Source organism: Delftia sp. WY8, assembly GCF_018437695.1.
Classification (GTDB): domain Bacteria; phylum Pseudomonadota; class Gammaproteobacteria; order Burkholderiales; family Burkholderiaceae_C; genus Comamonas; species Comamonas tsuruhatensis.
The window spans coordinates 2,554,402-2,609,513 of sequence record NZ_CP049795.1; the positions used below are offsets into that span (position 1 = coordinate 2,554,402).

The window sequence follows — 55,112 nt, forward strand, 5'->3', positions numbered from 1 at the left end:
AAGGGGTTGAAGCGCTGTTGATCGTCGTGGGCATGCTGGCCTTCCTGAAGAAGGCAGAACGGCGCGATGTGCTGGGCTATGTGCATGGCGGCTGGATGGCCGCACTGGCTTGCGGTGGCCTGACCTGGGCGGTGGCCACCTACTTCGTGAGCATCAGCGGCGCAAGCCGTGAGGTGACCGAGGGGGTTTCATCCCTGTTTGCGGCCGTTGTGCTGCTGAGCGTCGGGCTCTGGATGCACCAGAAAAGCACGGCGGGCAAGTGGCAGGCCTACCTGAAGGAAAAACTCTCCGCAGCCATGACGCGGCGTTCGGCATGGGCATTGTTCGCCTTGTCGTTCATTGCGGTCTACCGCGAAGTTTTCGAGACGGTGCTTTTCTATTCGGCCCTGGCCGGCGACGGCAACAATGGAGCCCTGCTCGGTGGATTGGTGGGCGGAGTGGCCGTTCTGGCCGTCCTCGCATGGTTCATGCTGCGCACCAGCGCCCGCATGCCGATCGGCAAATTCTTCAGTCTCAGCTCGATCCTGGTAGCGGTGCTCGCGGTCGTGCTCGCCGGCAAGGGGGTTGCCGGCCTCCAGGAGGCCGGCCGGTTGAGCGCCAGCCCGATCCATTGGCCGCGCATCGAAGTGCTTGGCATCTATCCGTCAGCGGAAACCGCCATTGCGCAAGCCGTGGTGCTTGCCGTTGCTCTGGCAGGCTTTGCCATGAACGCCGTGAAGGCGCGAAATCCCCGGCCCGCGTGAAACAAGCCGGCGTCACTGCCGAGCGTGACTCCTGGAAAAAATCGCGCTCAGCAAGAGATGACGCTATCCGGCACAGCAGGACAGCTGCTTCACGTCCTTGCTGAAGGTCTGCGCCGCGAGCTTCAGGCCCTCGACCATCGTCAGGTAGGGGAATAGCTGATCGGCCAGCTCCTGCACGGTCATCCGGTTGCGGATCGCCAGCGCCGCCGTCTGGATCAGTTCGCCCGCTTCCGGCGCGACCGCCTGCACGCCGATCAGCCGTCCGGTGCCGGCCTCGGCAACCAGCTTGATGAAGCCGCGCGTGTCGAAGTTGGCCAGCGCCCTCGGCACGTTGTCGAGCGTGAGCGTGCGGCTGTCGGTCTCGACGCCGTCGTGGCGCGCTTGCGCCTCGCTGTAGCCCACCGTCGCCACCTGCGGATCGGTGAACACCACGGCCGGCATCGCCGTCAGGTCCAGCGTCGCGTCGCCGCCGGTCATGTTGATGGCGGCGCGCGTGCCGGCCGCCGCCGCGACGTAGACGAATTGCGGCTGGTCGGTGCAGTCGCCGGCCGCGTAGATGTGCGGCGCGCTGGTACGCATGGTGTGGCTGACGAGGATGGCCCCCTGGGGATTGACCTCGATGCCCGCCGCTTCGAGGTTCAGCGTGCGGGTGTTCGGCGCGCGCCCCGTGGCAATGAGCAGCTTGTCGGCGCGCAGCTCGCCGCGATCCGTCGTCAAGATGAACTCTTCCTCTGCATGGGCGACTCGACTGGCCTGGACATGCTCCAGCACCTCGATGCCCTCGGCACGGAACGCGGCCGTGACGGCTTCGGCGACGGCGGGGTCTTCGCGAAAGAGCAGTGTGCTGCGCGCGAGGATCGTGACCTGGCTGCCCAGCCGGGCAAAGGCTTGCGCCAATTCGACTGCCACCACCGACGAACCGATCACGGCCAGCCGCGAGGGAATGGCATCGCTCGCCAGCGCCTCGGTGGAGGTCCAGTAGGGAGTGCCCTTCAAGCCAGGAATCGGCGGGAGCGCGGGGCTCGCACCAGTGGCGATGAGACAGCGGTCGAAGGCCACCGTGCGCTCACCGCCTTCCGCCAGTTGCACGGTCAGGCAGTTTTCATTCATGAAACGGGCCTCGCCATGCAGCACGGTGATAGCCGGGGTGCTCTGCAGGATGCCTTCGTACTTGGCATGGCGCAGCGCATCGACGCGGCCTTGTTGCTGGGCCAGCAGCCGCTCGCGCAGAATGGACGGCGGCGTGGGCGGCAGGCCGGCATCGAACGGGCTTTCCCGGCGCAGATGCGCAATGTGCGCGGCGCGGATCATGATTTTGGACGGCACGCAGCCGACATTGACGCAGGTGCCGCCGATGGTGCTCCGCTCGATTAGCGTCACGCGCGCGCCTCGCTCGACCGCCTTGAGTGCCGCCGCCATCGCCGCGCCGCCACTGCCGATCACGGCCACATGCAGCGCCCGCTCGCCACCACCGTGACTCGGTTCGCTGCCCAGCCAGCCCAGCGCCTTGCCCAACAAGCCCGCAGCCTTGTTCGGCGTGTCGGACACCCGTGCGCGGTAACCGAGCGCGGCCATCGCCGCGACCAGCGGACCATGGTTCATGTCCGCATCCGCCTCGACCTCGGCCCGTCGCCGCGGATAGGACACCGAGGCCGAGCGCACCCCGGGCACCTTCTCCAGCGCCTCTCTGACGTGCTCGGCGCACGACGCGCAGGTCATGCCGTCGATGTGCAAGGCGATCGCTTCGGCCATGGCGGGCAACCTCACTGCTTGACGGTGGCGGGGTAGCCCGCGTTTGCGGTGGCCTTGGCCAAGGCCCCGGCGTTGGTCTTGGCATCGTCGAAGGTCACGACGGCTTCCCGCTTTTCATAGCTGACCTCGGTCTTCTGGACCCCGGCCACCTTGAACAGGGCCATCTTGACCGTGATCGGACACGACGCGCAGGTCATATCGGGCACCGACAGTGTGACGGTCTTGGTGGCGGCCCACGCCGGAGCGCCCAGGGTAACGGCCAGGGCAATAGCGGTGGCAAGTTTCTTCACGGTGGATTCCTCTCAATAGAACAACGGCAGGACGTACGGAAAAGCGAGGGCAATCAAGACCAGCGCGACCACGATCCAGAAAATGATCTTGTAGGCCGTCCGCACGCGGGGCACGGCGCAGACCTCATCCGGCTTGCAGGCGTGAACCGGCCGGAAGATGCTGCGCCAGGCGAAAAACAGCGCCATCAGGGCCGCGCCGATGAAAATCGGCCGGTAGGGTTCCAACACGGCCAGGTTGGCGATCCAGGCGCCCGAGAAACCGAGCAAGACCAAGATGAGGGGGCCGAGGCAACAGGCCGACGCAAGAATGGCGGCGAGGCCGCCAGCGGCCAGGGCGCCACGCCCGCTCTTGGGTTCCGACATATGGTTTTCCTTCCGGGACTTCGCTTGATGCTGTAAGGTTACTTCCGTAGTCAACTACGGAGTCAAGCGTCATGGAAAGCGCCTCGGACAATCTGACCATCGGCGCCTTTGCCAAGGCGGCCACAGTCAATGTGGAGACGATCCGGTTCTATCAGCTCAAGGGCTTGTTGCCCCAGCCGGAGCGGGCCTACGGCCGCATCCGCCGCTACGGGCCGGCAGATGTGGCGCGGGTGAAGTTCGTGAAGTCAGCCCAGCGCCTGGGGTTCAGCCTGGATGAAATCGGCCAGCTTCTGAAACTTGAGGACGGCACCCATTGCAATGAGGCGGCGGAGCTGGCCTCGCTGCGGCTGGCCGATGTGCGCGCCCGCCTGGTGGACCTCACACGGATTGAGGCGGCATTGTCGAAATTGGTGGGTGAATGCGACGCGCACCATGGCAATGTGTCCTGCCCGCTGATCGCGGCATTGCACTGCTGTTGAGCGGAGAAGTTCGGCCGTTCACCTCGCGGCGAAGGGGCGGACAGGCAAGCGCGGCGCGCGAACCAGATTTAAGGTATTGAGCCGGAGGCGCGATGGGATCAAGACCGGATGGCCACAATTCGGCGCGATAGTGCCCTTTTGCACATTAATTCAATAAATGTTGTATTATCGAAATATGAAAGAGACCCAAGCCGTTTCCGCCCTCGGCGCCCTGGCCCACACCCAGCGCCTGCGGGTTTTCCGCGCCCTGGTGGTCGCCGGCCCCGAAGGGCTGACACCCAGCGCCCTCGCCGACCAGCTCGACGTGGCCCGCAATTCCCTGTCCTTCCACCTGAAGGAGCTGGCCCATGCCGGCCTGGTCACCATCGAGCAGCAGGGCCGCAACCTGATCTACCGCGCCGACTTCACCCAGATGAACGGACTGCTCGGCTACCTGACCGAGCACTGCTGCCAAGGCAGCACATGCGAGGTCAGTGATTCCTCCTCTGCCTGTACTTCCTGCTGAAAGGATCTCCCCATGAAGCGCTTTCACGTTCACCTGCACGTCGATGACCTGAACCGCAGCATCGGCTTCTATTCCCAACTGTTCGCCGCGCAGCCCGCGCGTGTCGAGGGCGACTACGCCAAGTGGATGCTCGAAGACCCGCCGGTCAACTTCGCTATCTCCACACGGGGCAACAAACCAGGCATCGACCATCTGGGCATCCAGACCGACGATGCGGAGGAATTGGCCGTGCTGAAGGCACGCGCCGAGGCGGCCGACATGGCGCTGCTCGACGAAGGCACCACCACCTGCTGCTACGCGCGCAGCGAGAAGCACTGGATCACCGATCCGCAGGGCGTGGCCTGGGAACACTTTCATACGCTGGGCAGCATCCCGGTCTTCAACGAAGCGGCGCCTGCAACGGGTTCTGCCGCAGCCTGCTGCGCCCCGGCGCGCGGCAAGCCGGTGGGCGTTGCGGTGAAGCCGGCTTCGTCCTGCTGCTGATGTGAGACATCCATGACCACCAACAAGACCTACAACGCCCTGTTCATCTGCACGGGTAACTCGGCCCGCTCCATCCTGGCCGAAGGCATCCTCAATGAATTGGGCCAGGGGCGCTTTCGCGCCTACTCGGCGGGCAGCCACCCCAAGGGCGAAGTCCACCCGCTGGCGCTTGCCACGCTGGAACGGCTGCATATGCCGATCGTCGGCTACCGCAGCAAGAACTGGGACGAGTTCGCGGCGCCCGGTGCACCGGAGCTGGATTTCATCTTCACGGTGTGCGACAACGCCGCCGGCGAGGTCTGCCCCGTATGGCCTGGGCGCCCGATGTCAGCGCATTGGGGTGTGCCTGATCCTGCAGCCGTTGAAGGCACCGACGAGCAGAAGCGCAAGGCGTTCACGGATGCGGCGCTGACCTTGCGCCGGCGCATTGAGCTGTTCCTGTCGCTGCCATTGCAGCGGCTCGATGCCATGTCGCTGCAGCACGAGCTGCGCAGCATTGGTACGAAGTGAGGTCTGCGCGATGAGTGTTGGAACCCAAACGGCCGGCCGCGTGCCGGCCACCTCCACCATGAGCGTCTTCGAGCGCTACCTGAGCGTGTGGGTGCTGCTGTGCATCGTCGCCGGCATCGCGCTGGGCCAGTTCGCACCCAACGTATTTCAGGCCATTGGCCGCATGGAGATCGCCCAGGTTAATCTGCCGGTCGGTCTGCTGATCTGGATCATGATCGTGCCGATGCTGCTGAAGGTGGACTTCGGTGCGCTGGGCCAGGTCAAGCAGCACTGGCGCGGCATCGGCGTGACGCTGTTCGTCAACTGGGCGGTCAAACCGTTCTCGATGGCGCTGCTGGCCTGGATCTTCGTCCGCCAGGTCTTCGCTCAGTGGCTGCCGGCCGACCAGCTCGACAGCTACGTTGCCGGCCTCATCCTGCTGGCCGCCGCGCCCTGCACGGCGATGGTGTTCGTCTGGAGCCGGCTGACCGGGGGCGATCCGGTATTCACGCTGTCGCAGGTGGCGCTGAACGACACCATCATGGTGTTTGCCTTCGCGCCCATTGTCGGCCTGCTGCTGGGCCTGTCGTCCATCACGGTGCCGTGGGCCACGCTGCTGGTATCGGTCGGCCTGTACATCGTGATTCCGGTCATCCTGGCCCAGCTCTGGCGCCGTGCTCTGCTGAACAAGGGCCAAGCCGCCTTCGACCGGGCGCTGGAGCGCATCGGCCCGCTGTCGATCGCGGCGCTGCTGCTCACGCTGGTGCTGCTGTTCGCCTTCCAGGGCGAGGCCATCATCCGCCAGCCGCTGGTCATCGCCATGCTGGCGGTGCCGATCCTGATTCAGGTGTTCTTCAACTCCGGCCTGGCCTATTGGCTCAGCCGCAAGGCCGGCGAGCAGCACAGCATCGCTTGCCCCTCGGCGTTGATCGGCGCCTCCAACTTCTTCGAGCTGGCTGTAGCGGCCGCCATCAGCCTGTTCGGCTTCCAGTCCGGCGCGGCGCTGGCCACCGTGGTCGGCGTGCTGATCGAGGTGCCGGTGATGCTGCTGGTCGTTCGGATCGTCAACCAAAGCAAGGGCTGGTATGAGTGCGGCCCGAACCCTGCCCGCAGATAAGCAAGGCATTTCCCATGAGCAGTATCACGATATATCACAACCCCGTCTGCGGCACGTCGCGCAACGTGCTGGCCCTGATCCGCAACAGCGGCGAGGAACCCACGGTCATCGAATACCTGAAGACACCGCCCGACCGCGAAACCCTGCAACGCCTGATCACGGACATGGGCGTGCCGGTGCGCGCGGTATTGCGCGAGAAGGGCACGCCCTACGCGGAACTCGGCCTCGATGACCCGAAGTGGAGCGATGCGCAGTTGATCGACTGCATGCTCCAGCATCCCATTCTGATCAACCGCCCTATCGTGGTGACGCCGCTGGGCACGCGGCTGTGCCGGCCTTCGGAGGCCGTGCTGGACATCCTGCCGCAATCACAGCGCGGCGCGTTCAACAAGGAAGACGGCGAAGCGGTCGTGGACGCGGAAGGCCGCCGTGTCTGAATCCAGAATCGACCTACCCAATATCGACACCGCGCTATTCCAACTGCCCGATACCCAACGGCTGCTGACACCCGAGCGCGCCACGCACGCGCCGCGCTTCCTATTGCTCTATGGCTCGCTACGCGAGCGCTCGTTCAGTCGCTTGGCCGCTGAGGAAGCGGCTCGCATCCTGCGCGCGCTCGGCGGTGAGACGCGCATGTTCAATCCCTCGGGCCTGCCACTGGTGGACGATGCACCCGCCGACCATCCCAAGGTCAAGGAACTGCACGAGCTGGCCCAGTGGGCCGAAGGCATGGTGTGGAGTTCGCCCGAGCGCCATGGGGCCATGACGGGGTTGATGAAGACGCAGATCGACTGGATTCCGCTGTCGGCCGGCGCAGTGCGCCCGACGCAGGGCAAGACGCTGGCGGTGATGCAGGTCTCGGGCGGCTCGCAGTCCTTCAACGCCGTCAACCAGATGCGCGTGCTGGGCCGCTGGATGCGGATGCTGACCATCCCCAACCAGTCCTCGGTCGCCAAGGCGTACCAGGAGTTCGACGAGGCCGGGCGCATGAAGCCCTCGGCCTACTATGACCGCATCGCGGACGTGATGGAGGAGCTGATGAAGTTCACCCTGCTCACGCGCGATGCGGCGCCGTACCTCGTGGACCGCTACAGCGAGCGCAAGGAAAGTGCGGAAGCACTGAGCCGGCGCGTCCAGCAGACGGCTATCTGAACACTCCCCCTAAAAAACAAGCACTTCACTCACCAATCCGTCGTGACGCTAATCTGATGCGCCATCGCAGCGACAGAAACGGATCGGAGAACAGAATGGGAATTTCCAGCAGCAAGGTCTACAAGCAGGCCGATGAGGCCGCTGCGTTTGCGCATATCAGGGAGCTCGCAGAAAAGGAACCCGTCGATGACGAGACGGCTTCGGAATTGTGGCTTGAGGCAGAAGCCATCGTGGACACCTACATCGAGGCCGCTGAGTCGCGGTCCATAGAGGACTTGCCCTCCAGGCAGGAACTGGGCGAGTCCTGCTTTTGGCTGTTGTTCCAGACGAAAGTTTTGCGGGAGGACGAGCATTACCGGCTGATCGTCGAACTGCTGTCGCCACAGCTCGGGCTGTCCCTGTTCGATTTGCTGCCCCGCGTCCGAAAGCTCCGCGAAGCGGCCCTTGACGCACTGGAGGCCATGGTCAAGAAGCCATCAATGGATCGTCCGACAGCGCCGCAAGCGTGCGAGGACGACCTTTTCTGATGGGAAGCTGGTGGCACCTCCGAGCCGAAATTCTCGTATCAGCGATACGAGAATTCATCGGCTGCGGAAGATCGAGCGTCAGCACCGAACGTCCGCGCCATCTGGCGCAGCACAGTCGGCAGTTCGGCCTGGTCGCCGTCCTCCAGAACACCGTTGATGACTTCGAGCGCGAGCGCCGGGTCGCTGCGGTACAGCTCGGCCATCGCTTCGTCATGGGGTCTGCTTTTCATCAGCCCACCAGCGCTTCCAGTTCCTCGAACGCCAGGCGCGGCAAGCGCCGGCCTTCCTTGGCCACGTTGACCTGCAGGGCGGCCCGCGCCACGTCCAGCACCTCCCGCGCCAGGGCATAACCGCCCTTGGCCTGCATCCAGCCCAGCACATCCGCCAGATGCCAGATCGACGCGCTGCCCTCATGCACCGGCGCCGGGAAGCTACCCGGATGGGCCAGCATCAGCTTGCGCATATTCTGCCGCGACACGCCCACGATGTCGGCCACATCGGTCAGCCCAACCAGATCAGGCGCCACTTCGATCAGCCGGGCCGAGGGTGCGGCACGGCGCACATCGGCCAGCGCGCTGCGCACTGCCTCATCTGCATCCACCGCCTCGCGGGTAAATTCCAGCGCCAGCCGCCCCGGCTGCCCGATGCCGACCAGGGCATCGTCGCAGCCGGCTTCACCCAGGCGCTCGACCAGTGTCTGCGAATCGCGGTCGTCATCGGTGAGCTGGTATTTGAGGGTAAAGGTGTATTCCATCGCGCTATTCCTGGGTGCCATCGTCATCCGCCTCGCGCTGCTGGCGGTCCATGGTGCAGTTGTCCACGGCGCGCCGTAAGGCGCGGGCATGGTTGCCGGGGTTCTTCGGCGTGCTCCATACACTGGTAATGCAGAACTCGCCGCAACGGCATTCCTCATCGTTGTACGGGCAGTACATCCGCCCCCAGGCATGGCTACCGCCGACTTCGACACGCCAGCCTTGCCCTTCGGCGTGTCGCAGCGCATCCTCGACCTCTTTCTTCGGGTGAGAGGAACGGGCCATCAGCGACCTCCAGTATGGGGATGATGCGCAAGGTTGTCAAGTGACAACCTTGCTGCAAGGCTTGGTGACCCACGCTCGAATTGTCGCGACAGCGTCGCGACAATTCGGCGGGCCTGATTTCCGACACGAAAGGCTGGCAACGCCGCGCCTGCCGCAGCCGACGGCATCTTGCCGTTCATGCGGACGCCTGCTCGGTGCGTTGCGCCCCGGTGATCGTCTTGCGCCGGTTCGCCACCAGCTCGGCGGCCTGCCGCACCGGATCGTCCTCCGTGTGGACGTACCGCATGAACATCGCCACGGTCTTGTGCGCCGTCAGCGCCATGCCCACCTTCACCGGAATCCCCGAGTTGGCGATGTCAGTGGCCGAACGGTGGCGGATGCCATGCGTGCCCACGTGCGTAGCGCCCGCCGCCTTCAGGATGCGGCACCAGGCACCGTAATACTCGCCCTCGGTGAGATGCTTGGCCGGGTCGTTCGGCGACGGCAGCACGTAGGGGCAGCCGTCCCGGCGCGGCGCGGTGGACAGCAGCCGGTAGGCTTCCTCGCTCAAGGGCTTGGACATGCCACCTGTCTTGCTATCGGGCCAGACCACGCGGCGGTTGTCCAGATCCACCCATGCCCATTCCAGCGAGATGATCTCGGAGCGCCGCCCGGCAAACTCGAATTGCAGGCGGATCGCCAGCGGGATGACGTAGTTCTCCAGCCCTTCGGCCTCGATACCGTCAAGGTGCCGGAACAGCTTGCCCATGTCCTCGTCGCTGATGAGGTGGGTGGCCTTGCCGTCGGGGTACACCGGGACGTGGCGGCATGGGTTGGTGCCGTCCGGCCGATAACCCCAGACCTCGGCCAGGTTGAACATCTTGCGCATGACGCTGAAAGCGCGGTTCGCCTCGGCGGGCTTGTGCGCCATCTTCTTCATCGCCCCGGCCACGTCCGGGCGCTTCACGTCCTGAACCTTGATGCGGCCCAGGAAGGGGACGATGCAGCGGTCGATGACGCCCTGGTAGCCCCGGCGGGTGCTGGGCTTGTTGCGTTGCTTGGAGTGATCCTCCATGAACTTCACGCACAGTTCCGTGACCGTGGGCGCCTTGCGCGCCGCCGCCTTGTCGGCGGCCGGGTCGCCGCCCCGGCGTACCTGGGCCAGCCATTCCTGGGCCAGCGAGCGGGCCTGCTCGACGGTCAGTTCGCCATACAGGCCCAAAGCGGGTTTGCGGCGCTCGCCGGCGTTCGTGCGGTACTGGAGCATGAACACCTTGCGGCCCGCTGGTGTAATCTTGCACAGGAAGCCGGGCACCAGCGTGTCCCGCAGTTCGACGGCCTGCGCCTGGGGTTGTGCCGCATCCACTGCGGACTTGGTGAGCTTGATTTTTGCCACGATGACTCCTCGGAAAGACCCGGTTTCCAGGGGCCACATGGGAGCCACGAGGCAGGAAGCCGGATCAGGTTTCAGAAAGCACCGGCATATGATGAACGCGCCTAAGTTATTGATAAACCTGCTGTATCTGGCTTCGGCGTAGTCCAGCGAATTACGGTACTGAAGTCAGTGTGAAATGAAAAAACGCCACGCAACAGCGCAGCGTCGGATGGAAAAAAGGGCTCAGTACCCCCGCGCCACATCCACAAGGTTAAGCAGCGGCTCGCCCGCGCGCAGGCGGCGCAGGTTCTCCAGGCACTGGCGCGCCACGGTGTCGGCCGAGGCCTGGGCCGCGATGTGCGGCGTGACGAAGGCCTTGGGATGGGCCCAGACCTTGTTGCCGGGCTGGGGCGGCTCGTCGCGCAGCACGTCCAGCGCGGCGCCGGCCAGGTGGTCTTCGTCGAGCAGGGCCAGCAGGTCGTCTTCCACCACCTGCTCGCCGCGCCCCACGTTGATGAAGTAGGCGCCACGCGGCAGCAGGGACAGGGTGCGGCGGTCCAGCAGGTCGCGCGTCTCGGGCGTGAGCGGCAAGGCGCAGACCAGGATATCGCTGGTGGACAGCAGTTGCTTCAGACCTTCGGCACCGCTGTGCGTGGCCAGGCCTGCAATGCTCTTGGCACTGCGGCTCCAGCCGGCGACGGGGTAGCCGACGGCCTGCATGGCGCCGGCCACGAAGCGGCCGACCTCGCCCAGGCCCAGGATGCCCACGCGGCAGTCTGCGCTGGCGCGCACGGGGCGGCGCAGCCAGTCGCCGGCCTGCTGCTGGCGCGCGAACAGGTCCAGCTCGCGCGTGTGGCGCAGCGCGGTGCCCACCACGTACTGGGCGATTTCCACATGCTGCTGCGGATCGACCGTGCGCGCCACGGGCAGGCCAGCCGGCAGGTCGGGCACGGCCAGCAGCTTGTCCACGCCCGCGCTGGGCGCGCACAGCAGCTTCAGGCCCGGATAGGCAGGCAGCACGCCCGGCTTGAGGCTCCAGGCGAGCATGGCCTCGACCGCGTCAGCCGGCGCTTCTTCGCGGTGGCCCCAGACCTGCACGCCGGGCGCCAGCGAGCGCAGCGAATCGACGATGGGCGCGCCCATGCTCGGATGGATGTTGACCAGAATTCCCATGGTTTCCTTCAGTCCTTGTAAGAAGGGTCTATGCGGTCCAGACGGCGCAGCAGGCCGGGCCAGGCCAGGCCTGCGCCCTTGCCCTTGGTGACCTGGCGCGACTGGTTGACCGCATCGGCAATGATGTCCTGCGGGATGCGCGTGAGCTCGCCGCCGCCCGACTGCGCCAGGATCTGGATGCGGCAGGCCGACTCCAGCGTGTACATGGCCAGCACGGCCTCGGCCACGTTGCGGCCGCAGGTCAGCAGGCCGTGGTTGCGCAGGATGAGGAAGTTGCTGGCGCCCAGGTCATCGACCAGGCGCGGCTTCTCGTCGTCGCGCAGGGCCACGCCTTCGTAGTCGTGGTAGGCCAGGCGCGCCAGCGGGAAGATGGACTGCTGCGAGATGGGCAGCAGCCCCTCCTTCTGCGCCGAGACGGCCACGCCGTAGCGCGTGTGCGTGTGCAGCACGCACTGCACCTCGGGACGGCCGTCGTGGATGGCGCTGTGGATGACGAAGCCGGCCGGGTTGACGTCGTACTCGGTCTCCATCAGCGGCCGGCCCTCGTGGTCCACCTTGACCAGGCTGGACGCGGTGATCTCGTCGAACAGCATGCCGTAGGGGTTGATCAGGAACTGGTCGGGCTGGCCCGGCACGCGCGCCGAGATGTGGGTGAAGATCAGGTCGTCCCAGCCGAAGTGGGCGACCAGCCGGTAGGCGGCGGCCAGCTCGATGCGGGTCTGCCATTCCTCGGCCGTCACCTGGCGGCGGACCTCGGACATCGTGGTGTCGTTGCTCATGGGGTGTACCTCTTGGTGGACATCGTGGTGGACATCGTTTGGAGAAAGCATCCGCCGGTTCAGCGCCCCATCGCGTACTGGTCGCGCAGCTCGCGCTTGAGCACCTTGCCGATGGCGCTGCGCGGCAGCTCGGCAATGAAGCGCAGGTCCGCCAGGCGCTGGGTCTTGCCGGCCCGCTGGTTGTACCAGCCCATGATGTCCTCGGGCAGGGCCGGCTGCCCCGCGCGCGACACCACGTAGGCCACGGGCGTCTCGCCCCATTGCTCGGAAGGCACGCCGACCACGGCCACGTCGTCCACGGCCGGGTGGGCGCGCAGCTGGGTCTCCAGGTCGCTGGGGTAGATGTTGAAGCCGCCGCTGATGATCATGTCCTTGCGGCGGTCGAACAGGGTGAGGAATCCATCGGCATCGAAGCGGCCCACGTCGCCCGTGCGGATGAAGCGCTTGCCCGTGGGGTCGAACCATTCGGCCTCGCGCGTCTTGGCAGGCTGGCCGTGGTAGCCGGTCATCATGCTGGCCGAATGACCCACGACCTCGCCATCCTCGCCGGGGGCGACCTCGCGGCCGTCCTCGTCGATGAGGCGGATGTCATGGCCCTCGGCGGGCCTGCCCACGGTGTGCAGCTTGTCCTGGTGCAGATGGGCTTCGAGGATGCAGGTACCGCCGCCTTCGGTCATGCCGTAGAACTCGGTCAGGCTGCCGGGCCAGCGCGCCACCACGTCGGCCTTGAGCTCGGCCCGGAACGGCGCGCTGGTGCAGAACTTGGCGCGGAAGCTGGACAGGTCATGCTCGCCGAACTGCGGCAGCGCCATGATGCGCTGGTACTGCACGGGCACCAGCATGGTGTGGGTGACGCGGTGCTGCTGGGCCAGCTGCAGGTAGCGGGCCGCGTCGAATTTGGGCATCAGCACCACGCAGCCGCCGCTGCCCAGCGTGGGGAAGAACACCACCAGCGTGGTGTTGGAGTACAGCGGCGTGGCCAGCAGCGTCGTGCCCTCGGGGCCATAGCCGTAGACGCTGCCCCGGTTGATGTGGGCCCAGCGCATGCCGTGCGACTGCACGATGCCCTTCGGAACCCCCGTGGTGCCCGAGGAATAGATGATGTTGAACGGCGCGGCCGGCTCCACGCTCACGGGCGCGGGCTGCGCGCCTTCGGGCGCCAGCCAGTCGTCAAAGGCCCGGCCGGGCGCGGCACCGTCCAGCGAAATGCATTGCAGGGCGCTGTCTGCAGGCACCAGGTCCTGGGCCGCCTTGTCGAGGAACAGGTGGCGCGCCTGGGCATCGCGCAGCATGGAGGCCAGGCTGTCGGCCGTGGAGGACGGCGCCAGCGGCGCAACCACCACGCCCGCGCGCAGGGCGCCCAGGAACAGGGCGGCATAGCGCACCGAGTTCAACGCGCAGATGGCAATCGCCTGGCCAGGCTGCACGCCGTCGCGCTGCAGCGCGGCGGCCACGCGGTCCATGAGGGCGTCAAGCTGCGCGTAGCTCAGCGTCTGCTGGTCGTCGCGCAGGGCCGCATGGGCAGGCTGCTGGCGCGCGTGGCTGCGGATCAGCTCGGCCAGCGTGGTGAAGGGCGCATCGGGCGAAGGCAGGGAGACAGTCATGAGGGACTCCGTTTCACGAATTCACGAATCTCAAGCGGACTGCGCCCGCCAGCCCCCTGGCCCTGCGGGCGCATTGGAGGACAGGCCTACTTGGCGGCCAGGCCCAGGCGGTCGATCAGGACCTTGTCCTTGGCATAGGCCTCGCGCACCCATTGCGCATAGTCGGCGCCGGAGCGGTACCAGGCGTCCTGGTTCAGCTGCTTGAGCACCTCGATGTGGCGCGGGTCATCCATGGCTTTCTTGAAGGCGTCGTGCAGCTTGCGCACCACGGCCGGGTCCATGCCCTTGGGACCGGCCAGTCCGTAGGGCGAGGTGGAGACCACGCCATAGCCCAACTCCTTGGCCGTGGGCACCTCGGGCCAGCGCTGGGTGCGCTTTTCGCCGAAGGTCATGAGCAGGCGCATCTGGCCGCCATCCACATAGGTGTCCCAGCCCGAGGCATCGCTTTGCGCGGCCACGTGGCCGCCCAGCAGGGCCTGCTGCAGGTCGGCGTTGCCCTTGAAGGGCACGTGGTTGAGCGTGACCTTGGCGTTCTCGGCCAGCTCCTCCATCAGCAGGTGGGGCGAGGAGCCTATGCCGGTGGAGCCGTACTCGATCTTGCCGGGGCTCTTGCGCGCGGCGGCAATGTATTCGTTGAAGCTCTTGTAGGGCGAGTCCGAGCGCACCGTGAAGCCGAAGGTGTAGCCCGAGACGCCGATGATGTAGGTGAAGTCCGTGACCGGGTTCCAGGCCGTCTTTTGCATGTGCGCCATGCGCAGCATGGACATGGGGAACTGGGTGATGGTGTAGCCATCGGGCTTGGCCGTGCGGGACATGTTGCCCGGGCCCAGCGTGCCGCCCGCGCCGGGCTTGTTCTCCACGATGATGGTCTGGCCCAGCTGCTTGCCCGCGATGTCGGCCAGGGTGCGCATGTGGCGGTCGGTGGAGCCGCCTGCGGGGAAGGGCACGATCAGCGTGATCGGGCGCGTGGGAAAGTCGCTGGCCTGGGCCCATGCCGGTGCGCTGGCGCCCGTGGTGGCCACAAAGACAACAGCCGCATGCGCAAGGCTGCGGCGGCCAATGGAAATCTGCATATCTGTCTCCTGCATCTCTGAACCAGGTGGGGCCGGGGCACATGCCTTGTGTGCCGCTCTGGCCAGGGCCCGGATGCTTCACCCGGGCCCGTTGGCACCGCCTCCCGGTGCGGTGCCTTGCGTTCTTACAGCGACTGCACCAGCTCGGGCACGGCCTGGAACAGGTCGGCCTCCAGGCCGTAGTCGGCCACCGAGAAGATCGGTGCCTCGGGGTCCTTGTTGATCGCCACGATCACCTTGGAGTCCTTCATGCCGGCCAAGTGCTGGATGGCGCCGGAAATACCGGCCGCAATGTACAGCTGGGGCGCGACGATCTTGCCGGTCTGGCCGACCTGCAGGTCATTGGGCGCATAGCCTGCGTCCACCGCTGCGCGGCTGGCACCGATGGCGGCGCCCAGCTTGTCGGCCAGGGGGGTCATGACTTCGTTGAACTTCTCGCTGCTGCCCAGCGCGCGGCCGCCGGAGACGATGATCTTGGCGGCCGTCAGTTCCGGGCGGTCGTTCTTGGTGACCTCGCGGCCCACGAAGCTGCTCTTGCCGTTGTCGCCAGCGGCGGCCAGCTGCTCCACCTGGGCGCTGCCGCCCGTGGTGGCCGCTGCGTCAAAGCCCGTGCCGCGCACGGTGATGACCTTGATCTTGTCGCTGCTTTGCACCGTGGCAATGGCGTTGCCGGCGTATATGGGACGCTCGAAGGTGTCGGCGCTGTCCACCTTGGTGATGTCGCTGATCTGGGCCACGTCCAGCTTGGCTGCCACGCGCGGCGCGGCGTTCTTGCCGCTGGCGGTGGCGGGGAACAGGATGTGGCTGTAGTTCGAAGCAATTGCCAGCACCTGGGCCGCAATGTTCTCGGCCAGGCCGTCCTTCAGGCTGGCGCCATCGGCGTGGATGACCTTGGCAACGCCAGCGATCTGGGCAGCGGCCTGCGCAGCGGCGCCGGCATTCTCGCCCGCCACCAGCACATGCACGTCGCCGCCGCAGGCCAGGGCCGCAGTGACGGTGTTGAGCGTGGCGCTCTTGATGGAAGCGTTGTCGTGTTCTGCAATAACGAGGGATGTCATGTCGCTGTCTTCCTTAGATCACTTTGGCTTCGTTCTTGAGCTTGGACACCAGCGTGGCAACGTCCGGCACCTTCACGCCAGCGCCGCGCTTGGCGGGCTCGGCCACCTTGAGCGTCTTCAGGCGCGGGGCCACATCCACGCCCAGCTCTTCAGGCTTGACGGTGTCCAGCTGCTTTTTCTTGGCCTTCATGATGTTGGGCAGCGTGACGTAGCGCGGCTCGTTCAGGCGCAGGTCGGTGGTGATGACGGCCGGCAGGCTCAGGGCCAGGGTTTCCAGGCCGCCGTCCACTTCACGCGTGACATTCACCTTGTCGCCAGCGACTTCAACCTTGGAGGCGAAGGTGGCCTGGGGCAGGTCGGCCAGGGCCGCCAGCATCTGGCCGGTCTGGTTGGCGTCGTCGTCGATGGCCTGCTTGCCCAGGATGATCAGGCCGGGCTGTTCCTTGTCCACCAGGGCCTTGAGCAGCTTGGCGACGGCCAGGGGCTGCAGCTCCTCGGTGGTCTCCACCAGGATGCCGCGGTCGGCACCGATGGCCATGGCCGTGCGCAGGGTTTCCTGGCACTGGGCCACGCCGCAGGAGACGGCGATGACTTCGGTGGCCACGCCCTTTTCCTTGAGGCGAACGGCTTCTTCGACGGCGATTTCGTCAAAGGGGTTCATGCTCATCTTGACGTTGGCGATGTCCACGCCCGTGCCGTCCGACTTCACGCGGACCTTCACGTTGTAGTCCACGACACGTTTGACGGGTACAAGGATTTTCATGAGAAAGCTCTTTCCTGGTTTTTGAAGTACGACCTACGCAAGAAGGAACAAGGCAAGCGGCTTGCCATGGGGCGCAGCACGTTGTCGCATCCTGTTTGCGTAAGTCCTGTGAAGATGGGCGGTCAGCGGGCCAGGCCGGCCAACCGCTCGTTGATCAGTGCATGGGCCTGGTCCATGATGCCGGAGATCAGCTGCTGGACCGTGGGCACGTCGTGGATCAGGCCGGCCACCATGCCACAGGACCAGACGCCTGCGTCCATGTCGCCGTCATGCATGATGCGCGGATAGACGCCGGCCACCTCGGGCGCGATGTCGGCAAAGGTGATGGCCGCGCCCAGCTCGCGCTCCTTTTGCAGCAGGCGCTCGGTGGCCGGGTTGGTCAGCACGCGCTCGGTGTTGCGCAGCGGACGCATGACCAGGCGCGTATCCAGCTCGCTGGCCGCGACGATGGCCTGCTTGACGTTGTCGTGCACGGGCGCTTCCTGCGTGGCGATGAAGCGCGTGCCCATGTTGATGCCCTCGGCGCCCAGCGCCAGCGCAGCCACCAGCGAGCGGCCGTCGGCCATGCCGCCCGAGGCGACGAAGGGAATCTTCAGTTCTTCGGCCGCACGCGGCAGCAGGATGAAATTGGGGATGTCGTCCTCGCCCGGATGGCCGCCGCATTCGAAGCCGTCCACGCTGATGGCGTCGCAGCCGATGGCCTCGGCCTTGAGCGCATGGCGCACCGAGGTGCACTTGTGGATGACCTTGATGCCGGCTTCCTTGAGCGCGGGCAGCCATTTCTGCGGGTTGTTGCCCGCCGTCTCCACGACCTTGACGCCGCCTTCGATGATGGCCTTGACGTAGCCCGGGTAGTCGGGCGGGTTGACCGAGGGCAGGAAGGTCAGGTTGACGCCGAAGGGCTTGTCCGTCATCTCGCGGCAGCGCGCGATCTCGCGCGCCAGCAGCTCGGGCGTGCGCTGGGTCAGGCCCGTGATCAGCCCCAGGCCGCCCGCGTTGGAGACGGCGGCGGCCAGCTCGGCCAGGCCCACATGGTGCATGCCGCCCTGGATGATGGGGTGCTCGATGCCAAAGAGTTCGGTGATGCGTGTCTTCATGTCGATGTCACTCCACTGCAATGCCCTTGTCGCGGATCAGCTGGCCCCAGCGCGTGTAGTCCTGCTGGATGCGCTGGCCCAGCTGGGCGGGGTTCTGGTAGGCGGCGATGGCGCCTGCGTTGAGCAGCTTTTCCTGGATGTCCTTGTCGGCCAGGATCTGCTGCACTTCGCTGGCGATGCGGTCGACCACGGCCTTGGGGCTACCCTTGGGCGCCAGCAGGCCGCCCCAGGAGACGGCGTCGTAGCCCTTGATGCCCTGCTCGGCAATGGTCTTGGTATCGGGCAGCATGGCCACGCGCTGGGGCGATCCCACGGCGATGGCGCGCAGCTTGCCGGCCTGGATGTGGGGCAGCGCGGCCACGAGGTCGGCATACATGATGGGCACCTGGCCGCCGATGGTGTCGGTGATGGCGGGCACGCCGCCCTTGTAGGGCACGTGCTGCATGTCGAAGCCGGCCATCTGCTTGAGCAGCTCCATGCTCAGGTGGCCGAAGCTGCCGGCGCCCGAGCTGGTGTAGTTGAGCGCGACCTTCTGCGCCTTGGCGTGGGCGATCAGGCTCTTGAGGTCGGTGACATCGGGCAGCAGCGTGGGGTTGACCACGATGACGATGGGCAGGTCATAGACCGTGGCCACGGGCGTGAAGTCCTTGACGGTGTCGTAGCCGGCCTTCTTGTACAGGTGCGGCGCCAGCAGCGTGGGCGTGGCCAGCATCATCAGCGTGTAGCCATCGGCGGGGCTCTTGGCGACCTGCACGGCCGCGATGGAGCCGGAGGCGCCAGGGCGGTTTTCCACCACCACGGTCTGCTTGAGACGCTCGCCCAGCTTCTGGCCCACGATGCGCGATGCCGTGTCGGTGGGGCCGCCCGCCGGGAAGGGCACGACCAGCCGCAGCATCTTGCTGGGCCAGCCGGTCTCGGCCAGGGCGCCGCCGGCCAGGCCGGCCAGCAGCGGGGCTGCGGCCAGGGCCAGAACGCTGCGCCGCGTGGGGCGTGCCGGGGATGCGGGATTGCGCGTGTACATGAAGTCTCCTCTCAAAGCTGTCTCAGCAGTCGTCGGTGGCGGCCCGCTGCTGCGGGCCGGAAAAATCAATCAAGCTTTGCGCCGGCTTCTTCCACCAGCGCCTTCCAGATGGGCATGTCGCGCTGGTAGTTCTCGCGGAAGGCCTGCGGGCTGTTCATCAGCGGCATGAAGCCTGCTCCCACGGTGCGCTCCAGCACCTTGGGGTCCTTGGCGATTTCGCGAAGGTGGCCGTAGAGCTGGTCCACGATCTCCTTGGGCACGCCGGCCGGTGCGCCCATGGCCACCCAGCCGTAGATGGCGTAGGCGTCGTCGGTGACGCCCTGTTCATGGATGGTGGGCAGCTTGGGCAGGATTTCCATGCGCTCCTTGCCGGTGACGCCGATGGCCTTGAGCTTGCCCGAGTCGATGAAGGGCTTGGTGTTGAGCGCGCTGGAAAAGCACATCTGCAGCTGGCCGCCGATCAGCTCCTGGATCATGGGCGCCTCGCCCTTGTAGGCGGCGTGGGTCATGTCGGCGTCCATGGTCTTGCTCATGTAGGCACCGGCCAGGTGGGCATACGAGCCCACGCCCCAGGAGCCGTACGAGAGCTTGCCCTTGTTGGCCTTCACGTAGGCCAGCAGCTCCTTCATGTTGTTGGCCGGCACCGAGGGATGGACCACCAGGGTGACGGGCGCCGCCGCGATCTGGGTGACCAGGGCGATGTCCTTTTGCGGGTTGTAGGGCAGCTTGGTGTAGAGGAACTGGTTGATCAGCATGGAGGTGCTGAGCGAGACCAGCAGGGTGTGGCCGTCGGCGGGCGCCTTGACCACGGCGTCCGTGCCCAGGATGCCGGCCGCACCCGCGCGGTTGTCGATGACCACGGGCTGGCCCACGCGCTTGGCCAGGGCCTCGCCGATGGTGCGCGCAATGATGTCGGTGGCGCCGCCCGCGTTGAAGGGCACGACCACGCGGATGGGCTTGGTGGGCCACGCTGCCGGCTTGCCGGCCTGTGCGAGGGCGCTGGTGGCGCCCGTGGCCAGCAGGCTGGTGCCGCCGATGGCGGCCAGCCCTTGAAGAATGTCGCGGCGTGTGACTTGGTTGCTCATGGTTTTGTCTCCTGGGTATTGCTGTCTATGGGTGCCGTCTTGGTGCGGCATGCAAACCTGGCGGGGCCGGGGACCGGGCATCAATGGCCCCCGTGGAATCAGTCGCGTGATCGGTCCTCTTATCCCTGTTGCGCGGGGGTCTCGGGCAGGGTCAGCACGCCCTTGGACTGCAGCTGCTGCAGCTGCTCGTCGCTCATGCTCAGCAGCCGGTGCAGCACCTCGCGCGTGCCCTCGCCCAGCGTGGGCGGTGCATGGCGGATGGGCAGGCGCTGGCCGTCCAGGCGGTAGGGCGGCGCGAACACGGGCGTGGTGCCGACCACGGGGTGGGGCATGTCCTGCAGCAGGCCGCCACGGCGCGTGCGCTCGCTGGTCAGGGCCTCGTGCAGGCCGGCCACGCGGCCGCAGGGGATGCCGGCGGCCGTCAGGCGCTCCAGCAGCAGATCGCGCGGGAAGGAGCGGATCAGTTCCTTGAGCATGGGGCCCAGCTCCAGGCGGTTCTTGGCGCGGTTGACGTTGGTGGAGAAACGCTCGTCCTCGACGATGTCGGGGCGCATCACCACCTGGCGGCAGAACTTGTCGAACTGGGCGTTGTTGCCCACGGCGATGATCAGCGGGCCGTCGGCCGCCTCATACATGCCGTAGGGAACGATGGAGGGGTGGGCATTGCCGTAGCGCTCGGGGTCGTGGCCCAGCTGCATGGCGTCCAGGCCGTAGTAGCCGGTGATCATGATGCCGCTGTCGTACAGCGCCATCTCGATGAGGCGGCCCTTGCCCGTGCGCTCGCGGCGGAACAGCGCGGCCAGGATGGCCTGGGCCGCGTACATGCCGGTCATGAGATCGACCACGGCCACGCCGAACTTGAGCGGCGGCGTGCCGGCCTCGCCGTTGAGCGCCATGAGGCCCGCCTCGCCCTGGATGACCAGGTCGTAGCCGGGGCGCTTGGCCTCGGGGCCGCTGCTGTCATAGCCGGCCACGGCGCAGTAGATGATGCCGGGCTTGATGGCCTTGAGCTGTTCGTAGCCCAGGCCCAGCTTCTCGGCGCCGCCGGTCTTGAAGTTGTGGATGACCACGTCGAACTGGGGCAGCAGGTCGTGGACGATCTTCACGCCCTCGGGGGTCTGCAGGTCCAGCGTGATGGACCGCTTGTTGCGGTTCATGCTGTTGTAGTAGGTGGTCTCGGTCTTGCCGATGCGCAGACCCCAGTCGCGCGTGTCGTCGCCGCGACCCGGGTGCTCGACCTTGACCACTTCGGCGCCGAAGTCGGCAAGCACCATGCCGCACAGCGGCCCCGCGAACACGCGCGAGAGGTCGAGCACGCGCACACCCTCCAGCGGGAAGTCGATGTCCTGGTTCTGATCGTTGTGGCTGTCGGCCATGTGCGTTGTCTCCTTGGAAAGTCTTTTAGGTCTTGAGCGGTTTCAGCCGCGCAGCTTGGTGAAGTCGGCAGCGCGCTTTTCGAGGAAGGCGCCAATGCCTTCGCGCGATTCCTCGCTCTCCTGCGAGCGCACCATGTACTGCGCCTCCAGCTCCAGCTGCTCTTCCAGCGTGTTGCGCGGCGCCTGGCGGCACAGGTCCTTGATCAGGGCCATGGCCTGGTCGGGGCCGGTGGCCACCTGGGCGGCCAGCGCCACGGCGTCGGCCTGGGCCTGGCCCGGTTCGGACAGCCGGTTGACGGGGCCCAGGGCGTGCAGGCGCTCGCCGCTGATGCGCTCGCCGGTCAGGCACAGCTCGGTCAGCACCTGGCGCGAGACGAACTCGGCCAGGAAGGCGGTGGCGCCGCCATCGGGCGTGAGGCCGACCTTGACGTAGGCGACCGAGAACACGGCGTTCTTCGCCGCCACCAGCATGTCGCAGGCCAGGGCCAGCGACAGGCCCGCGCCGGCCGCCGCGCCTTCGACCGCGGCGATCACGGGCTTGGGAAAGTCGCGCACGCTGCGGATCAGGTCATGCAGGCCTTCGAGCTTGGCACGTCGCTCCTGCACCGGCAGCTCGCGGCGCTTGGCCAGCTGGCGCAGGTCGCCGCCCGCGCAGAAGTGGCCGCCCTCGCCCGTGAGCACCACGGCGCCCACGGTGGGGTCGGTCGCCGCGCTCTTGAGCGCCGCCGAAACGGCCGCGTAGAACTCGGGCGACAGCGCATTGCGCGCGGCCACGTTGTTGTTGGACAGCACCAGCACGGCGCCTTCGCGGCGGGTCAGCAGGACTTGGTTCGCTTCGGTCATGGCGGCTTTCCTTGGCTCAGTGTTGCGAGCCGAGTGCGATGTAACGCGACAGATGGTGGTCCTCGTCGCCGAACTGGTGGTCGATCATGACCAGGCGCTTGGCGTAGTGGGCCAGGGGCAGCTCCCAGGTCATGCCGATGCCGCCATGCATCTGGATGCTTTCCTCGGCCACCAGGGTGCCGATGCGGCCGATGCTGTACTTGGCGGCCGACAGGGCCTTCTCGCGCGCCACGCGGTCTTCGTCCGCAATGGCGGCGGCCGCGTTGATCACGGCCGAGCGCGCCTGCTCCACTTCCAGCAGCAGGTCGGCCATGCGGTGCTGCAGGGCCTGGAAGCTGCCGATGGGCACGCCGAACTGCTTGCGCGTGCGCAGGTACTCCAGCGTCTGGTCCTTGGCCACGTCCATGGCGCCCACGGCCTCGGCGGTCAGCGCCAGCACGGCGTAGCCGCTGATACGTTCCAGCAGGGACAGGCCCTGGCCTTCTTCGCCCAGCAGGGCGTCTGCGCCGACCTGCACCTTGTCCAGCACCAGCTCGGCCGCACGGCCGCCCTCGATGCGGTTGTAGCCGCGCTTGGCGATGCCTGCGGCATTGCCGGGGACCAGGAACAGGCTGATGCCGGCCTCGTCGTACTGGCTGCCCGAGGTGCGGGCCGAGACCAGCAGCAGGTCGGCCTTCTCGCCGAAGGCGACCACGCCCTTGGCACCGTTCAGCACCCAGCCGTCGCCGCTGCGCACGGCCGTGGTGGCGACGTTGTTGAGCTCGTAGTGGCTGCCGGGCTCGTCATGGGCCAGGGCCGCAATGGACGTGCCGCCGATGATGGCTGCCAGCTGTTCCTTTTGCGCATCGCTGCCGGCCGCGATCAGGGCCTGGCCCACGACCAGGGCGCCCAGCAGCGGCTCGGCCACCAGGCCGCGGCCCAGGCATTCGAAGACCACGCTGATGTCGAAGCCCTGGCCGCCGAAGCCGCCAGCGTCTTCCGGGAACAGCGCGCCGATGGCGCCGATGTCCGCGAACTGCCCGTACAGCAGCGGGCTGTGGCCTTCCTCGCCATAGGCGACGTGGTTGCGCGCCTCGATGGCGTACTGCTCGGAGACGAAGCGGTTGAGGCTGTCCGCCAGCATGCGGCGGTCTTCGGTGTGTTCGAAGTTCATATTCCGTTTTCCTTGCCAGATCAGAGGCCGAGGATCATCTTGGAGATGATGTTCTTCTGGATTTCGTTGGAGCCGCCGAAGATCGACAGCTTGCGGTAGTTGAAGTACGCGGCGGCGGCCGTGGCGGCAGCCGCGTCGCCGATGGCGGGCTGGTCGTAGCCGGCCTGCAGGGCCTCTTCGATGAAGGGCGCGGCGTAGGGGCCCATGGCGCGGCGCACCAGGGACAGGATTTCCTGGCGGATCTCGGTGCCGCGGATCTTGAGCATGGAGCTTTCGGCGCCCGGCACGCCGCCGCCGGCCACGGCGGCGATCACGCGCAGGTTGGTGGTCTTCATGTTCTCCAGGTCGATCTCGACCTTGGCCAGGCGGGCCGCGAACAGCGGGTCCTGGGTCAGCGGCTTGCCGTTGCGCAGCATGCGGCCGGCGACGGCCTTGAGCTTTTCCAGGCCGGCCACCGAGAAGCCCACGCCCGCGATGTTGGTGCGCTCGTAGGTCAGCAGGTACTTGGCGTAGGTCCAGCCCTTGTTCTCCTCGCCGACCAGGTTTTCCACGGGCACCCTGACGTCGGTGAAGAAGACTTCGTTGACCTCGTGCTCGCCGTCCAGCGTGATGATGGGGCGCACTTCCACGCCGGGCGAGTTCATGTCCACCAGCAGGAAGCTGATGCCCTGCTGCGCCTTGGCCTCGCGGTTGGTGCGCACCAGGCAGAAGATCATGTTGGCGTGCTGGCCCAGCGTGGTCCAGGTCTTCTGGCCGTTGACGATGTAGTGATCTCCATCGCGCACGGCCGACGTCTTTACCGAGGCCAGGTCCGAACCCGAACCCGGCTCCGAATAGCCCTGGCACCACCAGTCGGCGCCATTGAGGATGCGCGGCAGCCAGTGGGCCTTCTGCGCCTCGTTGCCGTACTTGATCAGGACGGGGCCCAGCATGCTCAGCCCGAAGGGCACGATGCGCGGCGTGCCCGCCAGTGCGCATTCATGCTCGAAGATGAATTTCTGCACCGCGCTCCAGCCCGGGCCGCCGTGCTGCTCGGGCCAGTGGTTGGCCAGCCAGCCGCGCTCGTTGAGGATGGCGTGCCAGCGCTCCATGTCCTGCTTGCTCAGTTGCAGGCCGTTCTTGACCTTGTGCGACAGGTCCTCGGGCAGCTTGTCCTTGAGGAAGCCGCGAACCTCGTCGCGGAAGGCCAGTTCTTCAGTCGTAAATTGCAAATCCATTGCTATTCCCCAGTAATCCGTGGCGTTGTAAGCCGTTTGCAGCCCTGAAATTGGCGTGCCCTAAGCGAGGGACGCCGAGCAAGGGCCGCCCCGCAGCAAGGGCGTCGTTCCCCTCCCGCGAAGCGAGAGAGGGGGAAGCGGCGCCAGCCGCTCAGGGGGTGCTTATTCAATAAATTTCGAACAGGCCTGCGGCGCCCATGCCACCTGCGATGCACATGGTGACCACGCCCCACTTGGCCTTGCGGCGCCGGCCTTCCAGCAGGATGTGGCCCGCCAGGCGCGCACCCGTCATGCCGAAGGGGTGGCCGATGGAGATGGCGCCGCCGTTGACGTTCAGGCGCTCGTTGGGAATGCCCAGCTTGCGCTGGCAGTACAGGGCCTGGGAGGCGAAGGCCTCGTTGAGTTCCCACAGGTCGATGTCCTCGACCTTGAGGCCGTGGCGCGCCAGCAGCTTGGGGACCGCGAAGACGGGGCCGATGCCCATTTCGTCAGGCTCGCAGCCGGCCACGGCAAAGCCGCGGAAGGCGCCCAGCGGGGACAGGCCCAGGCGCTCGGCCTGCCTGGCTTCCATCAGCACGCAGGCCGACGATCCATCGGACAGCTGCGAGGCATTGCCAGCCGTGATGAACTGGTCCGGGCCCTTGACGGGTTCCAGCTTGGCCAGGCCTTCCAACGTGGTGGAGGCGCGGTTGCAGTTGTCCTTGGTGGCGACCACGTCGCGGTAGGTGATCTCGCCCGTGTCCTTGTTCTTCTCGGCCATGCGCGTGGCGCAGGCAATGATTTCGTCCTTGAACAGGTCGGCGGCCTGGGCGGCGGCCGTGCGCTGCTGGCTTTGCAGCGAGAAGGCGTCCTGGTCCTCGCGGCTGATGCCGTAGCGGCGCGCCACGATGTCGGCCGTGTCGATCATGGCCATGTACAGCGCGGGCTTGTGCTCGACCAGCCAGGGGTCCATGTCGGTGGGCAGGTTGTTGCCGGGGCGGATGCCCGAGATGGTCTCGATGCCGCCGGCCAGCATGGCGTCCACGCCCTCGGCCACGATGCGGCCCGCCGCGATGGCGATGGACTGCAGGCCCGAGGCACAAAAGCGCGTGATGGTCGTGCCCGCGATGGACAGGGGCAGCTCGGCGCGCAGCACGGTCTGGCGGCCCAGGTTGCGGCCCTGGAAGCCGTCGGGGTTGCCGCAGCCCAGGATCAGGTCCTCGATCATGGCCGGGTCGATGCCCGAGCGCTCGACCGCGGCCTTGACCGAGAAGGCCGCCAGCTGGGCGGCGGGCGTGACGTTGAACTCGCCGCGGTGCGACTTGGTCAGGGGCGTGCGGGCAGTGGAAACGATGACGGCTTCGCGCATGGTCGGTCCTTGCTTGTCTCTGGAAAATTGTTGTGGTTGTGCACGGCCCTGCCCGCTCTGCGTTGGACGAAGCGGGTCAAGGGCATGGCGGGGAAACGCGGGGGCGGCTTACGCTGCCTTGTTCAAGCTTTCGAAATCGCGGCCTTCGGCCACGAGCTTTTCGAGCAGGGGAGCGGGCTTCCAGAACAGCGCGTCTTCCTTGGCGAATTCGCGGATGTCGGCCAGCACCTTGTCCAAACCTTGCATGTCGGCCCACTTCATGGGGCCGCCACGAAAGCGCGGGAAGCCGTAGCCGGACAGGAAGGTCACGTCCACGTCCAGCGGGCGCAGGGCAATGCCCTCCTCCACCACCTTGGCGCCTTCGTTGACCATGGCGGCCATGTAGCGGCGCATGATTTCCTCAGGGGTGAACTTGCGCGGCGTCACGCCCTTCTTGGCGCGCTCGGCATCGACGATGGCCAGCACTTCGGGGTCGGGCTGGCCGACGCGCGCGCCCTGCGGGTAGAGGTAGAAGCCACGGCCCGTCTTCTGGCCGAACCAGCCGCGCTCGCAGACGCGGTCGGCCACTTCGACGTAGCGGGCCTTGGGATCGCGCGTGGCCGCGCGGCGCTTGCGCGTGGCCCAGCCGATGTCGCCGCCGGCCAGGTCGGTGACCTGGAACGGGCCCATCGGGTAGCCGAAGCCGCGCACGGCCTCGTCGATCTCGTAGGGGCTGGCGCCGTCTTCCATGATGTAGTCGGCAGCCTGCTTGTAGACGGCCAGGATGCGGTTGCCGATGAAGCCGTCGCAGACGCCGGCACGCACGGGCACCTTCTTCATGCGCTTGGCCAGCTCGAAGGCCGTGGTCACCACGTCGGGCGCCACCTTGGCGGGCACCACGATCTCCAGCAGCTTCATGATGTTGGCGGGGCTGAAGAAGTGCAGGCCGATCACGTCCTGCGGGCGCGAGGTGGCGGCGGCAATGGCGTCGATGTCCAGGTAGGAGGTGTTGGTGGCCAGCACGGCGCCGGGCTTGCAGACGCGGTCCAGTTCCTTGAACACGGCCTTCTTGACTTCGAGGTCCTCGAACACGGCCTCGATCACCAGGTCCACATCCTTGATGTCGTCATAGGAGGTGCTGGGTGTGTAGCGCGCCATGACGGCGGCCTTGGCCTCCTCGGTCATGCGGCCCTTGGCGATCAGGCCGTTGTAGACCTTCTCCACATTGGCCTGGCCGCGCGCGATGGACTCGGCGTCGCGCTCGATCATGGTCACCGTGAGGCCCGCGTCCAGCGCGGACACCGTGATGCCGGCGCCCATGGTGCCGCCGCCGATGACGGCGATCTTGGCAAAGTGGCGCGGCGCAGCGGCCTTGGCTTCGGGAATCTTGGCGGTTTCGCGCTCGGCGAAGAAGGCATGGATCAGGCCGGCGCGCTGCGGGCTGTTCAGGCATTCCACGAACAGGGCGCGCTCCTTGGCGATGCCTTCGTCGAAGGGCAGCTCCACGGCGGCGCGCACGCATTCCACGATCTTCAGCGGCGAGAACAGGCCGCGGCTCTTCTTGGCGGTCTCGGCGGCCAGCGCGTCGAGTTCGGCCAGGGCAGCAGCCTTGTCGGCAATCTCGATGTCACGCGTGCGGCGCGGCGCGGTATTGGTTGCCAGCAGCTCGTTGGCGTAGGCCAGGCCTGCGGCCGTGGCGTCGGTGCCGTCCACCAGCTTGTCCACCAGGCCGGCGGCCAGCGCGGCCTTGGCAGACAGGTGCTTGCCGCTGAGCATGAGGTCGGCGGCCGCCTTCACGCCCATCAGGCGCGGTGCGCGCTGCGTGCCGCCGGCGCCGGGCAGCAGGCCCAGGTTGACTTCGGGCAGGCCGAGCTTGGCAGCCGGCAAAGCCAGGCGGTAGTGGGCCGACATGGCCACTTCCAGGCCGCCGCCCAGGGCCGGGCCATGGATGGCGGCGACCACGATCTTGTCGGAGGCTTCAAGGCGATTGAGCACCTCGGGCAGCGAGGGCGGCATGGCGGGCTTGCCGAATTCGCGGATGTCTGCTCCGGCGATGAAGGCCTTGCCCTCACCCACGATGAGCACGGCCTTGACGGCGGCATCCGATTCGGCCTGCTCCACGGCAGCCAGCAGGCCGGCGCGCACGGCCTGGCCCAGGGCATTCACGGGGGGGTTGTTGATGCTGACCACCAGCACGGCACCATCAAGGCGGGTCTGGACCACGGAAGCCTGGGCTTGTTCGCTCATCTGTATGTCTCCGAACTTGGGTTTTCCACTCAAAACATCCATTCTTGCTACGACAATGGTTCTTTACAATCCCATGAATGATTGACAGACTGTAAAAAAATCTTTGACATTGAAGCGCTTGCGCGCCTTCCCCCCTCTATTCGCTGCGCGAGGAGGGGGACGACACCATCGCTGCAGGGCGGCACGGCCGGCGTAGGCCCTTGCTCGGTGTCCCTGGTTTTGGAGCCCCGCCCATTTCCTAGGCTGTGGGCGAAGCAAAGTATCTGGACATATCCATGGATCTGAACTCCCTGACCCTGCTGGTGGAAATCATCGATAGCGGCAATCTGAGCCAGGCGGCGCGCAAGCTGAAGATGACGCGGGCCAATGTGAGCTATCACCTGACGCAGCTGGAAAAATCGGTGGGGGTGCAGCTGGTGCGGCGCACCACGCGGCGCGTGGAGCCGACCGAGGTGGGGATGCGGATGTACGAGCATGGCCGCGCGATCCAGAACGAGATGATGTCGGCGCGCGAGACGATCACGTCGCTGGGCCAGGGGATGGCGGGCCGCGTGGGGCTGAGCGTGCCCAGCGGCTATGGGCAGATCGTGATGAGCGACTGGCTGATCGAGTTCAAGCGGCTGTATCCGGGCATCGTGCTGGATGTGCTGTTCGAGAACCGGGCCGACCATTTGCGCGACGAGGTGGACATCGCCATCCGCGTGATCCAGGAGCCGCCGCTGTCGGTGATTGCGCGCAGCCTGGGCAATGTGCACTACGTGGCCTGCGCCTCACGCGAGTATGCGCAGCAGCACGGCCTGCCCACCACGCTCTACGAGCTGCGCAACAGCCCGCTGATCACGGCCGGCGTGATGGGCCGCCAGCTGCGCCTGTCGGCCTACCAGGGAACGGACCGCCAGGAGGTGCTGCTGGCGCCGACCATGATCTCCGAGCACTTCCCCTTCCTGCGCCAGGGCATTCTGGCGGGCCTGGGTGTGGGCCTGGTGCCCGACTACGTGGTGCAGGACAAGGTGGCCAGCGGCGAGGTGGTGCTGACCCTGCAGGAGTACCGCCTGAGCATCTTCGGCACCCACATGTACCTGCTGTACCTGCCCGACCGTCATCAGACGCGAGCCGTGCGCACCTGCATCGACTTCCTGCTGGCCAAGGCCGGCCAGGGCGGCAGCGGCAGCGGCGACGCTGCCGCCACCTGACTCAGCGGCGGTACCAGCCGCCGGGACGCTGGTACCAGCCACGCGGCCCATGGTCCCAGCCGTGCGGACGCCAGCCATAGCCAGGGTGCGGCGGCGCGGCCCAGTAACCGGGGCGCCAGGCATAGCGCCCCCCACCCCAGCCCCAGGAGCCACCGATCCAGACATGGACCGGCGAGGGAGCGACCGGAATGACCTCGGTCTGCAGCGGCGGCGGCGCCATGGGCGCGTAGACCACCTCGCCCGAAGGACCTACGGGATAGGCAGGCGCCACCACGCAGCCGGTTAATGCCACGGTGGCGGCAGCCAGGACCAGGGCCGGAACCAGGCGACGGCCCGGCGTTTGAATCGATACAGACTTCACGATGCACTCCTGGCCGCGCTTAGTGCGGCCATGCAGATACAACGAAAAAGCCCCTGCCGGTTGTTGACAGGGGCTTGTGAAGCCTGGGTAAAGATCAAGTCTGGCTGTACGTGAGGTTGAGACGGGCCCTACATCCAAGGGTTCAAGACGCGCACTCCATGAACATGGAAGGGCTCGAAATCCTTGATGTTGCGGGTCACCACGCACAAGCCATGCACCTTCGCCGTGGCCGCGATCAGGCTGTCGGCCAGCGGCCGCGGCGCAGGCACGTGGTAGGCCGCGTTTTCCATGGCAACCATCGCATCCACTGGCAGCACTCGCCCCTGAAAGGCCGTGAACACGCGTTCCACCAGCCAGCGGCGCAGCACCTGCCCGGCAACCGGGTCTTGCCGGGCTTTCAACTGCACGCCTTTCTCCAGCTCCATCAGCGTGATCGCGCTGATGAAAAGGGACTCGGCCGCGACCGATTGCGCCCAGGCCACAACGCCATCGTTCGCGCGGCCCGACGATGCCTTGCGCAGTTCGGAAACGATGTTGGAGTCCACCAGATACATCAGGACAGGTCCACGGCGCGCGGCAAATCCTTCGTGCGCTCAATGTCGAAATCGATATCGGCGGCCTCGGGCATGGCCAGCAATTGAAGAATGTTCCGGGTCTGCCCCGACAGTTCACGGAATTTCTCAATGCTCATCAGCACGTGGGCAGGTTGCCCCCGGTCCAGGATGTAGACCACGTCATCACCACTGGCCGCTTTCTTGGCAGCGGAAACATGCTGGTTGAATTCACGGCTGCTGAAGGTCGAAATCTGCATGACGCACCTCCGTCAAAGAAAATGCTTGTACGTTACTACATTCGCAAAAATGGAGTACCGGACAAGCATTTCTGATGGGGCTTCGGGAAGCGGAGCCCAGTCAATGACCGGGCCCCACTGGACAGGCTCCAGCGTGTCGAACCTGATCCTGAATCAGAGGTTCTGCGCGTTTTGCAGCGCGGCAATGCGCTCTTCGATCGGCGGGTGGGTCGAGAACAGCTTGCCGATGCCACCGGCAATGCCCATGGCGGCCACGCTCTTGGGCAGCTCGCCGGGGTGCATGCCGCCCAGGCGGGCCAGGGCGTTCATCATGGGCTGCTTGCGGCCCATGAGCTGGGCGGCACCCGCGTCGGCGCGGAATTCGCGCTGGCGCGAGAACCAGGCCACGATGATGGCGGCCAGGAAGCCCAGCACGATGTCCAGCACGATGGTGGTCACGTAGTAGCCGATGCCGGGGCCCGAGCTGCTTTCGTCGTTCTTGCGCAGGAAGCTGTCCACGGCATAGCCGATGACGCGCGACAGGAAGACCACGAAGGTGTTCATCACGCCCTGGATCAGGGTCATGGTCACCATATCGCCATTGGCGATGTGGGCGACCTCGTGGCCGATGACGGCCTCCACCTCTTCGCGCGTCATGCCTTCCAGCAGGCCCGTGGACACGGCCACCAGGGCCGAGTTCTTGAAGGCGCCGGTGGCGAAGGCATTGGGCTCGCCCTCGTAGATGCCGACTTCGGGCATGCCGATGCCGGCACGGTCGGCGAAGCCGCGCACGGTGTTGACGATCCAGGCCTCATCGGCGTTGCGCGGCTCGTTGATCACGTGCACGCCCGAGCTCCACTTGGCCAGCGGCTTGGAGATCAGCAGCGAGATGATGGCGCCGCCAAAGCCCATGATGAAGGCGAAGCCCAGCAGGGCCCCGAGGTTCAGGCCATTGGAGGTCAGGAAGCGGTTGACGCCCAGCAGGCTGGCGACGATGCCCAGCACCACCACGACGGCGACGTTGGTCAATAGAAAAAGTGCGATGCGTTTCATCAGTGGGTTCTCCACAAAGTGGGGAAAGGGGGAAGGATCTGGGCCCTGCAGCGTTGAAAAGTGAGGGCCGCACCGGCTGTTTTCAAGCCGGGTCCTGCGCCGTTGTCATTCCTTGTTGTGATGCTTGTACGGAACGGGGCGCCCGGAACACGAGAGAGTCATCATAGAAGGAAAAGTTCTCGTTTTCGCGCCACCAGCCGGGCACGCCCAGCACCGGCAAGGGCGCAAAAGGCTTGGCCGCCAGCGTGTCCGGCTCCAGCCAGGCGCTGGCGGCCAGCCAGGCGTCGATATCCGCTGCGCCAGAAGCCGGCGTGACGCCTGCACCATCCGTGTGCACGCACAGCACATGGGCCGTGATGGGCTTGCGCGGCTGCACCAGCTTTTCCAGCAGCGCATGGCCTATGGGCAGCAGCCTGGCCTGGCGCCATAGTGCGCGCTGCTCCACGAAGAGCTGGTGCCAGCGCCGGTGGCGCAGCGCCTCGCACAGCGCGGCCGGCGCCAGCAGCAGGGCGCCGTTCTCGTCCAGCACGGTGACGGCATCGCGCAGCGGCCCGCGCTGCGCGCCCACGCCCGCCTGGGCAATGGCGCCGGCCTGCAGGGCATTGCAGCGCTGCTTGAGCGCGGGCCAGCGCAGCCAGATCAGGCCGTTGAAGAAGTCATGCAGGTTGTCGCGCGTGGGAATGCAGCGCGTCTCGAAGATGAATTGCTCGTAGGCCATGCCTTCGGGCAGGTCGTGCTGGGGCACAAAGCGCCAGGGCAGCGCCTGTGCGTCGGCCAGTGACTGCAGGGCCTGCCAGACCGGCCGGCCCTGCGCCACCCGCTGGCAGGCCGCCCTGCCCTGCGTTTGCAGCCCCTGCAGCCAGGGCGCATTCCAGTCGATGGGAAACGTCAATTGCCGGACGGCCTGGACTGCGCCTTGGCCAGGCGCTTGTCACGCACGGCCACGCGCGAGGTGCCCTCGTCGCGCATCTCGAAGGCCTGCGTGGCCGCCAGCAGCTTGGTGAGCGTGGCATAGCCGTAGTTGCGCGCATCGAACGAGGCCTTGTTGCCGATCTGCGCGCCCACGGCGCCCACATGGGCCCAGCCGCTTTCGTCCTGCGTGGCGTTGACGGCGCTGCGCAGCATGTTCAGCAGGCGCGTGTCCTGGCGCAGCTCCTGCGAAGGAACGCGCAGGCAGGGGCGCTGCGGCTCGGGAACGGACAAGGAGGCAGGTGCCTGCTCGGCCTGGGCCGGCGCGCGTTCCTTGCCGGCACCGTTGGGCGGCTGGGGCACGGCGGCGGCCGATGCAGCCACGGGCGGCACCGCCGCCTGGCTTGCCTCATGCGCGGCGTCCTGGCCATTGCCGTTGGCGGGCGCCGCCTCGCCCAGCGCTTCCAGGTACAGGAAGCGCGAGCAGGCATTGACGAAGGGTTGGGGTGTCTGCGCCATGCCGAAGCCGTAGACGGCCGCGCCCTTGGAGCGCAGGTGCATCACCAGCGGGGTGAAGTCGGCGTCGGAGGAGACGATGCCGAAGGCGTCGGGCCGCTCGGTGTAGAGCAGCTCCATGGCGTCCACGGTCATCGCCATGTCGGTGGCGTTCTTGTGCTTGGAGTAGTCGAACTGCTGCATCGGCCGCAGTGCGAAATCCAGCAGCTTGCGCTGCCAGCCGCTGAGCGAATGCTTGGTCCAGTTGCCGTAGGCGCGGCGGATGTCGATGACGCCGAAGGTCGACAGCTCGGTCAGGATCTCGTCGATCATCTCGGCCGGCGCGTTGTCGGCGTCGATCAGCAGGGCGATGCGCGGTTGCGGCTCAGGCATGGCAATCCTCTGGCGGGTGGCAGTCCCGCCAGCTTAAACCAGCTTCCAGGGCAGGGCTTCGCCGGAGCGCAGCGGCTTCAGTTGCGCCTCGCCGAAGGCGAAGCTGTCCGGCGGCGTCCAGCTCTCGCGCACCAGGGTGATCTTGCCGGTGTTGCGCGGCAGGCTGTAGAAGTCCGGGCCGTTGAAGCTGGCGAAGGCTTCGAGCTTGTCCAGCGCGCCGGCATTGTCGAAGGCCTCGGCATACATCTCGATGGCGGCGTGGGCGCTGTAGCAGCCCGCGCAGCCCGTGGCGTGTTCCTTGAGATGGGCCGCGTGCGGCGCGCTGTCCGTGCCCAGGAAGAACTTGGGCAGGCCGCTGGTGGCTGCCTCGACCAGGGCCAGGCGGTGCGTCTCGCGCTTGAGCACGGGCAGGCAGTAGTAGTGGGGACGGATGCCGCCCGTGAAGATGGCATTGCGGTTGAACAGCAGATGCTGGGGCGTGATGGTGGCGCCCACGAAGCGGTCGGCCTCGGTCACGTACTGGGCGGCTTCGCGCGTGGTGATGTGCTCGAAGACGATCTTGAGTTCGGGGAAGTCGCGGCGCAGCGGGATCAGGTGCTGGTCGATGAAGGCGGCCTCGCGGTCGAACAGGTCGATGTCGCTGCTGGTGACTTCGCCGTGCACCAGCAGCAGCAGGCCTTCGCGCTGCATGGCTTGCAGCGTGGGGTAGATCTTGCGCAGGTCGGTGACGCCGTGGTCGCTGTTGGTGGTGGCGCCAGCCGGGTAGAGCTTGCAGGCCACGACGCCGGCCGCCTTGGCGCGCACGATTTCCTCGGGTGGCAGGTTGTCGGTGAGGTACAGCGTCATCAGCGGCTCGAAGGCCATGCCCTCGGGCACGGCCGAGAGGATGCGCTGCTTGTACTCCAGCGCCTGCTCGGCGGTGGTCACCGGCGGCTTGAGGTTGGGCATGATGATGGCGCGCGCAAACTGCGCGGCCGTATGCGGCACCACGCTGCGCATGGCTTCGCCATCGCGCACGTGCAGGTGCCAGTCATCGGGACGGGTGATCGTGAGGGTGTTGGTGGAGGCGGTCATTCCGCCATTTTCCCATCGCCGCGAAACCGCGGGCCAATTGCGGGGCACGCCACCCTCGGGACTGGCGCGTGGCTAACGCGGTCGCAGGTGCTGCGGCCCCAGCTGCTGCAGGTTTTGCACGCCGATCAGGGCCATGTTGCGCCGCATCTCGGCCGCCAGGATGGCGATGGCGTGCAGCACGCCGGCCTCGCCGCCCACGGCGCCCGCATAGTTGAAGGGCCGGCCCACGAAGACGAAGTGCGCGCCCAGGGCCAGCGCCACCAGCACGTCGTTGCCCCTGCGAAAGCCGCTGTCGATCATCACCGGGTAGTCCGGCCCCAGCGCCTCCACCACCAGGGGCAGCATGTGCAGGGGCGAGACCGCGCCATCGAGCTGGCGGCCGCCGTGGTTGGACAGGATGATGGCGTCGGCCCCGGCATCGCGCGCGGCCAGCGCGTCCTGCGGGCTGAGGATGCCCTTGACCACGAGGCGGCCCTTCCAGCGCCGGCGTATCAGGGCCAGGTGTTCCCAGCTCAGGTGGTCGCGTGCGCCGAAGTCGCGCGTGACGGTGGACGAGAGAATGGGCGCGCCGCGCGTGGCCTGCGAGTTCTCGAAGTGCGGCATGCCGTGCCGCACCAGGGTGCGCAGCGCCGTGCCCAACAGCCAGCGCGGATGGGTGATGCCCTCCCAGGCCAGGCGCAGGCCGGGCCGCAGCGGCGTCGAGAAGCCCGCGCGGATGTTGTTCTCGCGGTTGCCCGACACGGGCGTGTCCACGGTGACGACCAGGGTGGCGAAGCCTGCGGCCTCCACGCGCTCCAGCAACTGCACGATGCGTTCGGTCTCGCCGGGCACATAGGCCTGGAACCAGGCCTGGGGATTGGCCTGGACCACCTCCTCCATGCGGATCAGCGAGGTGCCGCTCAGGATGGCCGGGATGCGGGCGGCCGCCGCCGCGCGCGTCTGCACCAGGTCGCCCCGGTAGGCCGACAGCGCGCTGATGCCCATGGGCGCGATGCCGAAGGGCGCAGCCCAGGTCTGGCCCAGCAGCGGCGTGGCCAGCGTGCGCCGCGAAGTGTCGGTGAGCACGTGCGTCACCCAGCGGTGGGCATCGAAGGCCTCGCGGTTGGCGCGCAGGGATTTGTCGGTCTCGCAGCCGCCGCTGACGTAGGCGAAGATCGGCGTGGGCAGGTGGTGGCGCGCCGCCCGCTCGAAATCATCGAGCGACAGGATGCGCCTGAGCCTGCGCGGCGTGGCGGAGGCCTGGCCCGCGCCCAAGAGTGCGGGCAGGTGTGCGGGCAGGGGTGCGGAGGAACTGGGGGTGTCGAGCCGGTCGACCTCGATTGGGGCTGCCATGGTCAGTTGATCTGGAACTTGCCCTCGCGGATCAGCTTGCCCCATTTGGCGTGCTCGCTGCGAATCCACTCGCCGAACTGCGCGCCATTGGCGGGCGTGGCCATGCTGCCTTCCTGGGCCAGCTTCTCTTTGACCTCCTTGGTGGCCAGCAGCTTCATGGTCGCGTCGGCAATGCGCTCGGCGATGGGGGCGGGCAGGTTGGCCGGCCCCACCAGGCCCAGCCAGGTGGAGGCCTCGAAGCCCGGATAGCCCTGCTCGGCCACCGTGGGCACATCGGGCAGCGACGGCACGCGCTGGGCCGAGGTGACGGCCAGCGCACGGATCTTGCCCGTGGCCAGTTGCGACATCACCGACACCGTGTTGCCGAAGTACAGGTCCACCTGCCCGCCCATCAGGTCGGTGAGCGCGGTATTGGCGCCCTTGTAGGGCACCTGCAGCACCTCGATGCCCGCGCGGCGTGCCAGCATTTCCCCGGCCAGGTGGCCAACCGTGCCATTGCCGGCCTGGGCGATGCCGTAGGTGCCGGGCCTGGCCTTGGCCGCCTTGATGAAGTCCTGCAGGTTCTTGAAGGGCGAGTCGCGCCGCACGGTCAGCACCACGGGCTGCAGGGCCACGCTGGCGATGGGCGTGAAGTCCTTGAGCGCATCGAAGGGCATCTTGGCGTAGAGGCTGGGATTGATGGCCAGGTTGGCGGCCTGCCCCATGCCGATGGTGTAGCCGTCCGGCGCGGCCTTGGCCACGGCATCCAGGCCGATGTTGCCGCCCGCGCCGGGCTTGTTGTCTATGACCATGGTCCAGCCCATGGCGATGTTGAGCCGGTCGGCCACCAGGCGCGAGGTGGCATCCGTGCCGCCGCCGGGCGGAAACGGTACGACCAGGCGCACGGGCCGCTGCGGCCATTCGCCCTGGGCCAGCGCCAGTGCAGGAAAGGCCGTGGCCAGGGCGGCGGCAGCGCCGCCCAGAAGATGCCGTCTGCGCATTGTCATTGTTTGTCTCCTTGGAATCGTTATGGCGGGAAAAGTCGGGCGCAGCCTGCGCAGGGGACGCTAGACCGGCAGGCCCTTGGCGCGCAGCACGGCGTCGAAGCGCTCGGGGTCGGCCGTGCCGCTGCGGTTGGTCTCGCGGATGACGGCCTCGCGGGCCAGGTGGGCCTGGCTGCGGCGCAGCACCTCGGCGGCCTCGGCCGCGGGCACGGCGATCACGCCGTCGGCATCGCCCACGATCAGGTCGCCGGGCAGCACGGCCAGGCCGGCGCAGGCCACGGGCACATTGATCTCGCCCGGGCCGTCCTTGCTGGGCCCGCGGTGCGTGTGGCCGCGCGCAAAGATGGGCATGCCGTCCTGCGCCCATTCGCACAGGTCGCGGATGGCGCCGTCGATGACCAGGCCACCCAGGCCGCGCGCCAGGCAGGTGGTGCGCATCAGGCCGCCGACCAGGGCCTGCGAGACATCGCCGCCGCCGTCGATGACCAGCACATCACCGGGCTGCACCATCATCAGCGCCTTGTGGATCATGAGGTTGTCGCCGGGCCGCACGCGCACGGTGACGGCGGGTCCGCAGAGAACGGCCTCCAGCCGCGCGTGGTACTGGCGCAGGCCGATGGCGCCGACATTGCGGCTCATGGCGTCGCCGATGGCGGCCACGGGAATGGCCTTGAAGGCCTGGACGACGCCGGCCTCGGGACCTGCGGCGCGCGGATGGATGCGGTAGCCCGCAGGCCATTGGCTGGATGGGGTGGTCATGGCAAATCTCCGGGAAAAACAGCTCAGCGCAGAACCTCGGGGTTCACGCAGTGGGAAGGGTCGGCGGGGCTGCCCTGCAGCCAGCCCAGCACATTGGCGGCGGCCATGCCGGCCATGGCCGCCAGCGCGGCGGGCGTGGAGCCGCCCACATGGGGCGTCAGCACCACGTTGTCCAGCGCGGCCAGGGCGTGACCCGCAGGCAGGGGTTCCTCGGCCATGGTGTCCAGGCCGGCGGCGGCCAGGTGGCCGCTGCGCAGGGCGTCGATCAGCGCCGCCTCGTTCACCACCTCGCCCCGCGCGGTGTTGACCAGCAGGGCGCCGCGCGGCAGCTGGGCGATGCGGCCGGCATCGAGCAGATGGCGCGTGCGGGCATTCAGGGGCACGTGCAGGCTGAGCACATCGGACAGGGGCAGAAGCTCGTCCACCGAGCCCAGCATGCGCACGCCCGCCACGGCGCCGGGCCCTGGGGCGCAGGCCGGATCGAACGCAGGGTCGAACGCTGGATCGAAGGCCACCACCTGCATGCCCAGCGCCAGCGCCACGCGCGCCACGCGCTGGCCCACCTGGCCAAAGCCCAGCAGGCCCAGGGTGCGGCCGCTCAGCTCCAGGCCGTCCTGGGCGCGGGACCAGCGGCCGGCGCGCAGCTCGGCATCCATCCAGGCGATGCGGCGGGCGGCCGCGAACATCAGGCCCAGCGTCATCTCGGCCACGGCCTGGGCATTGGCGCCCGGCGTCACATAGACCGGAATGCCCCGCTGGCTGGCCGCGGCCACATCGATATTGCTCACGCCCACGCCGTGCTTGGAGATGACCTTGAGCGTGGGACAGGCCGCGATGGCAGCGGCCGACAGCGTGGCCGTGCGCGAGATCACGGCATCGACGCTCTCGCGTGCCAGCACGGCGGCAACCTCGGCCTCGCCGCCGCCGTCTTGCAGGTACAGCACGCGGCAGTGCGCCGCCTGCAGGCGCTGCAGCCCGGCGGGCGCCAGGCGTGGCGCGGTCACGAAAACGGTGGGCGGGTGGGTAGTGGCGGTCATGGAAACGGGCAATTCGCTTTGTCGATGCACCGCATTCTTGTGAGCGCCACCCATTCCGTCCATTCGATAATGTTCATTCAAACATCACTTTTATTCATCAATGGACCTGCACCTGCGCGACCTGCGCTTCTTCGAGATCGTGGCCGACCTCGGGCACCTGGGCCGGGCCGCAGAACAGCTGGGGCGCACCCAGCCCGCGCTGAGCAAATGCATACAGCGCCTGGAACTGACCGTGGGCGGCGCGCTGTTCGAGCGTGCCGGGCGCGGCATACGCCTCACGCCGCTGGGCGATGTGCTGCTGGCCCGCGCGCGCATGCTGCGCAATGCCAGCCAGGAGGCGCTGCGCGAGGTGCGCGACTTCAACGAAGGCCATGCCGGCCATGTGCGCATCGGCAGCGGGCCGGTGGCCGCCGACCACCTGCTGCCCGAGCTGTGCAGCAAGGCACTGGCCGACGGGCGGCGCATCACCATCAGCATCGTGATCGGCCCCAGCTGGGAACTGCGCGACCGCCTGCGCGAGGGCCAGCTGGACCTGCTGATCGGCCTCACGGCCGAGGGTGATCCGGAGCTGGTCTCCCACCCGATCGCCGAGGACGTGGTGGTGGTCGCGGCGCGCCAGGACCATCCCGTCTTCGAGCGCCAGCGCATCACCATGGCCGCGCTGCTGCGCCATCCCTGGGCCCTGCCCAGCGCCAACATTCCCAGCCGGCAATGGCTGGACCAGGCCTTCACCTCGCGCGGCATGCCGGCGCCCACGGTGCAGGTGGAGGCGGGCTCCATACCGCTGCTGCCGCGCATGGTGGCCAAGACCGATCTGCTGACCTTCGTCTCGCGCCACACGCTGCGGCTGGAGCGCAGCCGCACGCTCAGGGAAGTGCGCCTGCCGGCCACCACGCTGCGCCGCCACCTGGGCGTGACCTGCCGGCGCGACGGCTATCTGTCGCCCGCGGCCCGGCACATGCTGGAGCTGCTGCGCGCCGACGGCCAGGCCCTGTTCGGCGAGGATGCCTCGCCTCTGGACGAGGACTGATTCCAGCGGTCCGGGGCTAGGGCCCCGGCCGCGCGCGCGCATCGGCCAGGCGCAGTAGGCCCGCCAGGTCGACGATGGTCAGCCGGCCATAGGCGGCCTGCAGCAGGCCGCGCTGCTCCAGCAGGCGCAGCTCCTTGTTGATGGTCTGGCGCGAGACCGACAGCATGGCGGCCAGGTCGCTCTGCGAGATGCGCAGCACCACGCCCTGCCCGTCGGGCGCGGGCTGGCCATGCGTGGGGGCCAGCCGCGCCAGCAGCTCGGCCACGCGGTTGTCGATGTTGCTGAAGGCGTGGCGCTGCTGGACGACGATCAGCTCGTGCATGCGTGCCAGCACCAGCAGGCAGATGTCCTTCCACAGCAGCGGATGGGCATCGAGCAGGGCCAGGAAGGACTCGCCGGGGATCTCCACCAGCACGGTGGGCTGGTGCGCGTGGTAGTCGTAGACGAATTGCGTGTGCTCCAGCAGCCGCGCCAGGCCCACGATGTCGCCCGCGCTGTGCATGGACAGCACGAAGCGCGAGCCCGTGGCGTCCACGCCGCCCACTTCCACGCAGCCCGAAGCCACCACCAGCACCTCGCGCCGCTTGGGGTCGGCGGCGCGCACCTGCTGGTGGCGCTCGTAGCGGCCCAGGCGGGACAGCGCCGTCAGCTCATCCAGCACCTCGGGCGGCCAGTTGCGCAGCATGCGGCACAGGCCCAGGGCGCGGCGGATCAGCGCTGAAGGGTCGGCCACGGGAGCAGGCTTGGAGCGCATGGTTCTCTCACGATGTCGAAGGCCCCGGGTTAGTCCGGTGCCCATGTACCGCCATTTGTCAATGGCTTGACAGAGTGCATCCCCTGTCGCTCGGGATAGTAGCAAGCAAGCCACCGGGCAAAGCATCCGGGGCGCTACCAAGGAGACAAGTTCGTGAAGCACAAGCATTGGCTGGCCGCCGGCGGCATGGCGGCCCTGGGCACGTCCGCGTGGGCCCAGGGCAGCGTGGAGATGTTCGGCATCGTCGACGTCCACATCAACAGCGCAAGGTCGGGCGCCACGCGCCTGAGCCGGCTGGAGGACGGTGGCAGCGCGGCATCGCGCATCGGCTTTCGCGGCAGCGAGGACCTGGGCGGCGGCCTGCGTGCCCAGTTCATGCTGGAGGCCGGCGTGGCACCGGACACGGGCCTGGGCACCATTCCCGGCCCGGGCCTGGCCTTCACGCGGCAGGCCTGGGTGGGGCTGAACAGCGGCTGGGGCGCCGTGGAGATGGGCCGCATGTACACGCCCATGTTCGGCGCGCTGTTCCGCGCCGATCCGCTGGGCATGAACGCGCTGTTTTCCTCGCTGAACCTGGTGTCGGCCACCGATGCCCAGGCCGGCCTGCGGCCGTTTGCGGCACGGGCCAACAACCTGGTGCGCTACCGCACGCCGGCAGGCCAGCCCTGGCTGGCGGACCTGGCCTATTCCTTCGGCGAAGCGGCTTCACCGAACAGCAGCAACGGCCGCCTCTACGGCGCCACGCTGGGCTGGAACCAGAAGCCCTGGTTCCTGGCCTACAGCTTCCAGAAGTCCGTGGAAGGCAGCGCCGCCGCACCCGTGGCCGCACCCGCCACCAGCCAGTACCAGGCGTTGTCGGCCAGCTGGGAAGCCCTGAATGGGCTGCGCCTGACGGGCAACTACGTCATCAACCGCGTGGACCGCGCCGGCACACCCAAGGCGAGGCTGGCGCAGCTAGGCGCCGATTGGAGCGTGGATGCGCGCTCCAAGCTGCTGGTCTCGGTGGCGCGGCGCGAGGTGGGCGGCACGGACCGCGCCCAGAACACCTGGACGCTGGGCTACGACTACGCGCTGAGCAAGCGCACCGTGCTCTACGCGCGCTGGCTGCAGCTGGGCAACGCGGCCAATGCCTCGGCCGCCATTGCCAACGTGCCGGTGGCCGCCCACAGCGGCGACGGCGTGCGGTCCCTGGCGCTGGGCGTGCGCCACAACTTCTGAGGGATACACATGACCGACAGCCATTGCTTCGACACTTCCCGGCTCGACGCGCTGTTCGCGCCGCGCTCCATCGCCGTGGTCGGCGCCTCGGACCAGGCCAGCAAGATCGGCGGCATTCCGCTGGACTACCTGCTGCGCTTCGGCTACGGCGGCGCGCTGTATGCGGTGAACCCGCGCGCCAGCCGCGTGCAGGGCCTGCCCGCGCACGAGCGGCTGGCCGCCATCGGCGCGCCGGTGGACCTGGCCATCGTCGCCGTGCCGCAGTCGCAGGTGGCCGGCGTGCTGGAGGATGCGGCCGCCGCGCGCGTGCAGTCCATGGTGCTGTTTTCCTCGGGCTATGCCGAGACCGGCTCCGACGGCACGGCCGCCCAGCAGGCGCTGGCGCGGCGCGCGCAGGAGGCGGGCATACGCCTCATCGGCCCGAACTGCCTGGGCTTCATGCGCCCCGGCCACCAGGTCTACGCCACGTTCTCGCCCGCGCCGGGCGGCGGGCTGGTGCGGCCCGGGCGCATCGGCATGGTCAGCCAGTCGGGCGCCTTCGGGGCCTATGCCTACAGCCTGGCGCGCGAGCGCGGGCTGGGCCTGTCGCTGTGGGCCACCACGGGCAACGAGGCCGATGTGCAGCTGGCCGATGGCCTGGCCTGGCTGGCCCAGGACCCCGAGACCGACGTGATCATGGCCTACATGGAGGGCTGCCGCGACGGCCCCCGGCTGCGCGCGGCCCTGGCCCTGGCGCAGGAGCGCGGCAAGCCCGTGGTCATGTGCAAGGTGGGCACCAGCGCCCTGGGCGCGGCCGCCGCCGCATCGCACACGGCCTCGCTGGCGGGCAACGATGCGGTCTATGACGCGGTGTTCCGCCGCTACGGCGTGCTGCGCGCGCATTCCATCACGGACTTCTTCGCGCTGGCCGCCAGCGCCTCCATCGCGCAGGCCCCCAAGGGGCGGTCCATCGGACTGTTCACGGTCTCGGGCGGCGTGGGCGCCATGATGGCCGACGACGCCAGCGCAGCCGGCCTGGACGTGGCACCGCTGTCCGACGCGGCCCAGCGCCAGCTGCGCGAATGGGTGCCGTTTGCCGCGCCGCGCAACCCCGTGGACATCACGGGCCAGGTCACCAACGACATGACGCTGCTGGAGCGCAGCGCCCGCCTGATGCTGGCCGACCGGCAGTTCGACAGCTGGCTGGGCTTCTTCGCGGCAGGCGGCCTGTCCGACGCCTTCTGGCCCGTGCTGCAAAGCCTGGTGCAGACGCTGCGCACCCACCATCCCGACACCCTGCTGGCCGTCAGCACGCTGTGCCCGCCCGAGCGCCGCGATGCGCTGGAGGCGCTGGGCTGCCTGGTGTTCGCCGACCCGGGCGCGGCCATACGCTGCATTGGCGCGCTGGCCCGCCTGCATGAAACACCGCAGGCGCTGCCCGCGATGGCCGATGCAGGCAGTGCGCTGCACCTGGCGGCGGGCACGCTGTCGGAGCAGCGCAGCATGGCCCTGCTGGCCGAGGCCGGCGTGCCCGTGGTGCCGCACCGGCTGGTGCGCACGGCGGCCGAGGCAGCGCAGGCCATGCAGGAGATGGGCGGACGCATTGCCCTCAAGGTCTGCAGCGATGCCATCGCCCACAAATCCGACGTGGGCGGCGTGGCACTGAACCTGGCGGATGCGGCCGGCGCCCAGGCCGCCTTCGACCGCATCCTGGCCAATGCGCGCCAGGCCCGGCCCGAGGCGCGCATCGACGGCGCGCTGGCCGCCCCCATGGTGCAGGGCGGCGTGGAGTGCATCGCCGGCGTGCACCGCGACCCGGTGTTCGGCCCGGTGCTGATGTTCGGGCTGGGCGGCATCCATGCCGAGATCCTGCGCGATGTCTCGCTGCGCCTGCTGCCCATCACGCGCGACGACGCGCTGGCCATGGTGCGCGAGCTGCGGGCCTTTGCCGTGCTGGACGGCGCCCGCGGCCGCCCCCGCGTGGACCTGGACAGCATTGCCGACACGCTGTGCGCCCTGGCCGGCTTTGCGCAGCGCGCAGGCGCCACGCTGGAAAGCGCCGAGATCAACCCCCTGATCGCCCGCCCGCGCGAGGACGGCGGCTGCGTGGCCGTCGATGCGCTGGTCATCGGCAGGGAGGCTGCATGAAAGCCAATGCCCATTCCATCTCCCACCCGGAGGCCACCATGAACACACCCCTGCTGCGCACCGCCGCACTGACCTGCCTTGCCCTGGCCTGCAGCGCCGCGCCGGCCCAGGACGGCTATCCCGCCCGGCCCGTTCGCATCGTCGTGCAATACCAGGCAGGCGGCTCCACCGACACCGTGGCGCGCATCCTGGCCGAGGGCCTGACCAAGCGCCTGGGCCAGCCCGTGGTGGTGGACAACCGCAGCGGCGCGGGCGGCATCATCGGCACCGAGCATGTGGCCAAGAGCGTGCCCGACGGCCACACCCTGCTGCTGACCGTGCCCGGGCCCATCACGGCCAACCTGGTGCTCTACAAGAAGCTGCCCTACGACCCGCGCACAGAGCTGCGCATGGTCTCGGACGTGGTCTCGCCCTCCATGGTGATGGCCGTCAACCCGGCCGTGCCGGCCAAGGACTTCAAGGGCCTGGTCGAGGCCGTGCGCCAGTCGCCGGGCAAGTACGCCATGGGTTCCTGGGGGGCGGGCACGCAGCCGCACCAGGTCCAGGTCTTCATGGACAAGGCCTACGGCCTGCAGTCGCTGCACGTGGCCTATAAGGGCGAGGGGCCCATGTCCATCGACCTGATCAGCGGCGTGATCCAGATGACGCTGGGCTCGGCCGCTACGCTCAAGCCCTTCATCGACGCCGGCAAGCTGCGCGCCCTGGCCGTGGCCGGACCGCGCCGCAGCAAGGCCCTGCCCGATGTGCCCACCTTTGCCGAGCAGGGCTACCGCGAGCCCGTGTATGCCATCACGGGATCGATCTCGCTGATGGCGCCCGCGCGCACGCCCGACGCCATCGTCGAACGCCTGGGCCGCGAGGTCGCCGCCGTGATGCGCGAGCCCCAGGTGCGCCAGCGTGTCGAGGCGCTGGGCCTGGAGGCCCAGGGCAACAGCCCGTCCGAGGCCAGCGCCGCCTACGCCGCCTTTTTGCCCGTGGCGCTGGACCTGGCGCGCTCCACGGGCGTGACCCTCGACTGACCCCCCTCCTGCCCTGAAGAAAACAATGGACATGAACCCGACCCCTCCCTCCCTGCCCGAAGTCCGCCGTGCCCTGGCGCGCTCCATCGGCCTGGCCGCCTTTGTCTACGGCTATCCGCTGATAGAGACCTACCGCACCTGCCGCCTGCAGACCGATGCCGGCGCCGCACGTGCCACCGGTTTGGGCCTGGACATGCGCGGCGACTTCGACACGCTGCACCACAGCCAGCGCCCCTCCACCCATGAGGACCGCGACGTGGTCACGCCCGCCAACGACCTGCTGTACTCGCTGGCCTGGATCCACCTGGCCGACGGCCCGCGCCTGCTGACCGTGCCCTCCAGCGCTGCGCATCCGGGCCGCTATTTCGTGCTGGCCCTGTACGACGCCTATACCGAGAATTTCGAGAACCTGGGACCGCGCAACTGCGCGCCCGAAGGCGAGACCGTGGTCCTGGTCGGGCCGGGCGGCCAGGTGCCGGAACACCTGGCCGGCCACCGTCTGGTGCACTGCCCCAGCAACCTGGTCTGGCTGATCGGCCGCACCGTGGTGGGCGATGCGCCCGACTGGCCTGCAGCCCGCGCACTGCAGGCCGACATCCGGCTGGAGCCCGCGCCGGGCGTGCCGAAAGGAGGCCGCCCGGCCGCCGTCACGAACTGGGTCGGCCCGCCCGTGGACGCCATGGCGGCCGCCTTCGAGAACCAGGAGCCTGCGGCCGAGGTTGCGCCGCGCTTTTTCACCAACCTCTGCCATGCGCTGGCCGAGGCGCCCGGACGCAAGGAGGACCAGGGACTGCTGGCCTGGTTCGGCCAGGCCGGCCTGGTGGCCAGCGCCCACATGGCGTGGGAGCAGCTGGAGGAGCCCGTGCGCGAAGGCCTGACCGAGGGCTTTGCCGACGGCGTGTGCACCGTGGCCGCCATGGGGCGCAACCGCCGTCCCCGGCCCTGGACCATGACGCCGTCCACCGGCCGCTACGGCAGCGAGTACCTGGGCCGCGCACGCACCGCCTACCTGGGCCTGGGCGCGCTGGCCACCAGCGAGGCCATCTACGCCGCCGCCCACCACGACGCAGGCCTGCAGCCGCTGGACGGCAGCCAGCGCTATGTGCTGCGCTTCAATGCCGCCGACATGCCGCCGGCCGACGCCTTCTGGTCGGTCACCCTGTATGACGCCGACCGCTTTCTCTACGGCAACGAGATCGGCCGCCACTCCATCGGCGACCGCACGCCGGGCTTGCTGCGCGAGGCCGACGGCAGCCTGCAGATCGACCTGGGCCATGCCCGGCCGGCACAGGGCGCCGCCAACTGGCTGCCCACGCCGCACGGGCGCTTCTACCTCATCCTGCGCATGTACCACCCGCAGGCAGGCGCGCACCAATGGCCTGTTCCGCCTCTGCAGCCCGTGGCCGCATGAGACACGCCATGGACCTGACCGCACTGGCCGAGGAGGCCGTCATCCACACCTGCCCGCTGTACGAGATGCGCCGCATGCGCGCGGCCACCTCGCCCCGGCGCAATGCGGCCGGCGAGGCCGCGCCCGCACCGCTGCGCTGGTGCAACCAGTTCGTGCATGCGCGCCAGTTGCTGCGCGCCGGCACCAGCCGCGTGGTCACGCCCAACAACGACACGCTCTACACCAACGCCTGGCTGGACCTGGGCGCCGGGCCGCTGGTGATCGACGTGCCCGACACGGCGGGCCGCTACTACGTGCTGGGCCTGCTGGACTTCTTCACCAACCCCTTCGCCCACCTGGGCCAGCGCCTGACGGGCACGGCTGCGCGCTCCTTCCTGGTCACACCGCCGGGCTGGCAGGGGGCGCTGCCGCCACCGTTCGATGCGCCCGGCGCACACATTGCCGCGCCCACGCCCTGGCTGTGGGTGATAGGCCGCATCCTGGTCGATGGCGAGCACGACCTGCCCGCCGTGCACGCGCTGCAGGACGGCTTTGCGGTGCGCCCGCTGGCCGACTGGCAGGCGGGCACGCCCTCGCAGGCCCGTGCCTTCGACCCGGACTGCGATCCCCAGGCCCCGCCAAATGCCGAGCACTATGCAGCCCAGGTGAATGCCGCCTTGCGCGACAACCCGCCGCCGGCAGGGCATGCCGCACGGGTCGCGCGCTTTGCGGCCGTGGGCCTGGGCGCCGGGCTGGGCGCACCCGATGCGCAACAGCAAGCCGCACTGCAGCGCGCCCTGGACAGCGTGCTGCCCCGGCTGCGCGCAGCCAGCACGGGCCGGCGCCTGGACTCGGGCTGGGAACTCCCCGCCCTGGTCGAAGGCAGTTTTGGCGACGACTTCCAGGCCCGCGCCGAAATTGCGCTCAAGTACATCGGCATGCTGGAAAGCCGCGAGGCCATCTACCCGCTGGCCTGGCATGACGCCCAGGGCCTGCCCCTGCACGGCAGCCGCCGCTACCGGCTTCGCTTTGCCCCAGGCGCGCTGCCGCCCGTGCAGGCCTTCTGGTCCCTGACCCTCTACGGCGCCCACGACTGCATGCTGGTGGACAACCCCATCGACCGCTATGCCATCGGCGACCGCACGCCGGGCCTGCGCCCCGACGCTGATGGCGATGGCGATGGTGGGTTGACTATCCACATCAGCCACGCGCCACCGGCCAGCGAAGACCACCGCGCCAACTGGCTGCCCGCGCCGCGCGAAGGCTTTTACCTGTGCCTGCGCGCCTACATGCCCAGTCCCGAACTGCTGAACGGCCGCTACGCCCTGCCCCCCATCGAACCAGACCCGGAGACCCCATGAACGCCAGAGACGACGACAAGCCCTTCTTGCTGGTGGGCACCGGCAGCGAAACCGTGGCGCCGGGCCTGCACATACTGCGCGGCCAGGGCCAGTCCTTCGTGGCCGAGACCGACGCGGGCCTGGTGGTGATCGACGCCGGCCCCGGCGGCAAGGTCAGCCAGGACATGATCGCCAGCCTGCGCCAGCTCAGCGATGCGCCCGTGCATGCGCTGTGCTACAGCCACGGCCACATCGGCTACAACGCGGGCGTGCCCGCCTGGCTGGAGCATGCGGCCGCGCGCGGAGAGCCTGTGCCGCGCCTCATCGCGCACCGCAACCTGCCGCGCCGCCAGGCGCGCTACCGCGAGACCCGGGCGCTGCAGCACCGCATGGCCGAGATCCAGTTCAACCGCAGCGCGGGCTTTTTCGAGCACCGGCTGGACATGCACGAGCCCACCGAAACCTTCGACACGCGGCTGGAGATAGGCAGCGGGGACAGCCGCATCGAGCTGTTCTGGGCGCCGTCCGAGACCGACGACGCCATCGCGCTGTGGAGCCCCGGCCAGCGCGTGCTGTACGGCGGCGCGGCGCTGCTGGACTCCATCCCCAACATCGGCACGCCCTTTCGCACGCTGCGCGACACCGTGCGCTGGGCCGACACGCTGCAGGCCATGGCCGCGCTGCGCCCGCTCAAGGCCGTGCGCGAGTTCGGTCCCGTGATCGAGGGCGAGCAGGCCGTGCAGCAGGTGCTGCTGCACACCGCACAGGCGCTGCGCTGGCTGCGCGCCGAAGTCGTGCGCCTGATGAACGAGGGCATGAACGAGCAGCAGGTGCTCGCGGCCATGGACTATCCGCAGGAACTGTTCGGCGTGGAGTGGATGAAGCCCACCTATGGCGACCCCAGCTACATCGTGCGCGACATCTACCGTTCGGAAAACGGCTGGTGGGACCGCAACCCGACCACGCTGCACCCGGCCCCGCCCGAGGCCGCAGGCGCCGCCATCGCCGATGCCATCACCGACAAGCCCGGCCTGGTGGCCAGCGCCCAGGCGCTGGCGGACGCGGGCCAGTGGCAGCTGGCCCTGCATGTGATCGACGTGCTGGCCACCGCGGCCGGCGACGCGCCCGAGATCGGCCAGGCCCACAGCCTCAAGGCCGCCTGGCTGCGCGAGCGTGCGCGCGAGGTGGACAGCTATGTCTCGCGCAACCTCTACCGCGTGGGGGCCGACATGATCGAGCAGGGCCGGCAGGCGCGCCTGGGGCTGCGCTGACGGGGCCGCGCACAGGCAAGGCGACACAAGGCGACACAAGGAGACAAGTGCATGAAGACGATGAAGAAGCACGGCATGGCCCTGGCACTGCTGCAGGCCATGGCCTGCACGGGCCACGCCCAGCCGGCGCAGGATGCCGGCAACTACCCCGCCCGCCCCGTCACGCTGATCGTGCCCACGGCCGCCGCCGGCGGCACGGACACCATCGCACGGGTGTTTGCCGAAGGCCTGACCCGGCTGCTCAAGCAACCCTTCGTGGTGGACAACCGGCCCGGCGCCAACGGCCTGGTCGGCGTGGAGCAGGCCGCGCGCGGCGCGCCGGACGGCTACCGGCTGCTGTTCACCTACACGGCGTCCATGGCCGTGAACCCCAGCCTCTACCGCAAGGTTCCGTATGACCCGATCAAGGACTTTGCGCCCATTGCGCAGATCGGCCGCGCGGGCAATCTGCTGCTGGTCTCGCGCGATCTGCCCGTGCATTCGCTCAAGGAGTTCGTGGAGCATGTGCGCGCCCGGCCCGGCCAGCTCAGCTACTGTTCCTGGGGCCAGGGCTCGGGCGGGCACCTGACCATGGAATTCCTGCTCAAGCAGGCCGGCCTGCAGATGCAGCATGTGCCCTACAAGGGCAGCAGCCCCTGTGTGCAGGGCCTGCTGGGCGGGCAGGTGCAAGCGGCGTTTGCAGACACCTCTTCCACCGTGGAGCTGGTGCGTGCGGGCCGCGTGCGCGCCATCGCCCACAGCGGCGACAAGCGCATTCCCAGCCAGCCGGACCTGCCCAGCCTGACCGAGGCGGGCTACCCGTTCCACAACTATTCCTGGTACGGCGTCTTCGCGCCCGCCAAAACGCCGCAGCCCATCGTGGACAAGCTCAACGCCGCCATCAACCAGTTGCTGCAGGACCCGGCCACGGCCAAAAAGCTGGGCGAGCTCAACCTGACCGACCTGCCCCGGACCACGCCCGCGCAATTCGCCGACACGCTGCGCCAGGACCTGGCGGACTGGGGGCGGCTGGTGCGCGAGGTGGGTGTGCAGTTGGACTAGCAGCTCACTCGGCGACGATGCCCGTCCTGCGCACCACCTCGCCAAAGCGCTTGAGGCGGTCGGACATCATGGCCTCGAAGGCGGCGGGGCTCATTTCCTCGGGCGGGGTCACGCCCCGGTCCTGCAGGCTGGACACCATGGCCGGCGCCGTGGCGGCCTGGCGCACGGCCTTGAAGAGGGCCTGCACCACGGGCGCGGGCGTGCCGGCCGGCGCAGCCAGGCCGGTCCATGAGCTCATGTTCAGCTGCGGGTAGCCCACCTCGGCCAGCGTGGGCACATCGGGCAGCTGCGCCACGCGCTGCTCGGAGGCCACGGCCAGTGCACGGACCTTGCCTGCCTGGATGTGGGGCAGCATGGAGATGAGGTTGTCCAGGAACACCTGCACCTCGCCCGCCAGCACCGAGGTGACCAGCAGCGTGCCGCCCCGGTAGGGAACATGGGTGATGTCCAGGCCCGCATCGGCCTTGAACATCTCCATGTTGAGCTGGCCCATGCTGCCCGTGCCGCCGCTGCCGTAGTTGAGCTGGCCAGGGTGCTTTTTGGCATAGGCGATGAATTCCGCAAAGCTGCGGATGGGCAGGCTGGCGGGCACGACCAGCACATTGGGCAGGCGGCCCAGGATGGCGATGTTCTCGAAATCCTTGATGGGGTCGTAGCCCACCTTGGGCTGGGTCAGAGGATTGGCCAGGTGGCTGCTCTGCGAGGACACGACCAGGGTGTAGCCGTCCGGCTTGGCGCGCGCCACGGCCAGCGCGGCCACCGAGCCGCCCGCGCCGGGCCGGTTCTCCACGACGATGGGCACGCCCAGGAAGCGTGCCATGGGCTCGGCATACTGGCGTGCCATGGCATCCACCGAACCGCCCGGTGGGAACGGCACGATGAAGCTGATCTGGCGCGTGGGGTAGCCGGTGGCCTTGCCTTCGGCGGCCAGCGCCGCAAGCGGCGCCAGCATCCCCAGGCCCAGCCCCGCGCTAAGGACACGGCGGCGGGAAGGGTAGCTGGCAGCCTGGCGGGCGATAGGGGTCATGCTCATGTCTCCTCCTTATGGAAATACCTCGGCTGCGCCCGGCCATCCGGGGCGCCCTGGGGGCGCCCTGGGCGTGCCCTGCTTACTCGGCCACGATATGGGCCTTGCGCACCACCTCGCCGAAGAGCTTCAGGCGCTCGGCCATCATCTTCTCGAAGGCGGCGGGGCTCATCTCCTCGGGCGCGACCACGCCGCGCTCCTTGAGGCTGGCCACCATGGCAGGCGCGGTGGCGGCCTGGCGCACGGCCTTGTGCAGCGTCTGCACGATGGCGTCGGGCGTGCCCGCAGGCGCCGCGATGCCGGTCCAGGAACTCATGTTGAGCTGGGGATAGCCGACCTCGGCCATGGTGGGCACGTCGGGCAGCATGGGCAGGCGCTGCTCGGAGGCCACGACCAGGGCGCGCACCTTGCCCGACTGCACATGGGGCAGCATGAAGACCAGGTTGTCGAGGATGAACTGCACCTCGTTGCCGATGGCCGCCGTGACCAGCGGCGAGCCGCCACGGTAGGGAATGTGGGTGGCGAAGATGCCCGTGGCGGCCTTGAGCATTTCCACGTTGAGCTGGCCCATGCTGCCGATGCCGGCGCTGCCGTAGTTGACCTGGCCGGGGCGCTTTTTCACGTACTCGATGAACTCCTGGAAGTTCTTCACGGGCAGGCTGGAATGCACCATCAGCGCATTGGGCTGGCGGCCCAGGATGGCGATGTTCTCGAAGTCCTTGATGGGGTCGTAGCCGATCTTGGGCTGGGTCAGCGGATTGGCCAGGTGGCTGCTTTGCGAGGACACGACCAGGGTGTAGCCGTCCGGCTTGGCGCGCGACACGTACTGCGTGGCGACCGAGCCGCCCGCGCCGGGACGGTTCTCCACCACGATGGGCACGCCCAGGATGCGCGACAGGGGCTCGGCGTACTGGCGGCCCATGATGTCCACCGAGCCGCCGGGCGGAAACGGCACGACCAGCGTGATCGGGCGCGAGGGGTACTTGTCATCGGCGCGTGCGGCCATCGGCGCCAGCGCGGACAGGCCCGCCAGGCCAAGGCCTGCGCCCAGCAGCTTGCGGCGGGTGGGGAAGGATGCATTCACGGACAGGTTTTTCATGGGTATCAGCGGAGTCAAGGATGGTCGAAGATGGCGAGGGCCACGGCCTGGGCGCGCGGCACGAAGGTGGCCAGCTCGCAGTACTCGCGCTCGGTATGGGGATGGCCGCCCACGGGGCCGGTGGCGCACAGCGTGGGCACGCCCACCGAGGCCGTGAGGCCGCTGTCGGCCGCGCCGCCCGTGAACTCGCCCTGCACGTCGAAGCCCAGCGACTGCGCGCCGCGACGGTACAGCTGCAGCAGCGCATCGGGCGTGGGCGCCATGGGCAGGGTGCGGCGCACGGCGGTGACGCGGCCCTGGGTGCGGGGCACGGATTCCTCCTCCACGATGGCGCGGATGCGCTCCATCAGCGCATCGGGATCGGTCTGGGCCGTGTAGCGCACATCGAGCTCGGCCTTGGCATGGGGCGCCACCATGTTCGGCACGATGCCGCCCTGCAGCACGCCCACATTGGTGGTCGTGCCCGTGGCGGGATCGGTCAGCGCATGCAGGGCCAGCAGCTTGCGCGCCATGGCTTCCAGCGCGCTGGCGCCGGCCGCGTGGTTGATGCCGGCGTGGGCGGCCACGCCCTGCACCTCGAACTCCACGGCCATCGATCCCTTGCGGCTGGTCACCAGGTTGCCGCTGACGCGGCCCGGCTCGGCGTTGAAGACGGCGCGCGCACCGCGCACCGTATCCATGATGGTCTGGCGCGTGGCGGGCGAGCCGATCTCCTCGTCGCACGAGAAGAACAGCTTGAGCGGCGCGCCCAGGCCGCCGCAGCGCGCAAAGGCCTCGGCCACGAAGACGTTGAGCACCAGGCCCGACTTCATGTCGGCCACGCCGGGACCGTAGGCCCGGCCTTCTTCCACGCGGAAGGGGCGGCGCGCCACGGTGCCGGCCGGAAAGACCGTGTCCATATGGCCCATCAGATAGATGGGCGCGCCCTCGCCGGGCCCGGGCACGTCGGCATGCAGCAGCACGCCGTAGCCGGGAACGTCCTCGAAGCGCACGGCCACGCCGGCCGCCTCCAGCCGCTCGCGCAGGGCCTGGGCCACGGCCAGGATGCCGGCTTCATCGCGGCTGCCGCTGTCGATATCGACAATCCTGTGCAACAGATCTTGCATGGCCTGCTGCTGGCCGCCCAGCCAGTCCAGCAGTCTCGCGCGCTGCTGCACGCGGCTTTGTTCGAGGGTATCGTGCATGGTGGAATCTCCAGAGTGCATGCAGTGTTGCACGCGACCCCCTATTTTGCAACACACGTTGCATATACAAGAAAAACATGAAATCACCATTGCAAAAAGCCGCGCTGCTGCTGCCGCAGCGCCTGGCGCAGCAGGGCGCGGAACTGACGGCCAGCGAGCAGACGCTGGCCCAGACCCTGGGCAGCGACTACCCGCATGCGCTGCTGGAATCGGCCACCGCCCTGGCAGCGCGCACAGGCACCAGCGCCTCGACCGTGGTGCGCCTGTTCGCCAAGCTCGGCTATGCCAGCTATGCCGAGGCCCAGCGCGAGGCGCGCGGCGAGGTGACGGCGCTGCTGCAGACGGCTGCCCAGCGCGCGCCCGTGCTGCTGGGCGCGCAGCGCAGCCTGAGCGAGTGCGTGGACGATGCACTGCTGCACGACCAGCACAACATCCAATCCACGCGCGAAGGGCTGGACATGGCGGCCTTCGAGGCCATGGCCCGGCAGCTCGCGCAGGACGAGGGCCGGGTGTTCGTGCTGGCCCAGCTCAACAGCTCGCCGGTCTCCGCCTGGCTGGCCCTGCACCTGAACATGTGCCGCCCCGGCGTGCAGCAGCTGGATGCAGGCGCCATCGCCCCGGCCGACCAGCTGCTGTGGGTAGGCCCCACCGACACGCTGCTGGCCTTCAGCGTCAGCCAGTATTCACGCGGCACCTACGAAGTGGCGCAGCGATTTTCGGAAGCCGGCGCCCGGGTGCTGGCCATCACCGACAGCCCCACGGCCCCCCTGGCCACCGTGGCCCACCACTGGCTGCAGGTGCGCACGGCCAATGCCTCGCCCTTTCACTCCTACACGGCCGCCTTCTACCTGTGCAATGCCCTGGTCTCGGCCGTGGCCCAGTTGCGCCATGCCGATGTGTCCGAGGCGCTGGCCCGGCGCGACGCGCTGTGGAGGGAGTTCAACCACCAGCTGATCAGGACGCCCGAGCCGCGCGGGCCGGCTCGCGCCGCGCGCAAGCCACCCGCGCGCAGGTCTTCTACATAGACCAGTAGTACTTGAAGCTCAGCGTGGCCTCGCGATCCACGCCGCGGAAGATGCCTGCGAAGTACTTGCGGTTGAACAGGTTGTTGATGTTCAGCGCGATGCGGTACTGCGGCGTCTCGTAGGCCAGCGCCAGGTCGGCCAGCGTGGCGGAGTCGTTGATGTTCAGCGTGCCGTCCGCCGCCACGTTGTAGGGAGAGCGACCCTTGTAGCGCAGGCCGCCGGCCACCATCAGCCCCGGCACCGCGCGCGGGCGGTAGTCCAGCCACAGGCTGGCCATGTGGCGTGTGGTCTGTATGGTCTGGCGGCCGATTTCGGCGGGCCGGTTGCTCTGCGTGGTGCGCGGGTCCAGGTAGGTGTAGCTGGCCAGCGCGTTCAGCTCGCGCGTGAGCGCGAAGCGGCCTTCCAGCTCCAGCCCCGTGGAGCGCACCTCGCCCGTCTGGATGCTGAAGCGCGGGTGGTCGGGGTCCAGCGTGGTGACGTTGGTCTGGCGCAGGTCGAAGACCGAGGCCGTGATCAGCGAGGTGCTTCCCGGAGGCTGGTACTTCACGCCCGCCTCGTACTGCTTGCCGCGCCGGGGCTCGAACGGATTGCCGTCGTACTGCAGGCCCGTGACCGGATCGAAGGAGGTCGCATAGCTCGCATAGGGCGCCCAGCCGCTGTCGAACAGGTAGAGCAGGCCCGCGCTGCCGGTGGTGGCGCTGTCGCTCATGCGCGGCTGGGTGCTGCTGTTCTGCGTGGTGCGCGCCTGGTCATGGCGCAGGCTGAGATTGGCCACCCAGCGGTCCCACTTGAACTGGTTGAGCGTGTAGATGCCGGTCTGGCGCAGGTCCGTGCGGCTGTCCTCCAGCTCTGGATAGGCGATGGACTGGCCATAGGCGGGGTCGAGCATGTCCAGGTCGGGCACATCCCAGCCAAAGCCCAGGCCGCCGCGCTCCCTGTACTTCACATGGTCCATGCCGAAGGCCAGCCGGTGCTGCAGCCCGCCCCATCGCAGGTCCTTGTGCAGGCGGGTGTCCAGCGCCAGCGTGCGGCCCTTGGTGCGCTGGGCCAGGCTGGCGCGCGAGACGCTTCGGCCGTCGGCCAGCACGTCCATGGCGTAGA

56 protein-coding genes and 1 pseudogene (2 of these 57 only partly in view) are annotated in these 55,112 nt (G+C 68.2%); 19 read left to right on the forward strand and 38 right to left on the reverse strand.

Annotation, left to right across the window (positions count from 1 at the left end):
- Positions 1-743 carry the end of a cytochrome c/FTR1 family iron permease gene (locus tag G4D77_RS11790; RefSeq protein WP_213757962.1) on the forward strand. 1,207 nt of this gene lie to the left of the window's left edge, so only the last 743 of its 1,950 coding nucleotides appear in the window; its start codon lies beyond the left edge, outside the window; its stop codon occupies positions 741-743.
- A gap of 63 nt (positions 744-806) precedes the next feature.
- On the opposite strand, the gene merA is transcribed toward G4D77_RS11790, so the two are convergent.
- From merA to merT, 3 genes are read right to left on the reverse strand one after another with little or no spacing between them, the layout of a single operon-like run.
- Entirely contained in the window at positions 807-2,495 is a 1,689-nt protein-coding gene (gene merA, locus G4D77_RS11795) for a mercury(II) reductase (protein ID WP_012202415.1), read from the reverse strand.
- An 11-nt stretch (positions 2,496-2,506) separates the two neighbouring features.
- Positions 2,507-2,785, reverse strand: a complete 279-nt coding sequence (gene merP, locus G4D77_RS11800) for a mercury resistance system periplasmic binding protein MerP (RefSeq protein ID WP_012202416.1) — start codon at positions 2,783-2,785, stop codon at positions 2,507-2,509.
- A 12-nt stretch (positions 2,786-2,797) separates the two neighbouring features.
- Positions 2,798-3,148, reverse strand: a complete 351-nt coding sequence (gene merT, locus G4D77_RS11805; protein ID WP_012202417.1) for a mercuric ion transporter MerT — start codon at positions 3,146-3,148, stop codon at positions 2,798-2,800.
- 71 nt (positions 3,149-3,219) lie between these two features.
- Between merT and merR the strand changes: the two genes are divergently transcribed.
- The 8 genes from merR (at position 3,220) to G4D77_RS11845 (ending at position 7,900) form a co-directional block, all read left to right on the forward strand.
- A complete protein-coding gene (gene merR / locus G4D77_RS11810; protein ID WP_012202418.1) occupies positions 3,220-3,627 on the forward strand; it encodes a mercury resistance transcriptional regulator MerR in 408 nt (135 codons plus the stop codon).
- A gap of 175 nt (positions 3,628-3,802) precedes the next feature.
- Complete coding sequence (locus G4D77_RS11815; RefSeq protein ID WP_016451582.1) at positions 3,803-4,132, forward strand: ArsR/SmtB family transcription factor; 330 nt, start codon at positions 3,803-3,805, stop codon at positions 4,130-4,132.
- Positions 4,133-4,144: 12 nt separating this feature from the next.
- Positions 4,145-4,615 carry an ArsI/CadI family heavy metal resistance metalloenzyme gene (locus tag G4D77_RS11820; protein WP_012202420.1) on the forward strand — a complete coding sequence of 157 codons (471 nt, stop codon included), beginning with the start codon at positions 4,145-4,147 and terminating at the stop codon, positions 4,613-4,615.
- Between the two features lie 12 nt (positions 4,616-4,627).
- On the forward strand, positions 4,628-5,125 hold the full coding sequence (locus G4D77_RS11825; RefSeq protein WP_012202421.1) for an arsenate reductase ArsC: 498 nt from the start codon (positions 4,628-4,630) through the stop codon (positions 5,123-5,125).
- Between the two features lie 10 nt (positions 5,126-5,135).
- Positions 5,136-6,221 (forward strand): ACR3 family arsenite efflux transporter, encoded by a 1,086-nt coding sequence (arsB, locus tag G4D77_RS11830; protein WP_012202422.1) that lies wholly within the window; start codon positions 5,136-5,138, stop codon positions 6,219-6,221.
- A 14-nt stretch (positions 6,222-6,235) separates the two neighbouring features.
- Positions 6,236-6,658, forward strand: a complete 423-nt coding sequence (gene arsC, locus G4D77_RS11835; protein WP_012202423.1) for an arsenate reductase (glutaredoxin) — start codon at positions 6,236-6,238, stop codon at positions 6,656-6,658.
- Entirely contained in the window at positions 6,651-7,373 is a 723-nt protein-coding gene (arsH, locus tag G4D77_RS11840; protein ID WP_012202424.1) for an arsenical resistance protein ArsH, read from the forward strand. Before arsC ends, arsH begins: the two co-directional genes overlap by 8 nt.
- A 95-nt stretch (positions 7,374-7,468) precedes the next feature.
- Positions 7,469-7,900 (forward strand): hypothetical protein, encoded by a 432-nt coding sequence (locus G4D77_RS11845; RefSeq protein WP_012202425.1) that lies wholly within the window; start codon positions 7,469-7,471, stop codon positions 7,898-7,900.
- Between the two features lie 83 nt (positions 7,901-7,983).
- Here G4D77_RS11845 and G4D77_RS11850 read toward each other — a convergent pair.
- The 19 genes and pseudogenes from G4D77_RS11850 to G4D77_RS11940 form a co-directional block, all read right to left on the reverse strand.
- Positions 7,984-8,130 (reverse strand): annotated as a pseudogene (locus tag G4D77_RS11850) (addiction module antidote protein); the annotation flags it as partial.
- A complete protein-coding gene (locus G4D77_RS11855; RefSeq protein ID WP_012202427.1) occupies positions 8,130-8,654 on the reverse strand; it encodes a helix-turn-helix transcriptional regulator in 525 nt (174 codons plus the stop codon). The pseudogene G4D77_RS11850 and the gene G4D77_RS11855, both read right to left, overlap by 1 nt.
- A gap of 4 nt (positions 8,655-8,658) precedes the next feature.
- Entirely contained in the window at positions 8,659-8,937 is a 279-nt protein-coding gene (locus G4D77_RS11860) for a hypothetical protein (RefSeq protein ID WP_012202428.1), read from the reverse strand.
- A 175-nt stretch (positions 8,938-9,112) separates the two neighbouring features.
- Positions 9,113-10,312: a tyrosine-type recombinase/integrase gene (locus tag G4D77_RS11865; RefSeq protein WP_016451583.1), complete on the reverse strand. Its 1,200-nt coding sequence runs from the start codon at positions 10,310-10,312 to the stop codon at positions 9,113-9,115.
- Positions 10,313-10,534: 222 nt separating this feature from the next.
- Entirely contained in the window at positions 10,535-11,464 is a 930-nt protein-coding gene (locus G4D77_RS11870; protein ID WP_154835717.1) for a 2-hydroxyacid dehydrogenase, read from the reverse strand.
- 8 nt (positions 11,465-11,472) lie between these two features.
- Positions 11,473-12,243: a class II aldolase/adducin family protein gene (locus tag G4D77_RS11875; protein ID WP_012203336.1), complete on the reverse strand. Its 771-nt coding sequence runs from the start codon at positions 12,241-12,243 to the stop codon at positions 11,473-11,475.
- Between the two features lie 59 nt (positions 12,244-12,302).
- Positions 12,303-13,847 carry a class I adenylate-forming enzyme family protein gene (locus tag G4D77_RS11880; protein ID WP_154835719.1) on the reverse strand — a complete coding sequence of 515 codons (1,545 nt, stop codon included), beginning with the start codon at positions 13,845-13,847 and terminating at the stop codon, positions 12,303-12,305.
- Positions 13,848-13,933: 86 nt separating this feature from the next.
- Positions 13,934-14,920, reverse strand: coding sequence for a tripartite tricarboxylate transporter substrate binding protein (locus G4D77_RS11885; RefSeq protein WP_154835721.1), 987 nt, complete (start codon positions 14,918-14,920; stop codon positions 13,934-13,936).
- Positions 14,921-15,045: 125 nt separating this feature from the next.
- Positions 15,046-15,978: an electron transfer flavoprotein subunit alpha/FixB family protein gene (locus tag G4D77_RS11890; protein WP_096915126.1), complete on the reverse strand. Its 933-nt coding sequence runs from the start codon at positions 15,976-15,978 to the stop codon at positions 15,046-15,048.
- A gap of 13 nt (positions 15,979-15,991) precedes the next feature.
- Complete coding sequence (locus G4D77_RS11895; protein ID WP_012203332.1) at positions 15,992-16,741, reverse strand: electron transfer flavoprotein subunit beta/FixA family protein; 750 nt, start codon at positions 16,739-16,741, stop codon at positions 15,992-15,994.
- A gap of 122 nt (positions 16,742-16,863) precedes the next feature.
- The gene (locus G4D77_RS11900) at positions 16,864-17,838 is read right to left on the reverse strand and encodes an NAD(P)H-dependent flavin oxidoreductase (RefSeq protein WP_013804143.1); all 975 of its coding nucleotides are present in this window, start codon (positions 17,836-17,838) and stop codon (positions 16,864-16,866) included.
- Between the two features lie 7 nt (positions 17,839-17,845).
- The gene (locus G4D77_RS11905; protein WP_016450304.1) at positions 17,846-18,859 is read right to left on the reverse strand and encodes a Bug family tripartite tricarboxylate transporter substrate binding protein; all 1,014 of its coding nucleotides are present in this window, start codon (positions 18,857-18,859) and stop codon (positions 17,846-17,848) included.
- Between the two features lie 65 nt (positions 18,860-18,924).
- On the reverse strand, positions 18,925-19,944 hold the full coding sequence (locus tag G4D77_RS11910; RefSeq protein ID WP_013804145.1) for a Bug family tripartite tricarboxylate transporter substrate binding protein: 1,020 nt from the start codon (positions 19,942-19,944) through the stop codon (positions 18,925-18,927).
- A 119-nt stretch (positions 19,945-20,063) separates the two neighbouring features.
- The gene (locus G4D77_RS11915; RefSeq protein WP_034390422.1) at positions 20,064-21,320 is read right to left on the reverse strand and encodes a CaiB/BaiF CoA transferase family protein; all 1,257 of its coding nucleotides are present in this window, start codon (positions 21,318-21,320) and stop codon (positions 20,064-20,066) included.
- Positions 21,321-21,362: 42 nt separating this feature from the next.
- Positions 21,363-22,163, reverse strand: coding sequence for an oxepin-CoA hydrolase, alternative type (locus G4D77_RS11920; protein ID WP_013804147.1), 801 nt, complete (start codon positions 22,161-22,163; stop codon positions 21,363-21,365).
- Positions 22,164-22,179: 16 nt separating this feature from the next.
- Positions 22,180-23,316: an acyl-CoA dehydrogenase family protein gene (locus G4D77_RS11925; RefSeq protein ID WP_154835723.1), complete on the reverse strand. Its 1,137-nt coding sequence runs from the start codon at positions 23,314-23,316 to the stop codon at positions 22,180-22,182.
- Positions 23,317-23,336: 20 nt separating this feature from the next.
- Positions 23,337-24,533 carry an acyl-CoA dehydrogenase family protein gene (locus tag G4D77_RS11930; RefSeq protein ID WP_013804149.1) on the reverse strand — a complete coding sequence of 399 codons (1,197 nt, stop codon included), beginning with the start codon at positions 24,531-24,533 and terminating at the stop codon, positions 23,337-23,339.
- Between the two features lie 166 nt (positions 24,534-24,699).
- Positions 24,700-25,881: an acetyl-CoA C-acyltransferase gene (locus tag G4D77_RS11935; protein ID WP_063327246.1), complete on the reverse strand. Its 1,182-nt coding sequence runs from the start codon at positions 25,879-25,881 to the stop codon at positions 24,700-24,702.
- Positions 25,882-25,989: 108 nt separating this feature from the next.
- Positions 25,990-28,107: a 3-hydroxyacyl-CoA dehydrogenase NAD-binding domain-containing protein gene (locus G4D77_RS11940; protein WP_154835725.1), complete on the reverse strand. Its 2,118-nt coding sequence runs from the start codon at positions 28,105-28,107 to the stop codon at positions 25,990-25,992.
- 275 nt (positions 28,108-28,382) lie between these two features.
- On the opposite strand from G4D77_RS11940, the gene G4D77_RS11945 reads away from it, so the two are divergent.
- Positions 28,383-29,300 (forward strand): LysR family transcriptional regulator, encoded by a 918-nt coding sequence (locus G4D77_RS11945; protein WP_012203322.1) that lies wholly within the window; start codon positions 28,383-28,385, stop codon positions 29,298-29,300.
- Position 29,301: 1 nt separating this feature from the next.
- Here the strand turns inward: G4D77_RS11945 and G4D77_RS11950 are convergent, their stop codons facing one another.
- The 11 genes from G4D77_RS11950 to G4D77_RS12000 form a co-directional block, all read right to left on the reverse strand.
- On the reverse strand, positions 29,302-29,661 hold the full coding sequence (locus G4D77_RS11950; protein WP_034398157.1) for a YXWGXW repeat-containing protein: 360 nt from the start codon (positions 29,659-29,661) through the stop codon (positions 29,302-29,304).
- 128 nt (positions 29,662-29,789) lie between these two features.
- Positions 29,790-30,215: a type II toxin-antitoxin system VapC family toxin gene (locus G4D77_RS11955; RefSeq protein WP_154835727.1), complete on the reverse strand. Its 426-nt coding sequence runs from the start codon at positions 30,213-30,215 to the stop codon at positions 29,790-29,792.
- Positions 30,215-30,472, reverse strand: a complete 258-nt coding sequence (locus G4D77_RS11960) for a type II toxin-antitoxin system Phd/YefM family antitoxin (RefSeq protein WP_012203319.1) — start codon at positions 30,470-30,472, stop codon at positions 30,215-30,217. The genes G4D77_RS11955 and G4D77_RS11960 overlap by 1 nt, the downstream gene beginning before the upstream one ends.
- 153 nt (positions 30,473-30,625) lie before the next feature.
- Positions 30,626-31,504, reverse strand: a complete 879-nt coding sequence (htpX, locus tag G4D77_RS11965; protein WP_013804154.1) for a protease HtpX — start codon at positions 31,502-31,504, stop codon at positions 30,626-30,628.
- Between the two features lie 82 nt (positions 31,505-31,586).
- Positions 31,587-32,396, reverse strand: a complete 810-nt coding sequence (locus G4D77_RS11970) for a DUF3025 domain-containing protein (RefSeq protein ID WP_016451780.1) — start codon at positions 32,394-32,396, stop codon at positions 31,587-31,589.
- A complete protein-coding gene (locus G4D77_RS11975) occupies positions 32,393-33,301 on the reverse strand; it encodes an NYN domain-containing protein (protein ID WP_043789946.1) in 909 nt (302 codons plus the stop codon). Before G4D77_RS11975 ends, G4D77_RS11970 begins: the two co-directional genes overlap by 4 nt.
- A gap of 33 nt (positions 33,302-33,334) precedes the next feature.
- The gene (pyrC, locus tag G4D77_RS11980) at positions 33,335-34,375 is read right to left on the reverse strand and encodes a dihydroorotase (RefSeq protein WP_043819970.1); all 1,041 of its coding nucleotides are present in this window, start codon (positions 34,373-34,375) and stop codon (positions 33,335-33,337) included.
- A 72-nt stretch (positions 34,376-34,447) separates the two neighbouring features.
- Positions 34,448-35,707, reverse strand: a complete 1,260-nt coding sequence (locus G4D77_RS11985; protein ID WP_154835729.1) for an alpha-hydroxy acid oxidase — start codon at positions 35,705-35,707, stop codon at positions 34,448-34,450.
- Positions 35,708-35,709: 2 nt separating this feature from the next.
- Positions 35,710-36,693, reverse strand: a complete 984-nt coding sequence (locus G4D77_RS11990) for a Bug family tripartite tricarboxylate transporter substrate binding protein (protein WP_065347864.1) — start codon at positions 36,691-36,693, stop codon at positions 35,710-35,712.
- 60 nt (positions 36,694-36,753) lie between these two features.
- A complete protein-coding gene (locus G4D77_RS11995) occupies positions 36,754-37,449 on the reverse strand; it encodes an RraA family protein (RefSeq protein ID WP_012203312.1) in 696 nt (231 codons plus the stop codon).
- Between the two features lie 23 nt (positions 37,450-37,472).
- On the reverse strand, positions 37,473-38,486 hold the full coding sequence (locus G4D77_RS12000; RefSeq protein ID WP_154835731.1) for a hydroxyacid dehydrogenase: 1,014 nt from the start codon (positions 38,484-38,486) through the stop codon (positions 37,473-37,475).
- A 100-nt stretch (positions 38,487-38,586) separates the two neighbouring features.
- Here G4D77_RS12000 and G4D77_RS12005 point away from each other — a divergent pair, with 100 nt between their 5' ends.
- Complete coding sequence (locus G4D77_RS12005) at positions 38,587-39,516, forward strand: LysR family transcriptional regulator (RefSeq protein WP_013804160.1); 930 nt, start codon at positions 38,587-38,589, stop codon at positions 39,514-39,516.
- Positions 39,517-39,532: 16 nt separating this feature from the next.
- On the opposite strand, the gene G4D77_RS12010 is transcribed toward G4D77_RS12005, so the two are convergent.
- Positions 39,533-40,270, reverse strand: coding sequence for a Crp/Fnr family transcriptional regulator (locus G4D77_RS12010; protein ID WP_154835733.1), 738 nt, complete (start codon positions 40,268-40,270; stop codon positions 39,533-39,535).
- A gap of 153 nt (positions 40,271-40,423) precedes the next feature.
- On the opposite strand from G4D77_RS12010, the gene G4D77_RS12015 reads away from it, so the two are divergent.
- From G4D77_RS12015 to G4D77_RS12045, 7 genes are read left to right on the forward strand one after another with little or no spacing between them, the layout of a single operon-like run.
- A complete protein-coding gene (locus G4D77_RS12015; RefSeq protein ID WP_154835735.1) occupies positions 40,424-41,488 on the forward strand; it encodes a porin in 1,065 nt (354 codons plus the stop codon).
- Between the two features lie 9 nt (positions 41,489-41,497).
- Positions 41,498-43,615 carry an acetate--CoA ligase family protein gene (locus G4D77_RS12020; RefSeq protein WP_154835737.1) on the forward strand — a complete coding sequence of 706 codons (2,118 nt, stop codon included), beginning with the start codon at positions 41,498-41,500 and terminating at the stop codon, positions 43,613-43,615.
- The gene (locus G4D77_RS12025; RefSeq protein WP_154835739.1) at positions 43,612-44,634 is read left to right on the forward strand and encodes a Bug family tripartite tricarboxylate transporter substrate binding protein; all 1,023 of its coding nucleotides are present in this window, start codon (positions 43,612-43,614) and stop codon (positions 44,632-44,634) included. The genes G4D77_RS12020 and G4D77_RS12025 overlap by 4 nt, the downstream gene beginning before the upstream one ends.
- A gap of 25 nt (positions 44,635-44,659) precedes the next feature.
- Positions 44,660-46,045: a DUF1254 domain-containing protein gene (locus G4D77_RS12030; protein ID WP_154835741.1), complete on the forward strand. Its 1,386-nt coding sequence runs from the start codon at positions 44,660-44,662 to the stop codon at positions 46,043-46,045.
- An 8-nt stretch (positions 46,046-46,053) separates the two neighbouring features.
- Positions 46,054-47,385 carry a DUF1254 domain-containing protein gene (locus G4D77_RS12035; RefSeq protein ID WP_154835743.1) on the forward strand — a complete coding sequence of 444 codons (1,332 nt, stop codon included), beginning with the start codon at positions 46,054-46,056 and terminating at the stop codon, positions 47,383-47,385.
- Positions 47,382-48,635, forward strand: a complete 1,254-nt coding sequence (locus tag G4D77_RS12040; RefSeq protein WP_154835745.1) for an alkyl sulfatase dimerization domain-containing protein — start codon at positions 47,382-47,384, stop codon at positions 48,633-48,635. The genes G4D77_RS12035 and G4D77_RS12040 overlap by 4 nt, the downstream gene beginning before the upstream one ends.
- A gap of 51 nt (positions 48,636-48,686) precedes the next feature.
- A complete protein-coding gene (locus G4D77_RS12045) occupies positions 48,687-49,676 on the forward strand; it encodes a Bug family tripartite tricarboxylate transporter substrate binding protein (RefSeq protein ID WP_154835747.1) in 990 nt (329 codons plus the stop codon).
- Positions 49,677-49,680: 4 nt separating this feature from the next.
- On the opposite strand, the gene G4D77_RS12050 is transcribed toward G4D77_RS12045, so the two are convergent.
- From G4D77_RS12050 to G4D77_RS12060, 3 genes are all read right to left on the reverse strand, one after another.
- Complete coding sequence (locus G4D77_RS12050; protein ID WP_154835749.1) at positions 49,681-50,709, reverse strand: Bug family tripartite tricarboxylate transporter substrate binding protein; 1,029 nt, start codon at positions 50,707-50,709, stop codon at positions 49,681-49,683.
- 76 nt (positions 50,710-50,785) lie between these two features.
- Positions 50,786-51,802 carry a Bug family tripartite tricarboxylate transporter substrate binding protein gene (locus tag G4D77_RS12055; RefSeq protein WP_154835751.1) on the reverse strand — a complete coding sequence of 339 codons (1,017 nt, stop codon included), beginning with the start codon at positions 51,800-51,802 and terminating at the stop codon, positions 50,786-50,788.
- A 14-nt stretch (positions 51,803-51,816) separates the two neighbouring features.
- Positions 51,817-52,986, reverse strand: a complete 1,170-nt coding sequence (locus tag G4D77_RS12060) for a M20 family metallopeptidase (protein ID WP_016451791.1) — start codon at positions 52,984-52,986, stop codon at positions 51,817-51,819.
- A gap of 77 nt (positions 52,987-53,063) precedes the next feature.
- Here G4D77_RS12060 and G4D77_RS12065 point away from each other — a divergent pair, with 77 nt between their 5' ends.
- Positions 53,064-54,011: a MurR/RpiR family transcriptional regulator gene (locus G4D77_RS12065; protein WP_016450279.1), complete on the forward strand. Its 948-nt coding sequence runs from the start codon at positions 53,064-53,066 to the stop codon at positions 54,009-54,011.
- Here the strand turns inward: G4D77_RS12065 and G4D77_RS12070 are convergent.
- A protein-coding gene (locus tag G4D77_RS12070) for a TonB-dependent siderophore receptor (RefSeq protein ID WP_154835753.1) crosses the window boundary here: on the reverse strand, positions 54,004-55,112 show its 3' portion. Its footprint extends 1,306 nt past the window's final position; the window shows 1,109 of its 2,415 coding nt (coding positions 1,307-2,415); the start codon falls outside the window, past its right edge; it ends in the stop codon at positions 54,004-54,006. The two genes, G4D77_RS12065 and G4D77_RS12070, sit on opposite strands and share 8 nt — an antisense overlap.

What these genes read in the sequence shown, in the direction of transcription:
- G4D77_RS12055 (WP_154835751.1), bottom strand. Translation starts at nt 51,802, where the DNA reads ATGAAAAACCTGTCCGTGAATGCATCCTTCCCCACCCGCCGCAAGCTG.
- G4D77_RS11820 (WP_012202420.1), top strand. Translation starts at nt 4,145, where the DNA reads ATGAAGCGCTTTCACGTTCACCTGCACGTCGATGACCTGAACCGCAGC.
- merA (WP_012202415.1), bottom strand. Translation starts at nt 2,495, where the DNA reads ATGGCCGAAGCGATCGCCTTGCACATCGACGGCATGACCTGCGCGTCG.
- G4D77_RS11825 (WP_012202421.1), top strand. Translation starts at nt 4,628, where the DNA reads ATGACCACCAACAAGACCTACAACGCCCTGTTCATCTGCACGGGTAAC.
- G4D77_RS11885 (WP_154835721.1), bottom strand. Translation starts at nt 14,920, where the DNA reads ATGCAGATTTCCATTGGCCGCCGCAGCCTTGCGCATGCGGCTGTTGTC.
- G4D77_RS11815 (WP_016451582.1), top strand. Translation starts at nt 3,803, where the DNA reads ATGAAAGAGACCCAAGCCGTTTCCGCCCTCGGCGCCCTGGCCCACACC.
- G4D77_RS11925 (WP_154835723.1), bottom strand. Translation starts at nt 23,316, where the DNA reads ATGAACTTCGAACACACCGAAGACCGCCGCATGCTGGCGGACAGCCTC.
- G4D77_RS11870 (WP_154835717.1), bottom strand. Translation starts at nt 11,464, where the DNA reads ATGGGAATTCTGGTCAACATCCATCCGAGCATGGGCGCGCCCATCGTC.
- G4D77_RS11985 (WP_154835729.1), bottom strand. Translation starts at nt 35,707, where the DNA reads ATGGCAGCCCCAATCGAGGTCGACCGGCTCGACACCCCCAGTTCCTCC.
- G4D77_RS12060 (WP_016451791.1), bottom strand. Translation starts at nt 52,986, where the DNA reads ATGCACGATACCCTCGAACAAAGCCGCGTGCAGCAGCGCGCGAGACTG.
- G4D77_RS11920 (WP_013804147.1), bottom strand. Translation starts at nt 22,163, where the DNA reads ATGACCGAAGCGAACCAAGTCCTGCTGACCCGCCGCGAAGGCGCCGTG.
- G4D77_RS11860 (WP_012202428.1), bottom strand. Translation starts at nt 8,937, where the DNA reads ATGGCCCGTTCCTCTCACCCGAAGAAAGAGGTCGAGGATGCGCTGCGA.
- G4D77_RS11890 (WP_096915126.1), bottom strand. Translation starts at nt 15,978, where the DNA reads ATGACATCCCTCGTTATTGCAGAACACGACAACGCTTCCATCAAGAGC.
- G4D77_RS11990 (WP_065347864.1), bottom strand. Translation starts at nt 36,693, where the DNA reads ATGACAATGCGCAGACGGCATCTTCTGGGCGGCGCTGCCGCCGCCCTG.
- G4D77_RS12030 (WP_154835741.1), top strand. Translation starts at nt 44,660, where the DNA reads ATGGACATGAACCCGACCCCTCCCTCCCTGCCCGAAGTCCGCCGTGCC.
- G4D77_RS12025 (WP_154835739.1), top strand. Translation starts at nt 43,612, where the DNA reads ATGAAAGCCAATGCCCATTCCATCTCCCACCCGGAGGCCACCATGAAC.
- G4D77_RS11910 (WP_013804145.1), bottom strand. Translation starts at nt 19,944, where the DNA reads ATGAGCAACCAAGTCACACGCCGCGACATTCTTCAAGGGCTGGCCGCC.
- G4D77_RS12000 (WP_154835731.1), bottom strand. Translation starts at nt 38,486, where the DNA reads ATGACCGCCACTACCCACCCGCCCACCGTTTTCGTGACCGCGCCACGC.
- G4D77_RS11855 (WP_012202427.1), bottom strand. Translation starts at nt 8,654, where the DNA reads ATGGAATACACCTTTACCCTCAAATACCAGCTCACCGATGACGACCGC.
- G4D77_RS12035 (WP_154835743.1), top strand. Translation starts at nt 46,054, where the DNA reads ATGGACCTGACCGCACTGGCCGAGGAGGCCGTCATCCACACCTGCCCG.
- G4D77_RS12045 (WP_154835747.1), top strand. Translation starts at nt 48,687, where the DNA reads ATGAAGACGATGAAGAAGCACGGCATGGCCCTGGCACTGCTGCAGGCC.
- pyrC (WP_043819970.1), bottom strand. Translation starts at nt 34,375, where the DNA reads ATGACCGCCTCCACCAACACCCTCACGATCACCCGTCCCGATGACTGG.
- G4D77_RS11995 (WP_012203312.1), bottom strand. Translation starts at nt 37,449, where the DNA reads ATGACCACCCCATCCAGCCAATGGCCTGCGGGCTACCGCATCCATCCG.
- merR (WP_012202418.1), top strand. Translation starts at nt 3,220, where the DNA reads ATGGAAAGCGCCTCGGACAATCTGACCATCGGCGCCTTTGCCAAGGCG.
- G4D77_RS11930 (WP_013804149.1), bottom strand. Translation starts at nt 24,533, where the DNA reads ATGGATTTGCAATTTACGACTGAAGAACTGGCCTTCCGCGACGAGGTT.
- G4D77_RS11900 (WP_013804143.1), bottom strand. Translation starts at nt 17,838, where the DNA reads ATGAAGACACGCATCACCGAACTCTTTGGCATCGAGCACCCCATCATC.
- G4D77_RS11955 (WP_154835727.1), bottom strand. Translation starts at nt 30,215, where the DNA reads ATGTATCTGGTGGACTCCAACATCGTTTCCGAACTGCGCAAGGCATCG.
- merT (WP_012202417.1), bottom strand. Translation starts at nt 3,148, where the DNA reads ATGTCGGAACCCAAGAGCGGGCGTGGCGCCCTGGCCGCTGGCGGCCTC.
- G4D77_RS11905 (WP_016450304.1), bottom strand. Translation starts at nt 18,859, where the DNA reads ATGTACACGCGCAATCCCGCATCCCCGGCACGCCCCACGCGGCGCAGC.
- G4D77_RS11960 (WP_012203319.1), bottom strand. Translation starts at nt 30,472, where the DNA reads ATGCAGATTTCGACCTTCAGCAGCCGTGAATTCAACCAGCATGTTTCC.
- G4D77_RS12040 (WP_154835745.1), top strand. Translation starts at nt 47,382, where the DNA reads ATGAACGCCAGAGACGACGACAAGCCCTTCTTGCTGGTGGGCACCGGC.
- G4D77_RS11940 (WP_154835725.1), bottom strand. Translation starts at nt 28,107, where the DNA reads ATGAGCGAACAAGCCCAGGCTTCCGTGGTCCAGACCCGCCTTGATGGT.
- G4D77_RS11880 (WP_154835719.1), bottom strand. Translation starts at nt 13,847, where the DNA reads ATGACTGTCTCCCTGCCTTCGCCCGATGCGCCCTTCACCACGCTGGCC.
- G4D77_RS11975 (WP_043789946.1), bottom strand. Translation starts at nt 33,301, where the DNA reads ATGCCTGAGCCGCAACCGCGCATCGCCCTGCTGATCGACGCCGACAAC.
- G4D77_RS11935 (WP_063327246.1), bottom strand. Translation starts at nt 25,881, where the DNA reads ATGCGCGAAGCCGTCATCGTTTCCACTGCCCGCACGCCCCTGACCAAG.
- G4D77_RS11895 (WP_012203332.1), bottom strand. Translation starts at nt 16,741, where the DNA reads ATGAAAATCCTTGTACCCGTCAAACGTGTCGTGGACTACAACGTGAAG.
- G4D77_RS11875 (WP_012203336.1), bottom strand. Translation starts at nt 12,243, where the DNA reads ATGAGCAACGACACCACGATGTCCGAGGTCCGCCGCCAGGTGACGGCC.
- htpX (WP_013804154.1), bottom strand. Translation starts at nt 31,504, where the DNA reads ATGAAACGCATCGCACTTTTTCTATTGACCAACGTCGCCGTCGTGGTG.
- G4D77_RS12050 (WP_154835749.1), bottom strand. Translation starts at nt 50,709, where the DNA reads ATGAGCATGACCCCTATCGCCCGCCAGGCTGCCAGCTACCCTTCCCGC.
- arsC (WP_012202423.1), top strand. Translation starts at nt 6,236, where the DNA reads ATGAGCAGTATCACGATATATCACAACCCCGTCTGCGGCACGTCGCGC.
- G4D77_RS12010 (WP_154835733.1), bottom strand. Translation starts at nt 40,270, where the DNA reads ATGCGCTCCAAGCCTGCTCCCGTGGCCGACCCTTCAGCGCTGATCCGC.
- G4D77_RS11915 (WP_034390422.1), bottom strand. Translation starts at nt 21,320, where the DNA reads ATGGCCGACAGCCACAACGATCAGAACCAGGACATCGACTTCCCGCTG.
- G4D77_RS11845 (WP_012202425.1), top strand. Translation starts at nt 7,469, where the DNA reads ATGGGAATTTCCAGCAGCAAGGTCTACAAGCAGGCCGATGAGGCCGCT.
- G4D77_RS12065 (WP_016450279.1), top strand. Translation starts at nt 53,064, where the DNA reads ATGAAATCACCATTGCAAAAAGCCGCGCTGCTGCTGCCGCAGCGCCTG.
- arsB (WP_012202422.1), top strand. Translation starts at nt 5,136, where the DNA reads ATGAGTGTTGGAACCCAAACGGCCGGCCGCGTGCCGGCCACCTCCACC.
- G4D77_RS12005 (WP_013804160.1), top strand. Translation starts at nt 38,587, where the DNA reads ATGGACCTGCACCTGCGCGACCTGCGCTTCTTCGAGATCGTGGCCGAC.
- G4D77_RS11945 (WP_012203322.1), top strand. Translation starts at nt 28,383, where the DNA reads ATGGATCTGAACTCCCTGACCCTGCTGGTGGAAATCATCGATAGCGGC.
- G4D77_RS12020 (WP_154835737.1), top strand. Translation starts at nt 41,498, where the DNA reads ATGACCGACAGCCATTGCTTCGACACTTCCCGGCTCGACGCGCTGTTC.